At 65.7% G+C, this 55,902-nt stretch carries 50 protein-coding genes and 1 other RNA gene (2 of these 51 running past the window's edge); 18 read left to right on the top strand and 33 right to left on the bottom strand.

The window, feature by feature from the left end; translation table 11 throughout:
• From ftsZ to rsmH, 15 genes are all read right to left on the bottom strand, one after another.
• On the bottom strand, positions 1–1,300 hold the 5' portion of the coding sequence (gene ftsZ, locus BCCGELA001_RS10040; RefSeq protein WP_060735191.1) for a cell division protein FtsZ. 494 nt of this gene lie to the left of the window's left edge; 1,300 of the gene's 1,794 nt are visible here — the first part of the coding sequence; it begins with the start codon at positions 1,298–1,300; its stop codon lies off the left edge, out of view.
• A gap of 89 nt (positions 1,301–1,389) precedes the next feature.
• A complete protein-coding gene (gene ftsA / locus BCCGELA001_RS10035; RefSeq protein WP_008556393.1) occupies positions 1,390–2,712 on the bottom strand; it encodes a cell division protein FtsA in 1,323 nt (440 codons plus the stop codon).
• Entirely contained in the window at positions 2,709–3,737 is a 1,029-nt protein-coding gene (locus BCCGELA001_RS10030) for a cell division protein FtsQ/DivIB (protein ID WP_060735190.1), read from the bottom strand. Before BCCGELA001_RS10030 ends, ftsA begins: the two co-directional genes overlap by 4 nt.
• Before the next feature lie 349 nt (positions 3,738–4,086).
• A complete protein-coding gene (locus tag BCCGELA001_RS10025; protein ID WP_008556380.1) occupies positions 4,087–5,073 on the bottom strand; it encodes a D-alanine--D-alanine ligase family protein in 987 nt (328 codons plus the stop codon).
• Positions 5,074–5,226: 153 nt separating this feature from the next.
• Positions 5,227–6,144 (bottom strand): UDP-N-acetylmuramate dehydrogenase, encoded by a 918-nt coding sequence (gene murB, locus BCCGELA001_RS10020; RefSeq protein ID WP_008556378.1) that lies wholly within the window; start codon positions 6,142–6,144, stop codon positions 5,227–5,229.
• Between the two features lie 4 nt (positions 6,145–6,148).
• The gene (gene murC / locus BCCGELA001_RS10015) at positions 6,149–7,552 is read right to left on the bottom strand and encodes a UDP-N-acetylmuramate--L-alanine ligase (protein WP_008556376.1); all 1,404 of its coding nucleotides are present in this window, start codon (positions 7,550–7,552) and stop codon (positions 6,149–6,151) included.
• A gap of 149 nt (positions 7,553–7,701) precedes the next feature.
• Positions 7,702–8,802, bottom strand: a complete 1,101-nt coding sequence (murG, locus tag BCCGELA001_RS10010) for an undecaprenyldiphospho-muramoylpentapeptide beta-N-acetylglucosaminyltransferase (RefSeq protein WP_060735189.1) — start codon at positions 8,800–8,802, stop codon at positions 7,702–7,704.
• 181 nt (positions 8,803–8,983) lie between these two features.
• Entirely contained in the window at positions 8,984–10,135 is a 1,152-nt protein-coding gene (gene ftsW, locus BCCGELA001_RS10005; RefSeq protein ID WP_060735188.1) for a putative lipid II flippase FtsW, read from the bottom strand.
• A gap of 197 nt (positions 10,136–10,332) precedes the next feature.
• Entirely contained in the window at positions 10,333–11,733 is a 1,401-nt protein-coding gene (gene murD / locus BCCGELA001_RS10000) for a UDP-N-acetylmuramoyl-L-alanine--D-glutamate ligase (RefSeq protein WP_060735187.1), read from the bottom strand.
• Between the two features lie 7 nt (positions 11,734–11,740).
• Positions 11,741–12,844: a phospho-N-acetylmuramoyl-pentapeptide-transferase gene (mraY, locus tag BCCGELA001_RS09995; RefSeq protein ID WP_060735186.1), complete on the bottom strand. Its 1,104-nt coding sequence runs from the start codon at positions 12,842–12,844 to the stop codon at positions 11,741–11,743.
• Between the two features lie 167 nt (positions 12,845–13,011).
• A complete protein-coding gene (locus tag BCCGELA001_RS09990) occupies positions 13,012–14,391 on the bottom strand; it encodes a UDP-N-acetylmuramoyl-tripeptide--D-alanyl-D-alanine ligase (RefSeq protein ID WP_060735185.1) in 1,380 nt (459 codons plus the stop codon).
• Entirely contained in the window at positions 14,388–15,845 is a 1,458-nt protein-coding gene (locus BCCGELA001_RS09985; protein WP_060735184.1) for a UDP-N-acetylmuramoyl-L-alanyl-D-glutamate--2,6-diaminopimelate ligase, read from the bottom strand. The genes BCCGELA001_RS09990 and BCCGELA001_RS09985 overlap by 4 nt, the downstream gene beginning before the upstream one ends.
• A gap of 84 nt (positions 15,846–15,929) precedes the next feature.
• A complete protein-coding gene (locus BCCGELA001_RS09980) occupies positions 15,930–17,681 on the bottom strand; it encodes a peptidoglycan D,D-transpeptidase FtsI family protein (RefSeq protein WP_060735183.1) in 1,752 nt (583 codons plus the stop codon).
• Positions 17,678–18,070 (bottom strand): cell division protein FtsL, encoded by a 393-nt coding sequence (ftsL, locus tag BCCGELA001_RS09975; RefSeq protein WP_060735182.1) that lies wholly within the window; start codon positions 18,068–18,070, stop codon positions 17,678–17,680. The genes BCCGELA001_RS09980 and ftsL overlap by 4 nt, the downstream gene beginning before the upstream one ends.
• A gap of 3 nt (positions 18,071–18,073) precedes the next feature.
• Positions 18,074–19,063 carry a 16S rRNA (cytosine(1402)-N(4))-methyltransferase RsmH gene (gene rsmH, locus BCCGELA001_RS09970; protein ID WP_060737583.1) on the bottom strand — a complete coding sequence of 330 codons (990 nt, stop codon included), beginning with the start codon at positions 19,061–19,063 and terminating at the stop codon, positions 18,074–18,076.
• 513 nt (positions 19,064–19,576) lie between these two features.
• On the opposite strand from rsmH, the gene BCCGELA001_RS09965 reads away from it, so the two are divergent.
• The gene (locus BCCGELA001_RS09965) at positions 19,577–20,359 is read left to right on the top strand and encodes an N-acetylmuramoyl-L-alanine amidase (RefSeq protein WP_060735181.1); all 783 of its coding nucleotides are present in this window, start codon (positions 19,577–19,579) and stop codon (positions 20,357–20,359) included.
• 149 nt (positions 20,360–20,508) lie between these two features.
• Here the strand turns inward: BCCGELA001_RS09965 and BCCGELA001_RS09960 are convergent, their stop codons facing one another.
• Both BCCGELA001_RS09960 and BCCGELA001_RS09955 read right to left on the bottom strand, forming a co-directional pair.
• The gene (locus tag BCCGELA001_RS09960; protein WP_008556317.1) at positions 20,509–21,741 is read right to left on the bottom strand and encodes an RNA polymerase sigma factor; all 1,233 of its coding nucleotides are present in this window, start codon (positions 21,739–21,741) and stop codon (positions 20,509–20,511) included.
• 22 nt (positions 21,742–21,763) lie between these two features.
• Positions 21,764–22,117 carry a YciI family protein gene (locus BCCGELA001_RS09955; protein WP_060737582.1) on the bottom strand — a complete coding sequence of 118 codons (354 nt, stop codon included), beginning with the start codon at positions 22,115–22,117 and terminating at the stop codon, positions 21,764–21,766.
• Between the two features lie 149 nt (positions 22,118–22,266).
• Here BCCGELA001_RS09955 and rnpB point away from each other — a divergent pair.
• Positions 22,267–22,744, top strand: an RNA gene (gene rnpB / locus BCCGELA001_RS09950) — RNase P RNA component class A.
• A 118-nt stretch (positions 22,745–22,862) separates the two neighbouring features.
• On the opposite strand, the gene BCCGELA001_RS09945 is transcribed toward rnpB, so the two are convergent.
• Both BCCGELA001_RS09945 and BCCGELA001_RS09940 read right to left on the bottom strand, forming a co-directional pair.
• The gene (locus tag BCCGELA001_RS09945; RefSeq protein WP_060735180.1) at positions 22,863–23,576 is read right to left on the bottom strand and encodes an alpha/beta fold hydrolase; all 714 of its coding nucleotides are present in this window, start codon (positions 23,574–23,576) and stop codon (positions 22,863–22,865) included.
• 66 nt (positions 23,577–23,642) lie between these two features.
• Positions 23,643–24,071 (bottom strand): DUF983 domain-containing protein, encoded by a 429-nt coding sequence (locus tag BCCGELA001_RS09940; RefSeq protein WP_008556309.1) that lies wholly within the window; start codon positions 24,069–24,071, stop codon positions 23,643–23,645.
• A 79-nt stretch (positions 24,072–24,150) separates the two neighbouring features.
• Here BCCGELA001_RS09940 and BCCGELA001_RS09935 point away from each other — a divergent pair, with 79 nt between their 5' ends.
• A complete protein-coding gene (locus tag BCCGELA001_RS09935) occupies positions 24,151–25,521 on the top strand; it encodes an aminotransferase-like domain-containing protein (protein WP_008556307.1) in 1,371 nt (456 codons plus the stop codon).
• Positions 25,522–25,527: 6 nt separating this feature from the next.
• On the opposite strand, the gene BCCGELA001_RS09930 is transcribed toward BCCGELA001_RS09935, so the two are convergent.
• Positions 25,528–25,791, bottom strand: coding sequence for a hypothetical protein (locus tag BCCGELA001_RS09930; protein ID WP_060737581.1), 264 nt, complete (start codon positions 25,789–25,791; stop codon positions 25,528–25,530).
• 230 nt (positions 25,792–26,021) lie between these two features.
• Between BCCGELA001_RS09930 and BCCGELA001_RS09925 the strand changes: the two genes are divergently transcribed.
• The gene (locus tag BCCGELA001_RS09925) at positions 26,022–26,765 is read left to right on the top strand and encodes a sulfite exporter TauE/SafE family protein (protein ID WP_008556302.1); all 744 of its coding nucleotides are present in this window, start codon (positions 26,022–26,024) and stop codon (positions 26,763–26,765) included.
• 65 nt (positions 26,766–26,830) lie between these two features.
• On the opposite strand, the gene BCCGELA001_RS09920 is transcribed toward BCCGELA001_RS09925, so the two are convergent.
• The 4 genes from BCCGELA001_RS09920 to BCCGELA001_RS09905 form a co-directional block, all read right to left on the bottom strand.
• On the bottom strand, positions 26,831–28,237 hold the full coding sequence (locus BCCGELA001_RS09920; protein WP_008556300.1) for an MATE family efflux transporter: 1,407 nt from the start codon (positions 28,235–28,237) through the stop codon (positions 26,831–26,833).
• Between the two features lie 54 nt (positions 28,238–28,291).
• Positions 28,292–30,091 (bottom strand): ABC transporter ATP-binding protein, encoded by a 1,800-nt coding sequence (locus BCCGELA001_RS09915; protein WP_060737580.1) that lies wholly within the window; start codon positions 30,089–30,091, stop codon positions 28,292–28,294.
• A gap of 364 nt (positions 30,092–30,455) precedes the next feature.
• Positions 30,456–32,042 carry a DHA2 family efflux MFS transporter permease subunit gene (locus BCCGELA001_RS09910; protein WP_060735179.1) on the bottom strand — a complete coding sequence of 529 codons (1,587 nt, stop codon included), beginning with the start codon at positions 32,040–32,042 and terminating at the stop codon, positions 30,456–30,458.
• A gap of 27 nt (positions 32,043–32,069) precedes the next feature.
• Positions 32,070–33,377, bottom strand: a complete 1,308-nt coding sequence (locus tag BCCGELA001_RS09905) for an HlyD family secretion protein (protein WP_060735178.1) — start codon at positions 33,375–33,377, stop codon at positions 32,070–32,072.
• Positions 33,378–33,564: 187 nt separating this feature from the next.
• Between BCCGELA001_RS09905 and BCCGELA001_RS09900 the strand changes: the two genes are divergently transcribed.
• Positions 33,565–34,200, top strand: coding sequence for a TetR/AcrR family transcriptional regulator (locus BCCGELA001_RS09900; protein WP_008556283.1), 636 nt, complete (start codon positions 33,565–33,567; stop codon positions 34,198–34,200).
• A 43-nt stretch (positions 34,201–34,243) separates the two neighbouring features.
• Entirely contained in the window at positions 34,244–34,579 is a 336-nt protein-coding gene (locus BCCGELA001_RS09895; protein ID WP_060737579.1) for a DUF6665 family protein, read from the top strand.
• A gap of 83 nt (positions 34,580–34,662) precedes the next feature.
• Here the strand turns inward: BCCGELA001_RS09895 and BCCGELA001_RS09890 are convergent, their stop codons facing one another.
• Both BCCGELA001_RS09890 and BCCGELA001_RS09885 read right to left on the bottom strand, forming a co-directional pair.
• Entirely contained in the window at positions 34,663–35,877 is a 1,215-nt protein-coding gene (locus BCCGELA001_RS09890; RefSeq protein WP_060735177.1) for an extensin-like domain-containing protein, read from the bottom strand.
• A gap of 327 nt (positions 35,878–36,204) precedes the next feature.
• Positions 36,205–37,053: a DUF2147 domain-containing protein gene (locus BCCGELA001_RS09885; protein ID WP_060735176.1), complete on the bottom strand. Its 849-nt coding sequence runs from the start codon at positions 37,051–37,053 to the stop codon at positions 36,205–36,207.
• Positions 37,054–37,250: 197 nt separating this feature from the next.
• Here BCCGELA001_RS09885 and BCCGELA001_RS09880 point away from each other — a divergent pair, with 197 nt between their 5' ends.
• Positions 37,251–37,997 (top strand): DUF2147 domain-containing protein, encoded by a 747-nt coding sequence (locus BCCGELA001_RS09880; protein WP_060735175.1) that lies wholly within the window; start codon positions 37,251–37,253, stop codon positions 37,995–37,997.
• A 137-nt stretch (positions 37,998–38,134) separates the two neighbouring features.
• Here BCCGELA001_RS09880 and BCCGELA001_RS09875 read toward each other — a convergent pair whose 3' ends face one another.
• Together BCCGELA001_RS09875 and asd are read right to left on the bottom strand one after the other, a co-directional pair.
• Positions 38,135–38,698 carry an NUDIX hydrolase gene (locus tag BCCGELA001_RS09875; protein WP_008556258.1) on the bottom strand — a complete coding sequence of 188 codons (564 nt, stop codon included), beginning with the start codon at positions 38,696–38,698 and terminating at the stop codon, positions 38,135–38,137.
• 67 nt (positions 38,699–38,765) lie between these two features.
• The gene (gene asd, locus BCCGELA001_RS09870; protein WP_060735174.1) at positions 38,766–39,629 is read right to left on the bottom strand and encodes an archaetidylserine decarboxylase; all 864 of its coding nucleotides are present in this window, start codon (positions 39,627–39,629) and stop codon (positions 38,766–38,768) included.
• A 35-nt stretch (positions 39,630–39,664) separates the two neighbouring features.
• Here asd and BCCGELA001_RS09865 point away from each other — a divergent pair, with 35 nt between their 5' ends.
• On the top strand, positions 39,665–41,329 hold the full coding sequence (locus BCCGELA001_RS09865; RefSeq protein ID WP_060735173.1) for an aminotransferase class III-fold pyridoxal phosphate-dependent enzyme: 1,665 nt from the start codon (positions 39,665–39,667) through the stop codon (positions 41,327–41,329).
• A gap of 142 nt (positions 41,330–41,471) precedes the next feature.
• On the opposite strand, the gene BCCGELA001_RS09860 is transcribed toward BCCGELA001_RS09865, so the two are convergent.
• From BCCGELA001_RS09860 to BCCGELA001_RS09850, 3 genes are all read right to left on the bottom strand, one after another.
• Positions 41,472–42,131, bottom strand: coding sequence for a hypothetical protein (locus BCCGELA001_RS09860; RefSeq protein ID WP_060735172.1), 660 nt, complete (start codon positions 42,129–42,131; stop codon positions 41,472–41,474).
• Positions 42,132–42,254: 123 nt separating this feature from the next.
• A complete protein-coding gene (locus tag BCCGELA001_RS09855) occupies positions 42,255–42,944 on the bottom strand; it encodes a class I SAM-dependent methyltransferase (protein WP_060735171.1) in 690 nt (229 codons plus the stop codon).
• Between the two features lie 34 nt (positions 42,945–42,978).
• A complete protein-coding gene (locus tag BCCGELA001_RS09850) occupies positions 42,979–44,031 on the bottom strand; it encodes a glycosyltransferase family 4 protein (RefSeq protein ID WP_060735170.1) in 1,053 nt (350 codons plus the stop codon).
• A 275-nt stretch (positions 44,032–44,306) separates the two neighbouring features.
• On the opposite strand from BCCGELA001_RS09850, the gene BCCGELA001_RS09845 reads away from it, so the two are divergent.
• Complete coding sequence (locus BCCGELA001_RS09845; RefSeq protein ID WP_060735169.1) at positions 44,307–45,023, top strand: L,D-transpeptidase; 717 nt, start codon at positions 44,307–44,309, stop codon at positions 45,021–45,023.
• A gap of 111 nt (positions 45,024–45,134) precedes the next feature.
• Positions 45,135–45,548 (top strand): c-type cytochrome, encoded by a 414-nt coding sequence (locus BCCGELA001_RS09840; protein ID WP_060735168.1) that lies wholly within the window; start codon positions 45,135–45,137, stop codon positions 45,546–45,548.
• A gap of 52 nt (positions 45,549–45,600) precedes the next feature.
• Here BCCGELA001_RS09840 and BCCGELA001_RS09835 read toward each other — a convergent pair whose 3' ends face one another.
• Together BCCGELA001_RS09835 and BCCGELA001_RS09830 are read right to left on the bottom strand one after the other, a co-directional pair.
• Positions 45,601–45,873, bottom strand: coding sequence for a hypothetical protein (locus BCCGELA001_RS09835; RefSeq protein ID WP_060735167.1), 273 nt, complete (start codon positions 45,871–45,873; stop codon positions 45,601–45,603).
• Positions 45,870–46,661, bottom strand: coding sequence for a DUF899 domain-containing protein (locus BCCGELA001_RS09830; RefSeq protein WP_060735166.1), 792 nt, complete (start codon positions 46,659–46,661; stop codon positions 45,870–45,872). The genes BCCGELA001_RS09835 and BCCGELA001_RS09830 overlap by 4 nt, the downstream gene beginning before the upstream one ends.
• A gap of 90 nt (positions 46,662–46,751) precedes the next feature.
• On the opposite strand from BCCGELA001_RS09830, the gene BCCGELA001_RS09825 reads away from it, so the two are divergent.
• The 8 genes from BCCGELA001_RS09825 to BCCGELA001_RS09790 all read left to right on the top strand — a co-directional run.
• Positions 46,752–47,972 carry a hypothetical protein gene (locus BCCGELA001_RS09825; protein WP_060735165.1) on the top strand — a complete coding sequence of 407 codons (1,221 nt, stop codon included), beginning with the start codon at positions 46,752–46,754 and terminating at the stop codon, positions 47,970–47,972.
• Between the two features lie 36 nt (positions 47,973–48,008).
• On the top strand, positions 48,009–48,647 hold the full coding sequence (locus BCCGELA001_RS09820; RefSeq protein WP_008556222.1) for a Vgb family protein: 639 nt from the start codon (positions 48,009–48,011) through the stop codon (positions 48,645–48,647).
• 139 nt (positions 48,648–48,786) lie between these two features.
• Positions 48,787–50,349: a DUF4403 family protein gene (locus BCCGELA001_RS09815; RefSeq protein WP_008556220.1), complete on the top strand. Its 1,563-nt coding sequence runs from the start codon at positions 48,787–48,789 to the stop codon at positions 50,347–50,349.
• A 93-nt stretch (positions 50,350–50,442) separates the two neighbouring features.
• Entirely contained in the window at positions 50,443–51,552 is a 1,110-nt protein-coding gene (locus BCCGELA001_RS09810) for an ABC transporter ATP-binding protein (RefSeq protein ID WP_060735164.1), read from the top strand.
• Positions 51,553–51,601: 49 nt separating this feature from the next.
• A complete protein-coding gene (locus BCCGELA001_RS09805) occupies positions 51,602–52,660 on the top strand; it encodes an ABC transporter substrate-binding protein (protein WP_060735163.1) in 1,059 nt (352 codons plus the stop codon).
• Between the two features lie 258 nt (positions 52,661–52,918).
• Entirely contained in the window at positions 52,919–54,181 is a 1,263-nt protein-coding gene (locus BCCGELA001_RS09800) for an ABC transporter permease (RefSeq protein ID WP_008556189.1), read from the top strand.
• The gene (locus tag BCCGELA001_RS09795; protein WP_008556187.1) at positions 54,178–55,008 is read left to right on the top strand and encodes an ABC transporter permease; all 831 of its coding nucleotides are present in this window, start codon (positions 54,178–54,180) and stop codon (positions 55,006–55,008) included. Before BCCGELA001_RS09800 ends, BCCGELA001_RS09795 begins: the two co-directional genes overlap by 4 nt.
• A gap of 162 nt (positions 55,009–55,170) precedes the next feature.
• Positions 55,171–55,902: the 5' portion of an ABC transporter substrate-binding protein gene (locus BCCGELA001_RS09790; RefSeq protein WP_008556185.1), read on the top strand. Its footprint extends 474 nt past the window's final position; the window shows 732 of its 1,206 coding nt (coding positions 1–732); it begins with the start codon at positions 55,171–55,173; its stop codon lies beyond the right edge, outside the window.

The raw sequence follows: 55,902 nt of genomic DNA, 5'->3' as shown, positions 1-55,902 counted from the left end.
GCTTCTGCGCGATCGGACGCACCGTGACGTCGCCATAGGTCTGCGTCGGCGCGGGCGGCTGCGGGACGTCCGCGACGGCGGCGGCGATGGCGGCGAGCGCGGCGCGCTCGACGTTGGGACGCGGCGCGGCAGCGGCCGGAGCAGGCGCAGCCCCCGGAGCCTGCGCTTCCAGCTTCTGGGCACGCTCAGCGAGGCGCTGATTGTCGGCACGGAGCCGGGCGGTCAGGTCGGCGAGACGGCTCTCGGCAACGGCGGCGGGCGGGGCAGCCTGCTGCACCTGCGGAGCCGCGTTCGCGACGGGCGCGGAGGTCGCCTGGCTGTTGCGGGCGATCGCGGCCTGCTCGATGCCGGTGGCAACGACCGAGACGCGGATCAGGCCGTCGAGCGCTTCGTCGAAGGTCGCGCCGACGATGATGTTGGCGTCCTGGTCGACTTCCTCGCGGATGCGCGTCGCAGCCTCGTCGACCTCGAACAAAGTGAGATCCTTGCCGCCGGTGATCGAGATGAGGAGGCCCTTGGCGCCCTTCATCGAGCTGTCGTCGATCAGCGGATTGGCGATCGCAGCTTCGGCAGCGGTCAGCGCGCGCTTGTCGCCGGAGGCTTCGCCGGTGCCCATCATCGCCTTGCCCATCTCACGCATGACGGCGCGGACGTCGGCGAAGTCGAGGTTGATGAGGCCTTCCTTGACCATCAGGTCGGTGATGCAGGCAACGCCCGAGTAGAGCACCTGGTCGGCCATCGCGAAGGCGTCGGCGAAGGTGGTCTTCTCATTCGCGACCCGGAACAGGTTCTGGTTCGGAATGATCAGGAGCGTGTCCACCACCTTATGAAGCTCGTTGATGCCGGCTTCGGCGGTGCGCATGCGGCGGCCGCCTTCGAAGTGGAAGGGCTTGGTGACGACGCCGACGGTGAGGATGCCCATGTCGCGCGCGGTCTTGGCGATGACGGGCGCAGCGCCCGTGCCGGTGCCGCCGCCCATGCCGGCGGTGACGAACACCATGTTGGCGCCGGAGAGATGGTCGCGCAGCTCGTCGATCACCTCTTCCGCCGCCGCAGCGCCGACGTTCGGCTGCGAACCGGCGCCGAGGCCCTGCGTGACCGCCGTGCCCATCTGCACGATGCGCTGCGCCTTCGACATCGTCAGCGCCTGCGCGTCGGTGTTGGCGACCACGAAGTCGACACCCTGCAGGCCCGCCGTGATCATGTTGTTGACGGCGTTGCCGCCGGCACCGCCGACGCCGAACACGGTGATCCGGGGCTTCAGTTCGTGAATATCAGGAACGTTGATGCTGATGGTCATGGTTGCTGCCTCTCGTCACGCGCGCGTGGGTTCGCCCCGGCCGGTGGCCGCGGGAGTTGGTGAAAATCGATAATTGCGGAAAGCAGTCATCAGAAGCCCTCGCGTAGCCATCGTCCGACCTTTCCGAAATAACCGCCGGTCCCTGTCCTGACCTGCTGCCGCGTATGCCGCGGTTCGACATGTTCGAGGTGAACATATTGCGGGTAGACGAGAAGTCCGGCCGGCACCGCGAACGCGGCGTTCTTCGCCTCGTTGGGCAGCCGGCCGAAGCCGAGCGGACGTCCGACCCGCACGGGCCGGCCGAGAATCTGGGTGCCGAGCTCGACCAGGCCAGTCAGCTGCGAGGCGCCGCCCGAGAGCACGACGCGGCCGTTGGGTTCTGCGGCGAAGGGCGAATCCTTCAGCTTGTCCCGAACCATTTCGAAGACTTCCTCGGCACGGTGCTTGACGATGTTGGCGATGGTGGCGCGGGAGACGATCTGCGGCAGATCCTGCTCGTCACCGGCTGTCGGCACAGACATCAGCTCACGCGAGTCCGATCCGCCGGTGATGACGGTGCCGTATAACGTCTTGATTCGCTCGGCATCGGCAATGGTCGCGGAGAGTCCGCGCGCAAGATCCATCGTGATGTGTTGCCCGCCGACCGCAAAACCCGCCGCATGCACGAAACGGCCGCCTGAATAAACGGCTATCGTGGTGGTGCCGGCGCCCATCTCGACGACCGCGGCGCCGAGATCGGCCTCGTCGTCGGTCAGCACCGAGAGGCCGGCCACGTAAGGGCTCGCTGCCATGGCTTCGACATTGATGTGGCAGCGTTCGACCGCCAGCATCAGGTTCCGCGCCACAGTGGCTTCGCAGGTGACGACGTTCATGTCGACGCCGAACTGGTGTGCGACCATGCCGCGGGGATCGCGGATGCCCTTGACGCCATCGAGCGTGTAGCCGACCGGCAGCGCGTGCAGCACGGTGCGGCCTTCGCCGGTGGCGTGGCGCATGCCCGTGGAGGTGACGCGGCTGACGTCGGCGGGCGTGACGGCGCCGCCGCGGATGTCGGCAGCGGCTTCGACCAGTTGGCCAGCCAGCCGGCCGCCGGAGACCGACAGCAGCACGGACTCGACGCGAACCTTGGCCATCTTCTCCGCGAGCCCGACGGCCTGGCGCACCGCCTGCTCGCATTCACCGAGATCGATCACCGCGCCGGCCTTCATGCCGCGCGACTGGATCTGGCTGTAACCGATCAATTCCACCGCGTGAGTGCGGCCGCGCAGCGCATCGCTCGGCGGCGACGGCTTCAGCCGCGCGATCATGCAGGCGATCTTGCTGGTGCCGATATCGAGGCAGGCGACGAGGCCGCCGCGCTTGTGCGGCATCGGGCGCGTCTTCGGGGTCTGGGTGCGATCGAGACCGGTCATGCGGAATCCCCGGCCTTCTTTTTCTTCTTGTCCTTGAACTGCTCTTCGCGCGCCTTGGCGGCGTCCTCGGACAGCTGCACCACGAAGCGATCGGGCAGGCGCATGTCGACGGCGACGATGTCGCGGGAGAACAGCCTTTCCTCCTTGTCGAGCTTGGACAGCATCGCAAGCGCGTTGCCGACGTCCTGCTCCGGCAGGCGGATGTCGAGCCCGTCCTTGAGCCTCAGGTTCCAGCGCCGCTCGCCGACATAAACCGCGGCCTTGGTCACCGAATTGACCTGCGGATAGCGCGCCAGCAGTGCGAGGAAATCGCGCGCCTGCGTGTCGGCGCCCTTGCCGACCACGAGCGGCAGCGACAGGAAGCGGCGCGAGACGTAGGGTTCGAGCACGGCGCCGTCGTCGGCGATGACGGAGAGCCGGCCAGCCTCCTGCCACAGCGCGAACGCCTTGCGCTCGGTGAGCTCGATCATGAGCTGGCCCGGATAGAGCTTAAGCACGGTCGCATCGGCGATCCAGGGATTGGCCTTGAGCTTGTCGCGAACCGCCTCGGCGTCGAGGAACAGCAGCGAGGAGCGGCCGCTGACGCCGCCGATGGCGAGGATCTCGTCCTGGGTCAGCTGCTTGCGGCCGTTGATCACGACGGAGGTGATGCGGAAGCCGGCCGAATTGGCCAGCGCGTTGCGGGCATCGCTGACCGCGGTGATGAAATCCTGGAGATGGCCGCCCTTGACGATGCCGAAGCCGCAGCTTCCGATCAGCAGCAGCACGGTCATGCTGAGTCCGACCCGGTGCGGCAGATAGCGCTCGACCAGCGCGACCATGCGCGGCGGCGGCTCGCGCTCGATGACGGCTTTCGCCTTGGCCCTGGTCTTGATCTTATCGTTGGCAGCGGCCCGCGCCTCGATGCGCTTGTCCTGCATCCACTCGCGCAGAAGCACGACCGCTCCGATAGCGGCCGCCTTCAGGTCAGCTTGGGGCCTCAGCGATCTCAGAAACGACCGGGTGAGGCTTCCTGCACCATCCATTGCACGAGCTCGTCAACAGTTTGTCCGCGACACCGCGCGGGACCTGGCGAACATGACGTCTGGGACTTGCCGGGCCGGGTGCTGGTCTTCAGCAGATGAAGCCTCTCCCCTGCAAAACGCTCGCTGGCGGTGACATCACCGCAAACAGCTCACGCGCCGGCAGCCAAAACGCCATATGCGCCGCCAGCGTTAACCTTCGGACGTCCTGGTAAACAAAAGGTAAAATTCGTTAACGCGGGATGCTTTTTGCCCGGCGAAATCTGGCATTTAGGCCGCGATGTCCGGCATTTTACCGGTTTTGGTGCCCAAACCGGGCCATTTCGGCCGTCCGGCCGTTAACCAGTCCTAATTATTTCCGCACCCGCCGCTCGGCGAGCTCGATCAGACCGCGCAGGAAGTCGACGAACGCGATGCCTTCGGCCTTCAGCGCCTTTGGGTAGAGCGACGACTTCGTCAATCCGGGGAGCGTGTTGGTTTCGAGATAGACGAGGCCCTTGTCCGAGACAATGAAGTCGGACCGCGAATAGCCGGTGCAGGACATCGCGCGGTGCGCCGCGATCGCCTGCTGCTTCAGCGCGGCCGTGATCTCGGGCGCAAAGCGGCCGGGGCAGATCTCCTGGGTCGACTTCAGGAGATATTTTGCGGCGTAGTCGAAATTGCCCTCGCCGGGAATGATCTCGATCGGCGGCAGCGCGATGATCGAGCCGTCGGTGCGCTCCAGCACGCCGCAGGTCGCCTCGACGCCGGCGATGTAGGGCTCGATCACGTACTCCTCGTGCTTGGCGGCATTGCGCACGGCGACGAGATCCTGCTTGGCATTGACGAAGATGAGGCCGTAGCTCGATCCGTCGCGCGCCGGCTTTGCGATCAGCCTGCCATACTCGGCGAAGGCTTCGTCGATCTTGTCGAGCGCAACATTTTCCGGCGGTGTCACGCCGCCGAGGGCGGCAAAATGCTTGGCCGCGATTTTGTCAAAGGCAAGATGCGAGGATGCCGAGCCGGAGCCGGTGAACGGCACCCCGCGGACCTCGCACATCACCTGCAATTCGCCGTTCTCGGCGCGCCCGCCATGCAGGCCGAGCACCAGCACGCGGCCTTCCGCCTTGGCTTGGTCGAGTGCCTGCTCCAGCGGAATGCCACGCGTACCTGGCTTGAACTCGTCCTCGAACGGACGGGCATGGTCGAGCAGTTGCTTCGACTGCACCACATGCACCTTGTCCTCGACGTCCCACCACCACAGATCGGCCTCGGGCAGTGCCTGATGCAGCGCCTGAGCCGAGGCGACGGAAACCAGACGTTCCCGGTTGGAGCCGCCGAAGAGGATGGTGATGCGCATGTTCATAGTCCGCAATCTCTCTCGTTCGTCATTCCGGGGCGCGACGAAGTCGCGAGCTGCGATGCGCAATTGCGCATCTGAGAATCCATAACCACAGCCTGGGGTTATGGATTCCAAGCCTGCGCCTATCGGCGCATTCCGGAATGACGGGAATCATGAAACCCCGATCCGCTTGATTTCCCAGTGTAGCTCAATTCCGGAATTCGCCTTCACGCGCTCGCGCACGGTCTCGCCCAGCATCTCGATGTCGTGCGCGGTAGCATCGCCCGTGTTGATCAGGAAATTGCAGTGCATTTCCGAGACCTGCGCGCCGCCGATGCGCAGGCCGCGGCAGCCGGCGGCGTCGACCAGCTTCCAGGCGGAATGGCCGGGCGGATTCTTGAAGGTCGAGCCGCCGGTCTTCTCGCGGATCGGCTGGGCGGTCTCGCGGTGGCTCTGAACCTCCGCCATCCGCGCGCGGATCGCGTCCGCGTCCCGGATCTCGCCGCGAAAGCGCGCGGAGGTGAAGATGATGGAGGGATCGACGCCGCTATTGCGGTAGACGAACTTCATGTCGGCGTTGGAGAAGACGTGCTTGCTGCCGTCGCGCCCGACGCCCCGCGCCTCGATCAGCACGTCCTTGGTCTCACCGCCATTGGCGCCCGCATTCATGCGCAGCGCGCCGCCGATCGTGCCGGGAATGCCGAAGTAGAATTCGAGCCCGCCGATATTGGCGGCGGCCGCAACTTCCGCCACGCGCTTGTCGAGCGCCGCCGCGCCGGCAGTGACCACATCACCGTTCGCGGTCGCCTCGCCGAAGGCGCGCGGCGCAAGGCGGATCACCACGCCTGCAATCCCGCCGTCGCGCACGATGAGGTTGGAGCCGACGCCGACGACGTAGACCGGGATGTCGGGCGCAAGATGCGCGAGGAAATAGGCGAGATCGTCCTCGTCCGCGGGCGTGAACAGCACCTGCGCCGGGCCGCCGACGCGAAACCAGGTGAGCTCGGCCAGCGACTGGTTGGCGAGCAGCCGGCCGCGAAGCTCGGGCATCGCGGCTTTGAGGTCAGGCGTGATGTCGGGAAAACCCACCGCCCTACCCCAGCGCCTTCAATTGATCCGGCAAGGCGTACGCCCATTGCGTGATGTTGCCGGCCCCCAAGCACACGACGAGATCGCCCGGCTTTGCCACCCCCTGGACGATGCCCGCAAGCTCCGAGGCTGCCGGCAGCGGGATCACCTCACGGTGGCCATGGGCGCGCAGACCCATGACGAAATGATCGCGATCGATGCCCTCGATCGGCGCTTCGCCGGCGGCATAGACGTCGGCGACCACCACCGCGTCGGCATCGTTGAAGCAGGTGCAGAACTCCTCGAACAGCGATTGCAGGCGGGTGTAGCGGTGCGGCTGCACCACGGCGATCACCTTGCCGGTATAGGAATCGCGCGCCGCCTTCAGCACCGCGGCGATCTCGACGGGATGATGACCGTAATCGTCGATCACGGTGACGCCGTTCCATTCGCCAGTCTTGGTGAAGCGCCGCTTGACGCCGCCGAAGCCGGCCATCGCTTTTCGGATCGCCTCGTCCGACACGCCGAGCTCGTGCGCGACCGCGATCGCCGCCGTCGCGTTCGAGGCGTTGTGCCGGCCCGGCATCGGCAGCGCGAGGTCGGCGATCTCGTGCACGGCTCCGCTCTTGCGGTCTCGGATCACCACCTTGAACTTCGAGCCGCCGCCGCCCGCGGTGAGATCGACCAGCCGCGCATCGGCCTGCGGGTTCTCGCCGTAGGTGATGATGCGCCGATCCTCGATCCTGCCGACGAGGCTCTGCACAACGGGATGATCGATGCACATCACGGCGAAGCCGTAGAACGGCAGGTTCTCGACGAAATGGCAGAACGCGTCCTGCACGGCGTCGAAGGTCTTGAAGTGATCGAGATGCTCGGGATCGACATTGGTGACGATCGCGACATCGGTCGGCAGCTTCAGGAACGTGCCGTCGCTCTCGTCGGCCTCCACCACCATCCAGTCGCCGGCTCCCAGCCGCGCGTTGGAGCCGTAGGCGTTGATGATACCGCCATTGATGACGGTCGGGTCGAGGCCGCCGGCATCGAGCAGCGTTGCGACCATCGTGGTGGTCGTGGTCTTGCCGTGGGTGCCGGCGATGGCGACGCAGCTCTTCAGCCGCATCAGCTCGGCCAGCATCTCGGCCCGCCGCACCACGGGAATGCGGCGCTCGCGCGCCGCCATCAATTCCGGATTGTCGCGCTTGATCGCGGTGGAGACGACGACGACTTCGGCGCCATCGACGTTCTCCGCCTTGTGGCCGACCGAGACCTTCGCACCCTTCTTGCGCAGACGGTCGAGATTGTAATTGTCGGAGGCGTCCGAGCCCTGCACGGCATAGCCGAGATTGACCAGCACCTCGGCGATGCCGCTCATGCCGATCCCGCCGATCCCGACGAAGTGGATGGGTCCGATCTCGCGCGGCAGTCTCATGTGGTTTCCTCGGGGTCATCGTCCGCGACGGCGGACGATCCAGTACTCCGCGACGCCAGAGATTCAAATCAGCTGCGTCGGATACTGGATGCCCCCCTTTCGTGGGGCATGACAAGGGGCTTTTTTGGCCATCTGGGGCGGAACAGCCGTCAGATTCCCGCGACTTTCACCACGAGATCGGCCAGCCGCTCGGCCGCATCGAGCCGGCCGGCGCCGCGGGCGGCTTCGGCCATGCGGGCGAGGCGCGCGGGCTCGGCGGCGAATGCGGAGATTTCCGAGGCGAGACGATCGGAGGTGAACTCGGTCTGCGGGACGCGGATGGCGCCGTCGACCTTGGCCAGCACGCCTGCATTGGCGAACTGGTCCTGATCGATCGAGCCGGGCAGCGGCACCAGGATCGAGGGCCGGCCGATCGCGGCGAGCTCGGCGACGGTGCCCGCGCCGGAGCGCGACACCACGAGATGATTGGAGGCGAGCCGCGCCGGCAAATCCGTGAAGAAGGGTGCGAGCTCGGCCTTGATCTTGAGCTTGTCATAGACCGCGCGCACGCGGCTCATGTCCTCCTCGCGCACCTGCTGGGTGAGGATGAGGCGGCCCCATAGCGCCGGCTCGAGCCGCTCGATCGCGCCGGGCACGATGTCGGCCATGATGCGCGCGCCCTGGCTGCCGCCGACCACGAGCAGCCGCAGCGGACCGTTCGCGTCGGGTGCAACGTAATTCACCGCAGCGGCTGCGAGGATCGCCGGCCGCATCGGCGTGCCGACGGTCGTGGTCTTCGCCGCCAGCGCCGGATCGCGGTCGAGCACGCCGGGCAAGGACGTCGCGATGGCGCGGACGCGGCTCGACAGGAACCGGTTGGCGCGCCCGAGCACGGCATTGGCGTCGTGAATAATCCCGGGCACGCCGGCGAATTTCGCCGCGACCAGCGGCGGCAGCGTCGGATAGCCGCCGAAGCCGACGACGGCCACAGGCTTCAACCGCCTGATCAGGACGTAGGCCGAGAGCGTGCCGGCGGCGAGCGTGAGGCCGGCATAGGCAAGCTGGAGCGGATTGCGGCCGCGCGCAGTCTCGCTCCTGACGACGTCGATCATGTCCTTGCTGAATAGTCCGCTATAGCGCAGCGCGCGCTCGTCGGTGACGAGGCGGACGCGAAAGCCGCGCCGGATCAATTCGACGCCAAGCGCCTCGGCCGGAAACAGATGGCCGCCGGTGCCGCCCGCGGCGAGAAGAATCAAGGGGGACGTGTCCATGACGTGGGGTTCTACAGGGACTTGCTCGGCATTGCGAGCCGGCTCCACCGTGCGTGCCCCGGGCGCAGCGCAGCGCGCTGTCGTTCACAGCGTGGCTGCTGAACCGGGGCCCAAGATTGCGGCATTCTGGGTCCCGGCTCTGCGCTCCGCTTCGCTGCGCTTGTCCGGGACACGAGACATCTCACGCGTAACTGCGCATCGCCTCGGCGTGGCCGCTCGCCTCGACCTCCGTGCGCGGGCGCAGCCGCGTCAGGGCCAGCATCATGCCAACGCCATAGGCCAACGACACGATCGAGGAGCCACCATAGGAAATGAACGGCAGCGTCATGCCCTTGGCGGGGATGAGCTGGAGGTTGACAGACATGTTGATCGCCGCCTGCACGCCGAACAGGATCGCAAGGCCGGAGGCGGCGAAGCGCGAGAACATGTCCTCATTGGCATAGGCGCGCGACAGCGTGCGCATCACGACGAAGGTGAACAGCGCCAGCATGGCCAGGCACAGGATGATGCCGAACTCTTCGGCCGCGACCGCGAACACGAAGTCGGTATGGCTGTCCGGCAGGCTGCGTTTTGCAATTCCCTCGCCCGGTCCGAGGCCAAACCAGCCGCCATTGTAGAAGGCCTCCATGGCAGTATCGACCTGGAAGGTGTCGCCCGAGGCCGGGTTCATGAAGCGCTTGATGCGGCCTGCGACGTGCGGAACGAACAGATAGGCGCTGAACAGGCCGGCCGCGCCGAGGCCTGCGAGACCGAACACCCAGATCATGCGCATGCCCGCGATGAAGAACAGCGAGCCCCACACCATCAGGATCAGCATGGTCTGGCCGAAGTCCGGCTCCATCACCAGCAGGGCCACCAGCATCAGGAGCAGCGCCACGGCCATCGAGGTCGCCGGCATCTCCGGCCGCTTGGTCGATTCCGCGAACAGCCAGGCGGCGATAACGACGAAGGACGGTTTTGCGATTTCGGAGGCCTGGATGTTGACGCCGAGCAGCGTGATCCAGCGCCGCGAGCCCTTCACCTCCGGGCCGATGGCGAGAGTGAGCACGATCAGGATGATGCTCGCTGCGAAGATGATCAGGGCCGAGCGGCGGATCGCGCGCGGCGACAGGAAGGAGACCCCGAGCAGCACGATGCAGGACGGCAACAAGAACAGCACATGGCGGCTGAAGAAATGGAAGGGATCGAGCCCGATCCGGGTCGCAACCGGCGGGCTCGCCGCCAGCGACAGGATCACGCCGGTCAGCATCAGCCCCAGGATGGCGCCCATCAGCGGCTTGTCGACGGTCCACCACCATTCGGAAAAGGGGGTGCGTTCTTCACGGGAGAGCATGGGCGGCCGCTTTCGGACAGAGGTCCGTCCATTGGTCGCCGAGGTTGGTTACCGCAGGGTTAATGAATCGTTCAAGTTTTCAAGAGTCTCGTGCCCCGGACGCAGCGCAGCGCTCTTGCGGTGCGCTGCAGAGCCGGGGCCCACCGCGGCTTCTGGATCCCGGCTCGCGCTACGCGCGTCCGGGACACGAGAGGGCGTCACACCACCGGTTTCACGCCCGGCAACGCCTGCACCAGCTCGCGGAACTTGGTGCCGCGGATTTCGAAGTTGCGGTACTGGTCGAAGGAGGCGCAGGCGGGCGACAGCAGCACGACGGCATCGGTGAGGCCCGCGGCTTCCGCATCGCGTGCAGCGTGATCGACGGCGACATCGAGGGTCTGGCTGATCTCGTGCGCCACCTGCGTGCCCAGCGTACCCGAAAATTCCTGCGCGGCCTCGCCGATCAGATAGGCCTTGCGGATGCGTGGGAAGAAGCCGGTCAGGCCAGTGATGCCGCCCGCCTTCGGCTTGCCGCCGGCGATCCAGAAGATGTCCGAAAAGGACGACAGCGCGTGCGCGGTGGCGTCCGCGTTGGTGCCTTTGGAATCGTTGACGAACAGCACGTTGCCGCGGCGTCCGACCTGCTCCATGCGGTGCGCAAGGCCTGGAAAGCTGCGCAGGCCGCTCTGGAGCACATCGAGGCTGATGCCCAGCGCCAGCGCCGCGGCAGATGCCGCCGCCGCGTTCTGAGCGTTGTGCAGGCCGCGCAATGATCCGATGCCAGCGAGTTCGGCGACTTCGGTGCGGGCCCCACCCGATGCACGCACGATATTGCCATGCTCGACATGAATGCCGCTCGCCAGCGGATTCTTCACCGAGATGCGATCCACGTTCTTGCCGGCACGGTCGAGCCGATCCGCGATGTCGCGGCAAAACCCGTCGTCGACGCCGACGATCGCGGTGCCGCCCGCCTGCACGCCGGCGACGAGCCGCTCCTTCACCGCGGCGTAGTGCGCGATCGTGCCATGGCGGTCGATGTGATCTTCGCTGACGTTGAGCAAAATGCCGACGGAGGGATCGAGCGAGGGGGTGAGATCGATCTGATAGGACGACATCTCGATGACGTGGACGCGGCCCATGCGCGGCGGCTCCAGCGACAGGATCGCGGTGCCGATGTTACCGCCCATCTGGGTGTCGTAGCCGGCGACCTTGGTCAGGTGCGCGATCAGGGCCGTCGTGGTCGACTTGCCGTTGGTGCCGGTGATGGCGACGAATGGCGCATCCGGTGCGTGGCGGCGCCGCTCGCGACAGAACAGCTCGATGTCGCCGATTACTTCGACCCCCGCTTCGCGCGCCTTCAGCACGCTCCAATGCGGCATCGGATGGGTCAGCGGCACGCCGGGCGCGAGCACGAGGGCGGCGAAATTCGTCCAGGTGAGATTGCGCAAATCCGCGGTGATGAAACCGGCCTGCGCGGCCTTGGTGACGTTGTCAGCATTATCGTCGGCCGCGATCACCTCGGCGCCACCGGCTTTGAGCGCGTGGCAGGAGGCGAGGCCCGAGCCGCCGAGACCGAACACCGCGACGGTTTTGCCGGCGAAGGACGTGACGGGGATCATCGATCGATCACCGCAGCTTCAGCGTCGACAGGCCGGCAAGCGCCAGCATCACCGAGATGATCCAGAAGCGGATTACGATCTGCGGCTCGGTCCAGCCGAGCTGCTCGAAATGGTGATGGATCGGCGCCATGCGGAAGATGCGCTTGCCCGTGAGCTTGAACGACACCACCTGCACGATGACGGAGACCGCCTCCAGCACGAACAGGCCGCCGATGACCGCGAGCACGATCTCGTGCTTCACCGCGACCGCGATGGCGCCGAGCATTCCGCCGAGCGCGAGCGAGCCGGTATCGCCCATGAAGATCGAGGCCGGCGGCGCGTTGAACCAGAGGAAGCCGAGGCCTGCGCCCAAGAGTGCACCGCAGAGCACCGCGAGCTCGCCGGTGCCCGCGACATATTTGATCTGGAGATATTCGGCGAAGACCGCGTTGCCGGCGAGATAGGCGATCATCGCAAAGCTCGCGGTGGCGATCATCACGGGGACGATGGCGAGGCCGTCGAGGCCATCGGTGAGGTTCACGGCATTGCCGGCGCCGACGATGACGAAGGCGCCAAAGACGACGAAGAACCAGCCGAAATGCAGTACCGTGTCCTTCAGGAATGGAACCGTCAGCGCGGTCGAGGCGGGATCGCGGTTCAGCCGCACCAGGGCGTAGCAGGCGACCAGCGCGATCACCGCCTCGATCAGCAGGCGAAGCTTGCTGCCGAACCCGGTCGTGGTCTGCTTGGTCACCTTGAGGTAGTCGTCATAGAAACCGACGAAGCCGAAGCCGAGCGTCACCGCCAGCACGATCCAGACATAGGGGTTGAGCGGGTTGGCCCACAGCACGGTGCCGACGGTGAGGCCGGACAGGATCATCAAGCCGCCCATAGTGGGCGTGCCCTTCTTGGCGAGGTGCGATTGCGGACCGTCGGTGCGAATCGGCTGGCCCTTGCCCTGCCGGATACGCAGATGATCGATGATCCAGGGCCCGAACAGGAACACGAACAGCGCGCCGGTGACGACGGCGCCGCCGGTGCGGAAGGTGATGTAGCGGAAGACGTTCAGGAACGTGCGAAACGCACCGAAGCCCGGAATTGTGTTGGAGAGCTCGATCAGCCAGTAAAACATTCAGACGGTCCTATGGCGCTTCGTACAGGCGGCCTTGGTCTATTCCCAGGCTCGACGTGTCTCACGCGCATTCGCTGGTCTTCATCATCGGTCGGACGCGACCTCAGGGAAACGAACGGCTTCGCGCCGCAATGGATGGGATTCGGGAACGATGCCTTCCAAGCAGTTTACGCCTTTGCCTGCAAGGCGGCCACCAGACCCGGCACAAACTTGTTGACCCAGAACATCTTCTTGCTGCCCTTGACAACCACGACGTCGCCTGCCTTCAGCAGGCCCGCAACCTCGCTCGGCTTCAGCGTGGCGGGATCATCATGCCAGCCGAGCGCCTTGCCCGCCGGCAGCAGGTCGAAGAGGTGGCGCATCAGAGGCCCGACGCAATAGACGCCGTCGATGCCGTCGAGATGCTTGGCAAGGGCGGTGTGGTAGGTCGGTGCGTCAGCGCCCAGCTCCAGCATATCGCCGAGCACCGCAATCCGCCGGCCGCCGGTCATGTTGCGCGCCTGCAGGCTTTGCAGCGCGGCAGCGACGCTGGCCGGATTGCCGTTGAAACTGTCGTCGATGACGGTGACGCCGCCGACCGCCTGCTCGACGCCGCGGCCGGTCATGATGCCGACGCGGTCGAGCTTGATCGCGAGCGTGGCCGCATCGAGGTTCACCGCGCGGATCGCGGCGAGCGCAGCCAACGCATTCTGCACGCGGTGCGGCGCGCCGGGCGTCAGGCTGAAGGCGATCTCCTTCTTGCCGATCATGGCCACGACCTGCCAGCTCTCGCCATGCGGCGCATGCGCGACCTCGTGCACCTCGGCATGCTCGCCGAAGCGCACCACCTTGCCCTTCCATTCCGATGCTTTGAGCCCCGCGGGCAGCACCAGCACGCCGTCCTCGGGCAGGCCGAGCGCAATCGACACCTTCTCGCGCCTGATGGCTTCGAGCGAGCCCAGCTTTTCCAGATGCACCGGCTGGACGTTGACGACGAGCGCGACCGTCGGCTGCGTCAGCTCGCTGAGCCGCGCGATCTCGCCTTTCTGGTTCATGCCCATCTCGACGACCCAGAGGCTGGCGTCAGGCCGGGCATTGCACAGCGTCAGCGGCACGCCCCAGAAATTGTTGAAGCTCGACGGGCTGGCATAAGCGTTTGGATAAGCCGCCAGGAATTCCTTGGTGCTGGTCTTGCCGGCGCTGCCGGTCAGCCCGATCACCGGACCGCGAAAGCGCGCGCGTGCGGCGCGCGCGAGACCCCAGAGGCCATCGATCAGCGTGTCCTTCACGACGATCTGGGGAATGCGGATGCCTGCGATCTCGTGCGGCACGATCATCGCGACCGCACCAGAGGCTTCCGCCTTGTCCGCGAACTCCCAGCCGTCACGCGCGCTGGCGAAGGCCGAGACGAAGCCGCCGCTCGGCGTGCCGCTCAGCGCGACGAACAAGCTGCCCGGCTTCACCAGGCGGCTGTCCTGGGTGATGAAGTCGATGGGCGTATCCGGGAATGTTCCGACAACACCCAGCGCGCGCGCCACCTCGGCAACCGTCCAAATCGGCGCGCTCATGCAATCCTCGATGCTAGTGCGGCGGCGACCGCCTCGTGATCACTGAAGGGCAGCGTCTGGCCGCCGACGATCTGCCCGGTCTCGTGGCCCTTGCCGGCGATGAGCAGCGCGTCGCCCTCCTGCAAATCCTCGATCGCCGCGCGGATCGCCGCGGCGCGGTCGCCGATTTCGCGGGCGCCCTTGGCCGTGGCGAGGATCGCGGCGCGGATCGCTTCCGGCTTCTCGCTGCGCGGATTGTCGTCGGTGATGATGACACCATCGGCGTTCTCGGCCGCGATCTCGCCCATGATCGAACGCTTGCCGGCATCGCGATCGCCGCCGGCGCCGAACACGACAACCAGCCTGCGCTTGGCATAAGGGCGCAGCGCCTGCAGCGCCTTCGCCAGCGCGTCGGGCTTGTGCGCATAGTCGACGAAGATCGGCGCGCCGTTGCGCTCGCCGACACGCTCGAGCCGGCCCTTGGCGCCTTCGAGATGTTCGAGGCACGCAAGCACATCGGCCGCGTCGCTGCCGGTGCCGATGGCAAGACCGGCCGATACCAGCGCGTTCTCGATCTGGAACTCGCCGACCAGCGGGAGCCGGACGGAATAGCGCTTGCCGCGATGCTCGAGCGCGAGCAATTGCGAAAAGCCCGCGACACTGGCGTCCGCGAGACGAATGCCCTCGCCGGCCCCGTCTCCGCTGCGGCCGACCGCCATCACGCGCAGGCCGCGCGCCTTCGCTGCATCGACGGCCTCCGCCGAGCAATCATGATCGGCCGAGATCACCGCGGCGCCGCCAGGGGCGACCAGTTCGCGGAAGAGGCGGAGCTTCGCCCCGAGGTAATGCGCGACGGTCGGATGGTAGTCCATGTGGTCGCGCGAGAGATTGGTGAAGCCGCCGGCCGAGACACGCACGCCGTCGAGACGGTATTGGTCGAGGCCGTGCGAGGACGCCTCGAAGGCGAGATGCGTCACGCCCTCGCGCGCAATCTCGTCGATCTGCCGATGCAGCGCGATCGGATCGGGCGTTGTCAGCGAACCGTAGACGGTGCGCTTGGGCGAGACCAGGCCGATGGTGCCGATGCTGGCGGAGGCGTATCCCAGCCGTTCCCAGATCTGGCGCGTGAAGGCTGCGACGGAGGTCTTGCCGCTGGTGCCGGTCACGGCAGTGATGGTCGCGGGCTGTGCCGGAAAGAAGCTTGCCGCGGCCAGCGCCAGCGCGCGGCGCGGATTGGCCACCGCGATGAACGGAACCTTGATGTCATCAGGCGCATGGTCGCCGACGACGGCCACCGCGCCTGCGGCGACGGCTGCATCGACGAAGCGCGCGCCGTCGGTCTTGCTGCCTGCAAGTGCGAAGAAGAGATCGCCCGGCCTGACCTGACGGCTGTCGAGCGCAAGGCCGCTCACATCGAGCGCCGCGGCGGCGGGCTCGATTGCGGCATCATTGCCCAGGAGGTCGCACAGCTTCATGGTCTTCCAGTCGACATGCCGCGCCGGACGACTGAAGCTTCGAAAAAGCCCCGACTCACTGGCGGCAACGGCCCACCCGGTTGATTACTGGGTTGTCCTGGATGCTGCAAGAATAAGGCGGTCCGCAGGCGGCAGATCGAACCGCGGCTCGATGCCCAGCAGCGGCGCGATCCGCTCGATCACCTTGCCGCCGGTCGGCACCGTGTTCCAGCCCGAGGTGATGAAACCATGCGTTTCGGGCAGCGCCTGTGGCTCGTCCAGCATGATCAGGACGTGATATTTGGGATCGTCGCAGGGCAGGATGGCAGTGAAGGAGTTGAGCACGCGCTTCTTGGCATAGCGCCCGTTGACGACCTTCTCGGACGTGCCGGTCTTGCCGCCAACATAATACCCCCTGACATCTGCCTTTCTCGCCGAACCAACTTCGGCATTGAGCCGCATCAGGAACCGCATCTTGTCGCTGGTCTCCGGCTTGATCACGCGCTTGGCCATCGCCGCCGCTTCGGCTTCGCTGCGTTTCATGAAGGTCGGCGGAATCAGATAGCCGCCGTTCACCAGCGCGTTGATGCCCATCACCGCCTGCAGTGGTGCCACCGAGAGACCTTGGCCGAACGCGGCGGTGACCGTGTTCAGCTCGCTCCAGCGCCGCGGCAGCAGCGGCGCTGCGCTCTCCGGCAATTCCGTGCGCAGGCGCGTCATCTGGCCCATCTTGGCGAGGAACGCCTTGTGCGCCTCGACGCCCTGGTTGAGCGCGATCCGTGCCGCGCCGATGTTGGACGAGTAGGTGAACACTTCCTTGGTGTTGATGAAGCGCCCGAGCGGATGGCTGTCGTGGATGGTGAACTTGCCGTAGTGCAGGTTCCCGCGTGCGTCCCACATCGAGTTCAGATTGATCTTCCCGGAATCGAGTCCCATTGCCAGCGTAAACGCCTTGAAGGTCGACCCCATCTCGTAGACACCGGTGGTCAGGCGGTTGATGCGATCGGGGTCGTGCGCTTCCTTCGGATTGTTGGGATCGAAATCGGGCAGCGAGACCATCGCCACGATCTCCCCGGTCTTGACGTTGGAGACGAGACCGGAGGCGGCCTTGGCGTGGAATTTTTCCTTCGCCTTCAATAGTTCGTCGCGCAGCGCGTGCTCGACGCGCAGGTCAACCGCGAGCTCGATCGGCTTTTGCAGCCTGTCGGTGGCGAAGCCGGCGCGATGGAGATCGGCGAGGCCCTGGTTGTCGAGCCACTTTTCAAGGCCGGCAATGCCCTGGTTGTCGATGTTGACGAGGCCGATCAAATGGGCGACCTCATTGCCGGTCGGATAGACGCGCTTGTTCTCGCGCAGAAATCCGATGCCGGGAATGCCGAGCTTGTGGACGGCCTGCTGCTGCGCGGGCGTGACCTCGCGCTTGAGCCAGACGAAGCCCTTGCGCGTCTTCAGGCGCTCACGCACCTCGGCCTCGTCGAGGTCGGGGATGGTCGCCGTCAGAAGCTCGATCGCCTCATCCTTGTCGATGATGCGCCGCGGCTCGCCGAACAGGCTCGACGCCTTGACGTCGGTGGCGAGGATCGCGCCATTGCGGTCGACGATGTCGGGCCGGGCGGTCGCAACCACCTCCTGCGCCGCGGCGCGGCGGGCTCCATGCGCGTCGGCGCCGATCGCGAACATCACGAGGCGGCCGCCGATCAGGGCGTAAACCGAGGCGAAGGCGAGCATGGCGAGGCCGACGCGCGCCCGCGCCTTCGCGGCGCGATCGACGTTGCGTCCGTAAAGCAGGCTGCGGATCAACCGCTGCCGCCAGGGCTCGGTGGGCTTTGCCGTGGGCTTGGCCGGAAGGGCGCTCATTGACTGTCCTCCGGCTGAGGCACGGAGCCCGTGACGCTATCGGGATCGCTCGCGGCTTCGATGGTCTTGAGCATGGCTCCGATCGGGTCGGGCTCGCCGGGCCGGAACATCCGCGGCGGACGCTCCGGCAGGTTCTTCAGCGAGTCATATTGCGTGCCATTGACCGGCTTGAGCGACAGATGCCGGTCAGACAGTCCTTGCAGGCGGTGGGGTGCATCGAGCTTGGCCCACTCGGCGCGCAGCGAGGCGATCGCATCGCGCTGCTCGCGGATCTCTGCACGCAGTCGCAGCACCTTCTCGGTGCGCGCGGTGGAGTCCATCTTGATGCGGTAGACATGGGCGGCTGCGAAGATCAGCGCACCGATGACGAGAAGGTGGATGAAGCGCATGCGCTAGCCGCCCCTCATGACGTCGGAGAGCCTCGGCCAGGACGATGGCTCATCATCCTCATGCGCCGGCGCCGCAGTGCGCTCAGCGGCGCGCAGCTTTGCCGAACGGGCGCGTGGATTGTGCGCGACCTCGTCCTGACCCGCGACGACCGGCCGCCGCGTCAGCAGTTGGAAGCTCGGCGCGATCTGCGCGACTTCCGGCAGATGACGCGAACCGCCTCCGGTCCTGGACCGCGCGCCGAGGAAATTCTTGACGATGCGGTCTTCCAGCGAATGGAACGAGACGACGACGAGGCGGCCGCCGGGCCTGAGCACACGCTCGGCCGCAGCGAGCGCGGTCTGAAGCTCTTCCAGCTCTTCGTTGATGAAGATGCGCAGCGCCTGGAACGTCCGCGTCGCCGGGTGAATGTCGCCGGGCTTGGATCGCACCACCCTGCCGACGAGATCGGCAAGCGCGCGCGTGGTCGTGAACGGCGTCTCCTGCCGGTCCGCGACGATGGCGCGGGCGATGCGACGTGAATGCCGCTCCTCGCCGAAGAGATAGATGATGTCGGCGAGGTCGCCTTCGGAGGCACGCGCGACGACGTCCGCGGCGGTGGGACCCGACTGCCCCATCCGCATGTCCAGCGGCCCATCGAGACGGAAGGAGAAGCCGCGGCCGGCCTGGTCGAGCTGCATCGAGGACACGCCGACATCCATCACCACGCCATCGACCCCATCGAGGCCCTGCGCCGCGCAGATCTCGGCGAGGTTGGAGAACCGGTCCTCGACCAGCGTCAGCCTGCCGGCGGAGCGTTCGACCAGCTCGGCACCGCCGGTGATCGCGGTGCGGTCGCGATCAATGGCAATGATCCGGGTTCCCGGCACCTCGAGGATGGCGCGGCTGTAGCCGCCCGCACCGAAGGTGGCGTCGACGTAAATACCGCCCGCGCGCGGGGCGAGGTGGTCGACAGCCTCGCGGCCGAGAACGGGAATGTGCGGAGCCGAGCTCATGTGCCAAGCCTGTCTGACGCCGGCCATGCCGGATCGCGGACGAACAAGCCCATCACGCCTCGAATGATTCCGCGTCGCGGCGGTTCCACGACCAAGCCCTCTTCCAGCATGGTTACCAAGCCCGGTCGCCCCGGGCCGCAAACCCAGTGTTCCCAGTGGAATTTGTCGGGCAGCCATGGGATTTCGAGCCAAAATACGCTTTGGCCGCCTCCGGATGCGGGTCGGCACTTCATCTCTCAGTAACGGCGCTTAGCGTTAAGAAAGCGTTGATCGGCTCGCGACAAGTCGAAAAGGTATCGGCGTGGTGATGCCTCATCCACACACATGGACAAAATGCACGCGTTAACCGCGCCGTGCGATTGCGTGCGGTGCGGGGGTAAAGGAATAGTAAAGAGAAGGCCTGCCCCACTCTCCATCCTGCTCGAGCTGTTCATGTCGTCCGGTTCGTCCACGCCGTCTGGATCTGATTCGAAGCGTCAGCGCGTCCTCCCGGTTCCCAAGGCCGCAGCGAACATGCGGACGTTCGAGCCGGATTCCTCGACCGTCTCCGACATCATCCCCTCACCAAACCATGGGGAGCGCAACAAGGGACGGCAGCCCGACATGATCGTGCTGCACTACACCGGCATGCCGGATGTCGAGGGTGCATTGGCGCGGCTCTGCACCGCGGGAACCGAAGTCTCGGCGCATTATGTCGTGCTGGAGGACGGCCGCATCGTGCAATGCGTGCCCGAAGCCAAGCGCGCCTGGCACGCCGGGGTCTCCTCCTGGGCCGGCGAGGACGACATCAATTCCTGCTCGATCGGCATCGAGATCATCAATCGCGGCCACGACTGGGGTTATCCGGAATATCCGCTGCGCCAGATCGCCGCCGTGATCGCGCTGTGCCGCGGCATCATGCTCCGCCGCAAGGTGCCGGCGCACCGGGTGCTCGGCCATTCCGACGTCGCGCCCGCGCGAAAGAAGGATCCCGGCGAGAAATTTCCGTGGCACTCGCTGGCTAATTCCGGCGTCGGACACTGGGTCACGCCTGCGCCGGTGGTGCGCGGGGAGAGCCTGATGCTCGGCACGATCAGCGACGCGGTGCTGAGCATGCAGCAGGCCCTCGCCCGCTACGGCTATGGCGTCCCGCTCAACGGCAAATACGACGCCGCGACCATGGAAGTGGTCACCGCCTTCCAGCGCCATTTCCGCCCGGCGCGGCTGGACGGCGTCGCCGACCATTCGACGCTGTCGACATTGCAGGCGCTGCTCGCGAGCCTGCCGCCAGAGGCGACGGTGGTCGCGTCGAAGTGACGGCCGCGACATAGTTCTCTCTCGCGTCCCGGACGCGCTGCAGCGCTCTTGCGCTGCTGCGCAGAGCCGGGACCCAGTTCGTGAGGTGGGCCCCGGCTCTGCAGCGCATCGTCGAAGTGACGCTGCGCTGCGTCCGGGGCACCAGGGCCCTACCCCATCTCCCTCACCCGCCGCGCATACAGCCGCCGCAAGGGCTCCAGCTGTGTCGCCGCCGTCGCCGCGCGATAGGCCTCGCGCGCCTCCGCCTTGCGGCCGAGCCGCCGCAACAGATCCGCCCGCACCGCAGGCATGAGCTCATAACCGTCGAGCCCGCCGCGTCCGGCGATGGCATCGACGAGAGCCAGTGCGCGTGAAGGTCCGTCGACCATCGACACCGCTGCGGCATGGTTCAGTTCGACTACCGGCGAAGGACTGATGCGCAGCAGCACTTCGTAGAGCCCCGCGATCTGCGGCCAGTCGGTCTCCACGAAGCTGCTCGCGCGGGCATGCAGCGCCGCGATCGCCGCCTGCACGGCATAGGGCTGCGGCCGGCCCGGCAGGCGTAGCGCATCCTCCACCAATCTCAGGCCATCCTCGATCTGCGCGCGGTCCCACAGCGCGCGGTCCTGCTCTTCGAGCAGCACGATGTCGCCGGCCGGCGTCTGCCGCCCCGCGCGCCGCGCGTCGTGCAGCAGCATCAAGGCCAGCAGGCCCTTGATGCCGGCGCGATCTGGCATCAACCGGTCCAGCAGGCGGCCGAGCCTGATGGCCTCGACGGCGAGATCAGGCCGCATCAGGTCCGTGCCCGACGTTGCGACATAGCCCTCGGTGAAGACGAGATAGATCACCGCGAGCACGCCGTCGAGCCGCGGCGCCAGCGCGGCGCGCTCCGGCACCTCATAGGGGATGCCCGCAAGGCGGATCTTCTGCTTGGCGCGGACGAGGCGCTGTGCCATCGCCTCCTCGCTGACGAGGAAGGCGCGGGCGACCTGCGCCGTCGACAGCCCGCAGACGGTGCGCAGCGTCAACGCGACCTGGACCTCGGCCGCGAACGCCGGATGGCAGCAGATGAAGATCAGCCTGAGCATGTCGTCGTCGAGCATTGCCGGCGGTTCGTCCGGCGCCTGCGCGTTCAGCTCGAGCTCGTGCACCAGCGCCTGCTGCTTGCCGCGAAAGACAGCCTGGCGGCGGATGCGGTCGATTACCTTGTGCTTGGCGACATTGACCAGCCAGGCGCGCGGATTGTCGGGGATCTCGCATGCCGGCCAGCGTTTCAGCGCGACGGCAAAGGCATCCTGGAGCGCATCCTCGGCGAGATCAAAATCGCCGACGAGACGGATCAGCGTGGCAAGTGCACGCCCCGCCTCGTCGCGGAAGATTTTATCGATCTCGGAAGGGTTCATGCGCCGACGCGCTGCTCCACCGTCACTTGTCGTAGACCCAGATCGGCCGCACCTCGATCGAGCCGATCCGCGCGCTGGGAATCCGCGCCGCGATCTCGATCGCGGCGTTGAGATCCTTGGCTTCGATCAGATAGTAGCCGCCGAGTTGCTCGCGCGTCTCAGCAAACGGACCGTCGGTGGTCAACGTCTTGCCGTCGCGCACGCGCACCGTGGTCGCGGTCGTGGTCGGCTGCAAGCGGTCGCCGGCCTTGAAATTGCCGTTCTGGATGATGCCTTGCGTGAAGGCTTGATACTCCGCCAGCATCTTCTGGGTGGTCGCTGCGTCGTTCTTCGCGTACTCGACCTCGTTCTGGTAGATCATCAGCAGATACTGCATCGCTTCACTCCTGTTGCTCGGCATGGTCGCCGACATGCAGTCGAACGGGGCACGCGCCCAACGACATCTTCAGGATAAATTATTTGCGGGCAGCGCGCGCGGCGATACCGGCTTGACGGAACCGTCCCAAATGCTCCATGCGTTATCGGTCAGTCGGCCGGACGGCCGCTCCGGCAGGTGCCGAAAGGCCGCCGGGGAGGAAAGTCCGGGCTCCCTTGACATGCGGTGCCGGATAACGTCCGGCGGGGGCGACCCCAGGGAAAGTGCCACAGAGAACGAACCGCCCGCCTTCGCCCTTTGGGCTTCGGCGCGACAAGCCCTCGGGCCTGCCGTGCCGTAGCAGCGCAAGCTGCGTAGGCAGGTAAGGGTGAAAAGGTGCGGTAAGAGCGCACCGCGGATCCGGCAACGGAGCCGGCATGGCAAACCCCACCGGGAGCAAAACCGAATAGGGACGGCGCAGCGGGCTGTTCGCGAAAGCGATAACGCCGCGGGGCGATGTCAGGCCCGCCGTCCGGGTAGGTTGCTCGAGGTCATGTGCGAACATGGTCCCAGAGGAATGGCCGTCACGTATCGTTCGCGCAAGCGGACGGTGCCCTACAGAACCCGGCTTACAGGCCGGCTGATATCTTGCAACGAGGGGCTCGATGCTAGCGCAGCGAGCCCCTCACCATTTGGACTGAGCTCGCAGCGATTCAAAAGGTGTCATTCCGGGGCTCGCGACTTCATCGCGCCCCGGAATGACGAGCTAGGCCACGATCTTCTCCAACACCGCCATCAGCGCCTCCGGCGCGGTGACGTTCGGCGCGTGGCTGGCATCGAGCTCGACATAGCGCCAGCCGCCTTCGCTCTTCGTCCGCTTGGCGAATTGCCCGAACACGTCGCCCGGCGGGATGCGGGTGCAATAGATGTAACTGCGCGGCACTGTCGCCTCGCCATGCGCAAGCCTCAATCGCGTCTCGAAGCATTTGATCGGCATCGGAACGCGGCGCGCATTGAGCCAGTCGAGATCGGCCTGCGGCGTATCTGGTGGCGGCGGGTTTGGCGGGATGCGATAGCCGTCGCCGGAGCTTGCTGCCTTGCGCATCGGCTCGCGCCCGCCCTCATTGAGATCGAACAGCGACTGGCCGTCACGCGGCACGAAGGCGTCGAGATAGATCAGCTGCGTCACGCGCTCACGCGCGCGGTCGGCGACGCCGGTCGCGACCATGCCGCCATAGCTGTGGCCGAGCAGAACGATGTCGTTCAAATCCTCGAAGGCGATGACGTTGAGGACGTCCTGGATATGCGTCTCGAGATCGATCGACGGGCTTGCCAGATGCGCGCGCTCGCCGAGGCCCGTATAGGTCGGCGCCACCAAGCGGTGGCCGGCCTGCGCCATCAGCGGATGCATCTTCTTCCAGGCCCATCCGCCGGACCATGCGCCATGACAGAGCAGAAAGGTCTTCGCGCGTGCGGCCATCGGCGTTTCCATCGTTCTTGTTCCTACGATGGAGTGTAGCGGCCGAGTGCGGGATGTAAACGTCGCTTAAGCCGTGCGCGTGTCCGCCTTCACCAGCGCCGGCGCGAGTTCATCGGCCTCGCGCCGCAGCTTGCTCGGCTCGAAACCATGCATGCCGAGCTGCCATTGCAGCCCGACGATGGCGCCCTTGGTCGGTTGCAGCAATGCGAGCGAGGCGAACAGCGTCACCGGCAGCCACACCGCGAGTTGCAGCCACTCCGGTGGCGCGTAGGCGGTCTCGATCGCGAGGATCGCCGGCACCACGAGATGGCCGACCACGACCATCACGAGATAGGCCGGAAAGTCGTCCGCGCGCTGGTGGAAAAGTTCCTCGCCGCAATGCTCGCAGGTGTTGGCCACTTTCAGGAAGCGGCCGAACATGTGCCCTTCCCCGCAGTTCGGACACTTGCCGCAGAAGCCGCGCCACATCGCCTTTGCCAGAGAGACCGTCGCCATGACCACACCTCTTCCTTCTCGACGATCCATACAATAATATCTTGTATCCATACATTCAAAGGATATCGGCCTAAATTGCATGGATTGGACCCCTACAATCTCGGAGCTCTCGGGCCCGCGGTACCAGCGCATCGTCGAGGCCATGGAGGCCGACATCGCCGCCGGCCGGCTGGTGCGCGGCCAGCAATTGCCGACGCAACGCGCGCTCGCAAAGGCGCTCGGCATCGACCTCACCACGGTTACGCGCGCCTACACCGAAGCCCGGCGCCGCGGCATCATGGAGGCGCGCGTCGGACAGGGCTCGTTCGTGTCGGAGACCAGCGCGCGGCGCGCGGTGGACCTCCCGCATCCGGTCGCGATTGATCTTTCGATGAACGTACCGCCGCATCCGCTGGAAGCGCACCTCGACGAGCGCATCATTGCCGGCATGGAAGCCATCCGCTCGCAATCGGGCCTGACGGCGCATCTCAACTACCAGCCCCCCGGCGGCAGCGCGCATGAGCGCGAGGTCGCGGCGCGCTGGATACGATCGCGCGTCCCGCATGCGCATGCCGACAGGCTCGTGATCTATCCGGGCACGCAGACCGTCCTGTTCAACCTGCTTGCTCACCTTGCCCGGCCTGGTGATGTTGTACTGACGGAGGCCCTCACCTTCCCCGGCATCAAGGCCGCCGCCGCGCGGCTCGGCGTCAAGCTCGTCAGCGTCGCCATGGACGATGGCGGCATCCTGCCCGATGCACTCGCAGCGGCTTGCCGCGCGCACCAGCCGAAGGCCGTCTATCTCATTCCGACGCTGCATAATCCGACCACGGCGACATTGTCCGCGGCACGGCGCGAGGCGATCGCAAAGATCATCCGCGACGCCGACACGCGGCTGATCGAGGACGACGCCTACGGGCTGCTCGACCGCTCGGCAACGCCGATCGCGAGCCTCATTCCGGAGCGGACTTATCTCGCAACCACGCTGTCAAAATGTATCGCACCCGCCTTGCGCGTCGCCTATCTGCTGGCGCCCGACAACGCTGCACAGCAGACGATGCGCAGCCATTTGCAGGCGACGGTGCAGATGCCGGCGCCGCTGATGGTCGCGCTGGTGACGCATTGGATCGAGACCGGCATCGCCGATCGCATCATCGCCGCCATCCGCAGCGAGGCAGTCGGCCGCCAGCAGTTGGCGCAACGCGCATTAAAGGGATTTCAGTTCCTGGCCAAGCCTGCAGCCCATCATCTTTGGCTGCGCTTGCCGGAAGGCCGTCCCGATGTCGCAGCACATCTGCTGCGAAACGGACTGGCGGTGGTGGCCGGCGATGCCTTCACCGTGGACGGGACAGCGCCACATGCAGCGCGAGTGTCGCTGGGTGCGGCGCGTAACCGATCGGAATTGACGGAGGCGCTGCGCATCCTGGTCGGCGCGCTGCACAAGCCTGTCGACGCCAGGCAGATCGTCTAAGGAATTCTATCGATGACGGCGGTGGCGCGAGCGAACGACAGGTGCAGCCGGTGACGGATAGCCCTGCGATGCATAGGCATCACGCGGACTACTCTGCTCACCCAGCGCGGCGCGCGCCGCAGGCGTGAGCTGGCCGCCATTCAGCACGTCACGATCGGGATGGGCGGCTTGATAGGCCGCAGGCTCCGAAAACTGCGCCTGCGCCATTGTCGGCATCAAGGCCGCACTCGACAACAGCGCGACCGCAACGGCGATGTTCGTGCGGGTCATGGTCATTCTCCATTGTCTCATTCGGGACTGGGCCGATTGAAGCGCATGGTGGCGTCTGGCAGGCCCCCTGGGATTGAAGTACGATCGTCATGTAGGCGTGTCTTCCGCAAAAGCCCGACATCGCAGATCACGCTTGCGTGCAGCGCGGATTGACCTGCACGGCAGCAAGCGTGCTATGCGGGCCACGGCGGTCAACTGTTTGGGATCTCCGTTGCGACAAGGACAACTGTTTGGAAACGCTCACCTATGCACTGCTGCTGCTCGGCGCCTTGGCCGGGGGCTTCGTGTCGGGGCTGGCCGGATTCGGCACGGCGCTGATGGCGCTCGGCATCTGGCTCTACGTCCTGCCGCCTTCGCTCGCGGTGCCCCTGGTGCTGATCTGCTCGGTGATCGCGCAGACCTCGACGCTGCCCTCGATGTGGAAGAGCTTCGACCTGTCGCTGGTGTGGCCGTTCCTGATCGGTGGACTGATCGGCGTTCCTCTGGGAACGATGATGATCGCCTCGGCCGATCCGAAAGTGTTCAAGCTGAGCGTCGGCGTGTTGATCCTGATCTTTTCGAGCGCGCTGTATCTGAACAAGAGGCCGCTCGCGATCAAGTTCGGCGGCCGGATCGCCGATGGTGCGATCGGCTTTGCCGGCGGCATTCTCGGTGGCCTCGCCGGATTGTCCGGGCCGCTGCCGATCCTGTGGGCCAACATCCGCGGCTGGAACAAGCACGAGCGCCGCGGCATCTTTCAGCTCTTCAATTTCACCGTGCTCGCCACTGCGCTGGTGCTGCAGACCGCATCGGGCCTGGTCGAGTTCAAAGTGATCTGGCTCGCGCTGATCGCCTTTCCCGGTACGCTGATCGGTGCCTGGGCAGGCGCCCGGGTTTATCATGCCCTCAACGACAAGCATTTCGGCGATGTCGTGCTCGGCCTGTTGTTCGTGTCGGGCCTGACGCTCGTCTGGAACAGCGTCGGCGCGCTCTAGCTCGGCGTCCTTTTCGTCAGCGCCATGCCCCCGGCCGAAAGCCGGGGGAGATCGACAAGCTGTCGCTATGCAGGCTCGCGGACCAGAGGCGCAGCGGGTTGGGGGCGCTCCGGCTCCGGACCCCTCCCCAGCGGCGACATTGTAAGGCGCTTGTTGAACTCGCGGCGCAGCAACCACAGGCTCAGGGCGGCTTGGAGCCCGACTGTCGCGATCGACAAGTACCAAACATGCTCCATCCGGAAGCCCGGCCAGGTCGAGAGCCAGATCGACGGCAGGGAGTAGGTGAGGACCCGCACGGCCGAGGTCCACAACACCGGCTTGGTGTTGCCGAGCCCCTGAAACATGCTCGAGCAAGTGAAGATCAGCCCCTGCACCAGCATGTTGAGCGAGACGATGCGCAGAAAGAGCGAGGCAACTGCCATCGTCTCCTGATCCTGCGAGAAGCCGGCAAGCAACAGACCCGGCACCAGTTGCGCGGGGACCAGGAACACGACCATCACGGCGGTCGCGATCAGCGCCGCCTTGACGAAGGTCTCCCGCACGCGCGCGCCGTTGCCGGCGCCGAAATTCTGGCCGGCGATCGGGCCTGCGGCAAGAGCGATGGCGAGCGCCGGCATCTGGATCAAGCCGAGGAGGCGCGTTCCGATGCCAAATCCTGCCTGCGCCGCCGGGCCGAAAACGCCCAGCACGTAAAAGCCGACGCCCATGATGATGAAGACCATCACGAACTCGCCGCCGGCGGGCAGGCCGACATTGAGGATGCGCTTCCACTGCGAAAGCCGCGGCCGCCATTGCGCGGGATGGAAGGCGACATAACGCTCCAGCTTGAGGAAGTAGGCGAACAGCATCAGCACGCCGATGAAGACCGCCAGCGAGCTGGCAAGGCCTGCTCCGGCAACACCGAGCGCGTAGCCCGTGCCCCAGCCCGCGATCAGCACCGGCGCCAGCGCGATATTGATGATCACGGAAAGCGCCTGCACCAGCATGCTCGGCCGCACGATGCCGGTCGCCCGCAACGCCGACGCCATCACCTGCGTCGCGAATTGCAACGCCAGCGCCGGCATGAACCAGAGCAGATAGATGGTACCGGCCTCGACCGTGGCGTCGTCGGCCGCGACCGCGCGCATATAGGGGCGCGACAATGCCAAGCCTGCGATCAAGGTCAACAACCCGAACAGCACTGACAGCGCGACCGCCTGGTTGAAGATCAGATTGGCGTCCGCCCGATCCTTGCGCCCCACGGCATGCGCGATCAGCGCCACCGTACCGACGCCGAGCACCTGCATCAGGGCGTTGACGAGAAAGCCAGCGTTGCCGGCCGCGGCGACACCGGCGACCGCCGCATCGCCCAATCCCGATACGAAGTAGAGATCGACCAGTTGGCAGATCATGATCGTGATCATCCCGACCATGATCGGCGGTGCCATGGCCAGGATGTGTCTCACGATGGAGCCGTTTGTCAGGTCTTTCATGTCAGTCCATCCTTGGCGACACGGCTTTGGGCCATTTGCCCGCCGCCGCGCGCCTCATTCCGCCGCTGCGATATGTCCGAGCTCCACCACCTGGCGCTCGAACAGGCCGCGATAGATGCCGCCCGGCTTGCCCGCGAGCACGGCATGCGTGCCCTGCTCGACGATCTCACCGCGGTCGAACACCAGGATGCGATCGAGGCTGCGTACCGTCGACAGGCGATGCGCGATCACGATCGAGGTGCGGCCCTTCATCAGCCGCTCCATCGCCTGCTGGATCAGCGCCTCCGATTCCGAATCGAGACTCGACGTCGCCTCGTCCAGGATCAGCACCGGCGCATCCGCCAGGAAGGCGCGCGCCAGCGCGACGCGCTGCCGCTCGCCGCCGGACAGTTTCACGCCGCGTTCGCCGACCAGCGTGCCATAGCCCTTCGGCAGGCGCAGGATGAAGTCATGCGCATTGGCGAGCCGCGCCGCCTGCTCGATCGCCTCGAGGCTGGCACCCGGCCGGCCATAGGAGATGTTCTCGGCGAGCGAGCGGTGGAACAGGATCGGCTCCTGCTGCACGATCGCGATCTGGCTGCGCAGCGAGTGCTGCGTGGCCAGCGCAATATCCTCTCCGTCGATCAGGACCCGGCCATCGGTGACGTCGTAAAGCCGCTGCACCAGCTTGACGAAGGTCGTCTTGCCGGAGCCGGAGCGGCCGACGAGGCCGACCCGCTCGCCGGCGCGGATCGTCAGCGACAGCCCGTCATAGAGCGGCGCGCGATGGCCGCCATAATGGAACGTGACGTCGTCGAACACGATCTCGCCGCCCGCGATCGCGATCGGCCGCGCGTCGGGCGCATCGGCGATTCCAATCGGCTCGTCGTGGATCGCCACCAGCTCGTCCATGTCGTTGACCGAGCGCTGGAGGTTGTTGATGTGCATGCCGACGTCGCGCAAATAGGCGTGGATGACGTAGTAGCTCGTCAGCACATAGGTGACGTCGCCCGGCGAGGCGTGACCCGACATCCACAGCAGCACCGATCCGCCGATCACGGACGCGCGCAGGCACAGCAGCAAGGATAGCTGCGACATCGCGGTGTAATTGTAGCGATACCAGGTCCGTCGCACGCGCACGCGCCAGCGGTTGATGACGCGGGCGAGCCGCGTGTCCTCGCGCGCCTCCGCGCCGAACGATTTCACCACGGCATTGCAGGTCAGCGCGTCCGCCAGCGTGCCGCCGACCTTGGTGTCCCAGGCATTGGAGATTCGTGCGGCGGGCGCGATATAGCGCGTCGAGAACACCACCGTGATGGTGACGTAGACGATCGCCCCGACCGCGATCACGAGGCCAAGCGACGCCCAGTGCACACCAAGCAGGATCATCGAGCCGACCAGCACCAGCAGCGAGGGCGCCAGCGCCATCAGGATGGTGTCGTTGAGCAGGTCGAGCGCCCACATGCCGCGGGTGATCTTGCGCACCGTTGAGCCGGCGAACGAGTTCGCATGCCAATCGGTCGAGAAGCGCTGCACGCGCGTGAACGCGTCCTGCGCGACATCGGACATGATCTTCAGCGTGAACGGCACGATGGCCTGGAGGCCGATCAGCCGCAGCACCATCGAGGCCGCGCCCAGCGCCACGATGGCGCCGAACGCCACCAGCGCCGCGTGGCGCGCATCGGGATCGGAAGGTCCGCGCGTCAGCGCGTCGACCAGATGGCCCGAGAATACCGGCATGAACAGGTCGGCGATGGTCGCACCCAACAGGCCGCCGGCCACAACGAGGCCGCGCCCCGGTTGCTTCAGCCAGTGGCGGAATACGAAGGGCAGCACCACGCGAATCGCGGCGGGCTTTTTGGACAGAGCGGTCATGACATCATCCGGCCGCATGCGCGGGCCGGCTCCATCGATGGACGCAGATCGGCAGCGAGGGCCGGAACGGCGTCACTCAAAACTGACTTTGACTTGGGAAGCTTTGACTTGGGAAGCTGAGCGATCGGGGCGCTAGGTCGAAACCCTGGCCCAATCGAAACTGGCGGAGGAGGCCTCTAGCAGGCCGCGTACATACCGAGCCAGAACGTGATCGAGGTCATCATCGAGCGCGGGCGTACGATCTGCGAATGCGACGAAATCATGCAAATCTCTCCCCGGTTCGATTGAATGAGGTGCGCTTTATAGATGTGCCGTTTGCGATTTGCAACGGGGCTCACGCGAGATCACGAACGAGTGTTGCAAATTAGTGCGCGTCGCCCCCGGCACCGAACGGCGAAGGCGGCTTTTTCAGTAGCGCGACCAGCAGGCTGAGACCGAGATAGAACAGCGCCATCACGAAGAAGGCGTCGCCGAAGCTCATCACCACGGCCTGCCGATGCACCAATTGGGACAGCTGCTTCATCGCCATCAGCGTGGAATCGCCCATTCCCTGAAACTTCTGCATGAACATGGTCAGGGTTTCGGTCGCGGTGGCGTTGCCCCAGGTCACGCGCTCCTGGAGCCGGGTGATGTGCAGGTCGGTGCGGTCGTTGAGCACGGTGTTGATGACCGCCAGCCCGACCGCGCCGCCGAGATTGCGCGTCAAGTTGAACAAGCCGGAGGCGTTCTTCACCTTGTCGGGTGCCAGCGTGCCGAGCGCGATGTTGTTGGTCGGCACCATCGCGAACATCATGCCGATGCCGCGCAGGATCTGCGGCACCAGCAGCTCGTAGAAGTCGTAGTCGCGCGTGATCCAGGTCATCTGGTAGGAGCCGATCGCGAACACGATGAGGCCGAACGCGATCATGTAGCGCATGTCGACCTTTGCCATGAGCCGGCCGACCAGCGGCGCGACCAGGAACATTGTGATGCCCGAGACGAACATGGTCTCGCCGATCATCAGCGCGCTGTAGCCGCGCACCTCGGCGAGATAGCGCGGATAGATGTAGGTCAGGCCGTAGAGGCCGATGCCGATGCAGAACTGCAGCGTGCAGCCGATCGCGAAATTGCGGTTGGAGAAGGTCCGCAGATTGACGATCGGCTCGGCGGCGGTAAAGACGCGCCAGAAGAAGGCGATCGCCGAAATCGCGCAGATCCAGGCGCAGACCGCCACGGAGGTGTCCTGCATCCATTCATATTGCGGGCCTTCCTCCAGCACATATTCCAGCGTGCCGAGGAAGCTGGCCATGAACAGGAGGCCCCACCAGTCGAAGCGCTCGAGCAGCTCGAAATGCGGCTCGTCGAAATCGACCAGCGCCAGCACGCCCAGGGTGATGCCGATGCCGGGCAGCACGTTGATGAAGAATAACCAGTGCCACGACATCACATCGGTGATGTAACCGCCGACCGTCGGACCGATGGTCGGCGCCAGCGTCGCGACGAGACCGATGATGGGACCGACGATGTGGAATTTGGTGCGCGGGAACACGGTATAGGCCGAGGCGAACACCGTCGGGATCATGCCGGCGCCAAGAAAGCCCTGGAGCGCGCGCCAGAGGATCATCTCCTCGATGGTGGACGCAAAGCCGCAGAGCAGGCTCGCGGCGGTGAAGCCGGCGGCCGAGATCGCGAACAGCAGCCGCGTGCCGAAGGCGCGCGACAGGAAGCCCGACAGCGGGATCGCGATCACCTCCGCGATCAGATAGGCGGTCTGGACCCAGGAAACTTCACTGGAGCTCGCCGACAATCCGGCCTGGATGTCGCTGAGGGACGCCGAGACGATCTGGATGTCCAGGATCGACATGAACATCCCGAACACCATGATGATGAACGCGAACAGCCGCTTCGGCGCGATCCGCTCCGAGGCCGGATCCGCCATCATGGCAGGTGAAGCGGTGGTGGCGTCGGCCATCGTCCCAACTTGCCGTGCTCGGGTTGGCTACTGCGGATGGACAGCGGGATCGTCGAGATCGACCTCACTGTCGGCGTCAGCCGCACCCTTGTTGGTGTCGACGGTCGCGTAGACCGACATGCCGGCGCGGAGCAGGTTCTGCTTGGCCACCGACTTCGGCACGCGGATGCGAACCGGCACGCGCTGCACGATCTTGGTGAAATTGCCGGTGGCGTTGTCGGGCGGCAGCAGCGTGAACACCGAGCCCGCGCCCGCCGCGATGCTGTCGACGACGCCGGAGAACTTGCGCATGCCGTAGGCATCGACCTTGATCGTCACCGGCTGGCCGGGACGGATGCGCTTGAGCTGCGTTTCCTTGAAATTGGCGTCGATATAGACGTCGTCGAGCGGCACGATGTTGCCGAGGCGCTGGCCGACCGCGACGAAGTCGCCGGTATTGACCAGGCGATTGGAGAACGTGCCGTTGACCGGCGCGCGCACCGCGGTGAAGCCCAGGTCGCGCTCGGCCTTGGCGAGCGTGGTCTTGAGTTCGGCGAGTTGCGCCTGCGCTTCGGCCTGCTGAGCCTTGGCGACGTCGACATTGCTGATCGCGACGTCGTAGGCGGCCTGCGCGGCCTTCACCGCGGCGGCGCCCTGGTCGCGTCCAGCTTCCGAGCTCTCGAACACCGCGCGCGAGGCAAAACCCTTGTTGCTCAGCGCCTGCTGACGCTCGTAATCGAGATCGGCGCGCTTGAGCCCGGCTTCAGCCGAGACGAGCTGCGCCTTGGCCTGCGCGACCTGGCTGTCAAGCGCGGCGACTTGTCGGCCGATGCGATCGATGGTGGCCTGCTGGGTCGCGATCCGCGTCGTGGCGGAATCGACCGCGATCTTGTAGTCGCCATCGTCGATGCGGAGGACGACGTCGCCGGCACGCACCGGGGTGTTGTCGCCGACAAGGACCGCGGAGATATGGCCGGCGACGCGCGCGCCAAGCATGGTGTTGTTGGCGCGGACATAGGCATCGTCCGTGGAGATGTAGAAGCGGCCGACCAGCGTGTAGTAGCCGGCATAGCCCGCAGCGGCCAGCGCGAGCACGAGGCCGAGGCCCATCATGACGAATTTGCGCTTGCCGGATTTGGGAGCGCCGGCCGCGGGCGCCGCCTGCGCAGGTGCGGCTGGTTTGTCGGTCACAGGCTTCTCCGGCACCTCGCCGGTGCGAAGCTTGGTCTCGTCGGCCGCGTGAGCGCGCAGCTGCTCGGCAGGGGGTGGCGATGTCTCGGACGCAGGATCGCGGCCCGCCTGCTCCACCGTTTCCTGGCGAAGAACGCGCGCAGCCTGGTCTCTCGATAGGGCCATAAAGGCCTCCCCACAAACACGCGACTGGGCTCGGCCTTCCTTGCGGCCGATTGCCCCCGCTACTCCAAATATCATTGACCGAACGGTTCGGTCAATCTACATAATCAACCCCACCATACGGGCCCGATCCTAGATTTGCGTTTCAGCGTTCGACATCCACGAAGAAACCCTCCGAGACCCTAAACCAATGGTTGTAACTGCCAACGAACATCTGCACGTCGTCCAGGAAGAGGACAGCTCCAAGCGCCGCCAGATCCTGGACGGAGCCCGCAAGGTGTTCATGGCGCTCGGCTTCGACGGTGCCAGCATGGGCGAGATCGCGCGCGCGGCGCAGGTCTCCAAGGGCACGCTCTACGTCTACTTCGCCGACAAATGCGCGCTGTTCGAAGCGATCCTCGAAGAGGAAGCGCTCCAGCATGGCCAGGTCGTGTTCAATTTCGATCCCGCGCGCGATGCCGATACCACGCTGAAGGAGTTCGGCCGCGCCTACATCCATCTGCTCTGCCGCCCCGGTGGCGGATCGGCGATCCGCACCGTGATGGCGATCGCCGAGCGCATGCCCGATGTCGGCCGCCGCTATTATGCGCGGGTGCTGGACAAGACCATCAACCGTCTCTCCGAATATCTCAGGGTCCAAGTCGCTCGCGGCGATCTCAAGATCGACAATTGCGATCTTGCTGCCTCGCAATTCATGGAACTGTGCAAGGCCTCGCTGTTCCTCCCCTTTGTCTTCCAGGCCGCCCCCGCGCCATCGGAAGAGCGGATGACCGAGGTGATCGACAGCGCGACGCGGATGTTCCTCGCGGCGTATAAGGCGAAGTAGCCACGCGTTGCGAAGCTTGGTGCTGCGGCACTATATTGCGGCCATGTCTCGTGATCTTCGCCCGCCGGTCGATATCCTGCATTATGAGATCGTCCAGGAACAAGCCTCGGCGCTTGGACGGATGGGCCGCGCGCTCGAACAGACGCTGGCGCGCCTGCGCGAATTCGATGCCGCGCATGCGCACGCGGAGATGCCGGCCTCGTTGCAGCCGGCGCGGCGCAAGCTGGTCGCGGAAGCCGGCCAGGCGCTCTGGATGTTCGTGGTGCAACGCGAGGCATCCGGCTTGCGTGACAGCCGCCATATCATGCGGACCTACAACGTCCCGACGGAGGTGCAGCGATGCATGGGGCTGGCCCCCGCGCCGTGGAGGCGGACGTAGATCGTAGGGCGCATGAGCACAGCGATATGCGGGATTGTCCCGGATATCGCTGCGCTCATCCGGGCTAGAAGGAAAGCGTCCGCCTATTCGTCGATGTAGTCGTCCTCCTCGCGCTTGCGCGAGGTGCTCTTGCGCGCGCCGAGCGAGCCGGTGACGGAGGGATCGCGCGCATTGGCGTAAGGGCTGCGCGATTGCGCCCGCGCGGCGACCTCGTCGCCGGACACCGCGGCCGGCTGGCAGATCAGGCGGCGGCTGGCGCGGCGCATCAGATCGACATGGATGTGATCGTAGTGAAAGACGTTGGAGCCCGGCGCGAGCACGGTGGTGAAATGTGCGCAGGCCCCCGCCTGCACGTCGCGCAAAAATCCCTGCTCTTCCGGCATGCCGCGCCAGCCGTCCTTCACGGTGACGCGGCGGCCGTCGGCGAGCACGAAGGCGGAGATGTCGAGCGCATTGCCGAAGGCGTGCTCGGAAATGTGGGCGCGCGAGTTGCCGTTCATGCCGCGGCAGGAATAGGCCGAGATCTGCTTGATCTCGGCGACGCGGACGCCGAACCAGCGCATGGCCGAGGGCTGCACGGTGTCGGCGAGCCAGCGGTCAAGCTCGGACACGATCGGACAGGCGAGCGTCGCGGTCGGCTTGATCGCAACGGGACCGACGGCGGCAACGGCATTGCCCTGCGCGGGGCCGAGACGCGGCAGCGGCCGCTGCGCGGGCGCCTGCGAGTAGGGCGCGGGACCCGCCGGCCGCGCGGGATAGCTCGGCGCATTCATGTAGCGCGAGGCCCCCGCGGCATCGGTGCCCTCGGGCGGCAGATCGATCTCGTCTTCCTGCGGCGCGACGCCGGGCGCGTTCAGCGACATCGGCCCCGACGAGGTCCCATAGCCGGACGGCTGGCGCACCGCGCTTCCGGGATAATTCGACTGTGATGGATAGGAGGAGGCCGGATAATCCTGGCTCCGCGGATAATTCGATCGCGGCTGCGTCACCGGCCAGCGCGGCTGGCTGCCGATGCTGCCAGGCGGACGCAATTGCTCGTCGGCAAAGCCATAGGTGCTCGAGGCTTCGCCGATGGCAGCGACCTTGAGTGGATATTCGGCGCCGCATTGGCCGGGGCCGGAAATCGGGTCGATGCGAACAATGTCCGCGCTCTCCTTGATGGCCCCCGATTTCAGGCACGCCGCCTCCGCCTCGGCCCGCCATGGTTCACGTTCGGCCTGGAAGAAGCCGCGTCCGCAACCCGCTAGCGAAACAAGGACGATGGAGCCGACGAGATACAAACGAACTCCGCGCGTCATGCACGCACGTTCGGTGAATTTACTTAAAGACTCTTCAACGTGTCGATTTCAACCTTCCTTAACCATGCCGGCCGTGCACGCCGAAACGCCTGAAAGTGCCGAGCGACAGCAGGGCTGACTTTTTCGTCGAGAGACATTCTGTTAACCATAAAGTTCGCGCAAGGCGGCGCGACAGCGGGAGCGATCTCATGACGTTCGCCGGCAGACTGAGCGTTATCACCGCGTACCTCGCGATGGCTTTTGTCGGCGCCATCGTGCTCGGCATGATCTAGCGATCCATCAAGTGCTGGCTCTTCTCCCCTTCGATGCGCGGCATATCGCGAAGAGCTACGACCGCGCGTTCCATTGCCGCGAGGTCGTGATCATCTGCCCTCGCGGCGCCTCGACCCGCGTCCAGTCGTTGCCGGAGCACCAGAAGCGGCCGAACGCGCAGGCTTGGACGTGCAGCTTGCCGGAGCTCTTCAGCGTCATCGTCGCATAATAGGTGTTGCCGCTGGAGCGGCTAAAGATGCTGCCGGTCCAGACATCGTGCTTCTTCGGCTTCATGTTGACGAGCACGCTCTCGCCCTTGCTCGACGATTCCGTGAGCGCAAAACCGCACAGCGCCGGTCCGCAACGCTCGATGCGAACAGTGCCCTTGGCGCGAGAGCTCTCCCATTCGCCCAACGGCCTATAGCGCTCATCATCGTTGGGCTGCGCAAGCGCTGCGGTCTGCGCGATCTCTGGCTTCGGCGCGATGAGTGGTTGTTCGATGCGCTCCAGTTCAACCCGCGGCGGGTTGGCGCTGGGCGTCTTCAGTCTCGGCGGCTCCAATTTCGGCGCCGGCGGCGGCACGACGGGCTGCGAATTCGTTGCGGCAAGGACGGGAGGCGCCGGTGGCGGCGCGGCCATGGTCGCTTCCGGCGGCCGGACCCGCGGCTCAGCACAAATCGGCTGTGGCGCCTGAACGACCGGCGTGGGCGCCGGCTGCGCCGCTGGTGCCGGGCTGACGTTCTCAGACGCCCGGAGGCTGCGGTTGGAGATCGACACACAGGAAGCGGATCGGCAATGGCGGGAGGCCTCGACATGAAAGCGATGGCCGCGGATCGAGAAGGAATAGGAACCGGCCTCGGCTGCGGGCGCAATCGCCATCAAGACGATCAATGTGCCAAGCGAAGTCGCGGCAAGCCGCTTCATCGACGTCTCCCTCTCTGTCGCAGCGACGTTAGCCAGACGAGGGCCGGCCGAATGTGCGCCGGCTCACGCAGGCGACTGCAAGCCGTTGTGACCTCCGTCACGGAAGCCGCGACGGCCCCGGCGTAGGGTCGCACCACGCTTTCATTCACCGGCCGCATCAGTCCAAGCCCGGGACCGCGCCATTTTCGGAGGTTGTCATGAGCAAGCTCACCATCGCCGCCACCGCGCTCTTCCTCGCATCCACGGCTGCCGCACATGCCGGCAACACGATCTCGTTCCAGATCGAAGGCCAGCAGATCCGCATCGAGACGCCGCGCAACTGCGCCTCGCTCAATTGCGTGACCATCGTCGCGCCGGGCCTGTCGGACAAGCCGATCAAGCTGAACAACATCAACCTCAAAGGCCTCGGCGGCTCCAAGGACGATGACGTCGAGCCCGCGCCAGCTCCGGCGACCAATGCGCAGCCCGCACCCGCTCCGGTGCAGCAGCAGCCTGCGCCGCAGGCGCCGGTGCAGGCGACCGCGACGGCTGCCGCCCCGTCCGCCAGCGTCGACAACACGCAGCCCGCACCTGTCGCCGCGCCCGCTCCAATTGCCGCGCCTGCTCCCGTCGCCGCTGCGCCCGCGCCGGCCCCGGTTGCCGCCGCGCCCGTGGCGGCCGCCAACTCGCCGATCGGCGTGTGGGCGACCGAAGAGAACAAGGGCAATGTCCGCGTCGAACAGTGCGGCGTCAATCTCTGCGGTTATGCCGAGAAGACCAACGAGCGCATCCTGATCAACATGAAGCCCGAGGGCTCGAAATGGAGCGGCCGCATTCGCGATCCCAACTCCGGCCGCAATTACGACTCGACCATCGCGATGAAGGGCCCGAATACGATGCGCGTGCAAGGCTGCGCCTTCGGCGGCATGTTCTGCGGCGGCCAGACCTGGAAGCGCGTGAGCTGACGTTGGCTGGCTATCCTCATCTTCGTCATGCCCGGGCTTGTCCCGGGCATCCACGTTCTTGGTGTCGCAACAAGGCGGGATGTTTCCGCAAGGAACTCTGGATTGCTTCGCTGAGCTCGCAATGGCGCCGTGGAGGCTCACGCCTCCCCGCGCAGCCAGGCCCGCACCTTCTGCAATAGGCCGTGCCGCAATTCGTCGACCGACGCAGCTTCAGCCGGCGTCAGCGTCTGCAAGGCCGCATCGAAGTCCTCGGGCGCCGGCGTCGGCTCGGGAGCGGCCGCAGGCACCAGCCCCGCCGCCGCCAGCGCGATGGGGCCAATTTGTGTGAGGAACGCGCGCTCGTATTCGCGCGACAGGCGCGCGATGGCATCGTCGAGCGTCAGCCAGTCCACCGCCTTGATGTCATTCATCAGCTTGCGGACCGGACCGCCATCGGCCTCCATGCGCCAGAAATGTACGACCTTGCTGCGCCCGCCGGACTGGTAGACCAGCGTGCCCAGGAATTCGTGGATGGCGACGTCGTGGCCGGTCTCTTCCAGCACCTCGCGATGCGCGGCCTCCTTCGGAGTTTCGCCGTCGTCGAGCTTGCCCTTGGGCAGGACCCATTCATTGCGCTTGCGCTGGCGCACCACTGCGATCAGCGGCGTCGCACCACGCCGCAGCACAATACCACCCGCCGCCATCACCGGCGCCCGCGCCATCGTCCGATCCGTCGTCGTAGAATCGCCCCCACGGGCGATATAGGCGGCGGACGCGGCGGATTGAAGGCTAGTTTCGCTTCAACAGCGCTTGACCTGCGCGAATGCGCGTGCCCTCGGCAATACCGTCGCAGAAGGTGAAATCACCGGGCGCCAGGATGATGATAGTCGAGCCGTGCTCGAACCAGCCGAGCTCCTCCCCCTTGGTCACGTCGACGTCGCAGGGAAAATTGACCGGGCCACGTGTTTGCGCGTTCAGCACCATGTCGAGGAAGTGCAACCGGATGCTCGCGACCAGGATGGCGGCGACCGGCACCAGCGTCACCGCCTCACCGGACGAGAGATGCGTGCGGATCACCGCGCGCTCGTTCTTGCAGAACAGACGTTCCACTCGTTTGAGCGCGATCGGGTTGACGTTCCAGACGTCGCCATGGATCAGCGTCACGCGTTCGATATGCGCGTCAAAGGGTGCATGGAAGCGATGATACATGCTCGACGTCAGCCGCAGCGTGACGAAGCTTCCGTTGCGGTGTTGATCGACCAAGGCTGAATCGCCGAGCAGATCGAGCAACGAATAGGGCGCGCCCTTGACCTGAAACAGTTCGGTGTCGGCGATCTTGCCGTGAGCTCCGACGATGCCGTCCGAGGGGCTCGCCACCACTGACGGATCCGGATCGAACGGCCGCAGGCCCGGCTTCAGCTCTCGGGTGAAGCAGTCGTGCAGACTCCTGAAATGCGTCTTGCGCGCCTCCGACAAATCGAGATCGGAGAACAGTTTCCACAGCGCGATCGAGAAATCCCGGACGAAGGGATTCTCGATCTTGGAGAACCAGCCCATGAAGCGGGTCAGGGCGGCGCGGGGGATGCGGTTGGTCAACAGGAAGTTGAGGTCTTCCTGCTGGGTGAAAGAGGCGATGAGGGCTTTGACTGTCATGAATCTGTCAGCTCGCAGGGTTAGCGCTTGTTGTCATGGAAACGACACTCCCGATTCTCTCGATGTCCGTGGCCGCCGCAGCGTCCGCTGCCGCCGTCTTCCCGAAGCTCAAGGCGCGGGTCGAACTCTCCCGCGCCAAGCACCGCTCGCTCGCCGGACACTCCAAGATGTCGCGGCGGGTGGCAAAGCTGCTGCCGTTCTACGAATTTAGCGGCGACCAGTACTTCGGCTGTGACGGCGCGCCCGCCAACGTCGTGATGCAACGCAAGGACGCCTTCTTCCGCCTCGCCAGGCTCTACGCCGAGCGCTACCCCAAGGGCCGCGCGATGACGAAGGAGGCGGCGGAGACGATCTCCGACCTGAACTTCACGGAGAGCTACCGCGTGCCGTTCCAGTTCTCGCGCCTCGTCCGCGAGCATCTGGGCACCTCGACCTTCATGGAATCGTCCAGCGGCGTCACCGTCACCGATGTCGACGGCAACAGCTTCTACGACCTCACCGGATCCTACGGCGTCAACATCTTCGGTAACGACTTCTACAAGGAGTGCATCGAGGGCGGCGAGAAGCGGGCGCATGCGCTCGGCCCCGTGCTCGGCCCCTACCACGCCGTCATCCTCGAGAACGTGCAGCGGCTCCGCCAGATCTCGGGCCTCGACGAAGTCTCGTTCCACATGTCCGGCACCGAGGCCGTGATGCAGGCGGTGCGGCTGGCGCGCTACCACACCAGGCGCAGCCATCTCGTCCGCTTTGCGGGGGCCTATCATGGCTGGTGGGGCGACGTGCAGCCCGGCGTCGGCAATCCCATCCCCGCGCACGAGACCTACACACTCGCCGAGATGTCGGAGAAGACGTTGCACGTCCTGAAGACGCGCAAGGACATCGCCTGCGTGCTGGTCAACCCGCTCCAGGGCCTGCATCCCAACGGCAACGCCCCCGGCGATTCCTCGCTGGTCGATTCCTCCCGCGGCGGCCATTTCGACCGTGCGGCGTACACGGAGTGGCTGAAGAAGCTTCGTGAAGTCTGCACCGAGCGCGGCATCGTGCTGATCTTCGACGAGGTGTTCGTCGGCTTCCGCCTCGCCGCCGGCGGCGCCCAGGACTATTTCGGCGTGCGCGCCGACATGGTGACCTACGGCAAGAGCCTCGCCGGCGGCCTGCCGGTCGGCGTCGTCTGCGGCAAGCGCGAGCTGATGCGCCGCTTCCGAGACGATCGCCCCGCCGACATCTGCTTCGCCCGCGGTACCTTCAACTCGCATCCCTATGTCATGACGGCGATGGACGAGTTCCTGAGCCGCCTCGCCAGCCCGAATTTCCGCGCGGTCTATGAGAGCCTCGACGAGACCTGGAACGGCCGCGCCGAGAAGCTCAACCGGATGATGACCGATGCCGGCCTGCCGGTGCGCTTCGCGAATTTCTCCTCGATCTGGACGGTGAAATACACCACGCCGTCCCGCTACAATTGGATGCTGCAATATTACCTGCGCGCTGAGGGTCTGGCACTGAGCTGGGTCGGCACCGGACGGCTGATCTTCAGCCTCAACTACACCGACGCCGATTTCACCGAGGTCGCCGAACGCTTCGTTCGTGCCGCTGGTAAGATGAAGGCCGACGGCTTCTGGTGGCATAACGGCGTGCTCACCAACAAGAACATCAAGCGTCAGATCCTGAAAGAGATGCTGGCCAAGCGCTTCGGGCGCTGAGGCTGATTTCCGCAATACCGTCATGGCCGGGCTTGTCCCGACCATCCACGCGTCTCCACACGATCGCTCCAAGACGTGGATGCCCGGGACAAGCCCGGGCATGACGTAGATCATGAACATTCGCGATCCGACGACGGCCGTATCAGGCGTGCTGCTCTTCGAGCGTGGGCTCGCCGATCAGGCCCAGCGTGTGCTCGGGGTTGAGGTGCAGGCCAGGGTCCATCAGCTCGCCGCGCATCAGCGCCAGCGGAGCCTTGCGATAGAGCATCAGATCGTGGAACGGGTCGGTCAGGATCTTGGTCATCCAGACGAGGCCGGTCTCGACGTCGCGGATGAAGAACAGATGCACGGTGCGGAACAGAAGACCGCCGCCGCCGATGAAGAGCCAGATCTTGGCCGTCTGGCGCATGAAGTCGGTCGCGCTCGCCCAGGGCGTGAACAGGCCGAACAGCGTGGGATCGACGAACAGCACGAGCGGCGAGAGCGCCCAGATCGCCATCAGCACCACCTTGCGCTGCAGGTTGTAACCGACCTTGATCTCTTCCTTGTACTCGTGCGTCGCCTGGTTGATGTGATCGTAATCATGCGGCTCGAAGAAGAAGTGACCGGCCTGGCGCGAGGTCATCGAGACCAGCCAGCCGACCAGCGCAGAGATCACGGGGTCGATGAAGAGCCAGACATAGGCGAAGAGAAAGCTCAGCGCGCTGACGAAGTGCAGGCTCTGATTGATGCGGCTGTGGTGATAGTAGCGATGGTCGTCCCAGCGCTGGATCCGCAGCTGCTCGAGATAGTTCTTGATCATGCTCTCCCCCAAAAATGCTTTCGGGTTCAGGATTTACAGGGATTCGATGTAGGCCGTGTGACATCATCATTTTGTCATATGACGATGTGCAGCGGCGCGATGACGCACGAGGGACGCGTAAGCTCACGCCGCTTTGGCGACGTCGACCTTGCGGAAGCGCACCAGCGAGAAGTGCCCGAGCGGCGGGATCAGGCGGCGCTCGGCGAGCTCGATGCCGCGCGCGCCGGCCAACCATTTAGCGTAACGCGACCAGGCGAACTCGGCGGTGCGGAAGCCGAGCGGACGCACCACCGGCTGGAGCTTCTGCTCGATGAAGCGGCGCATGCCGGTGTCGGCGCTGACGCGGGTGAGGATGATCAGTTCGCCGCCGGGGCGCAGTACGCGGGCGAACTCGTCGAGCGCCTTCTCCGGGTTCGGCACGGCCGTCACGACATATTGCGCCATCACGACGTCGAAAGAGTTGTCGGGAAATTCGAGCTTCTCGGCGTCCATCACCGCGAGGCCCTCGACGTTCTTCAGATTGCCTTCGCTGACGCGGCGCCGCGCCTTCTCCAGCATCGCTTCCGAGATGTCGGTGCCGAAGATGCGCAGGTTGGGCGCGTAGAGCGGCAGCGAGATGCCGGTGCCGACGCCGACCTCGAGCACGCGGCCGCCTATCTTGTTGGTGGCTGCGATCGCCGCCTGCCGGCCCTTGGCGAACACGCCTCCGAACACGAGATCGTAGACGGGCGCCCAGCGGTCATAGGCCTGCTCCACCGTCCCACGGGTGAGGTCGAGCTGCTGAGTGCCGTCAAGGTTCATGATCTTAGCCATCGATGAGGTTCTCGCTGTGGTTCTAATCTTGGGATCAACCGCGGACCGGCCGCCGCGCCATCCGTGGCGAGGCGCGCAAGGCGCGGCTGGGCTGAAGTGAGGTGAGATTGCCGACGAACTGGCGCGCGCTGTTCTCCCAGGAGCGCTCCAGCGCGAAGTTGCGGCAGGTCTCGCGCGACATCGCGAGCGCACGCAGGCAGGCGGTGCGCAGATCATGGTCGATGGCACCGATCGGATGATCGGCGATGACGTCCTTCGGACCCGTCACCGGAAACGCCGCCACCGGCGTGCCGCAGGCGAGCGCCTCGAGCTGCACCACGCCAAAGGTATCGGTCAGGCTCGGAAACACGAACACGTCGGCCGCGGCGAGATGCGCGGTGAGATCGGCGCCCTTCTTCTCGCCGAGGAAGATTGCGGCGGGATATTTCTTTTCGAGCGCCGCTTTCTGCGGACCGTCGCCGACGATGACCTTGGTACCGGGCAGATCGAGCGAGAGGAACGCGTCGAGATTCTTCTCCACCGCCACGCGCCCCATCGTCATGAAGATCGGGCGCGGCAGGTCGAGCTGCGCCGGAGCGTCCGGGTGGAATAGCTCGGTGTTGACGCCGCGCGTCCAGAAGCCGAGCCGCTTGAAGCCGCGCTCGGACAATTCCTGCCGCAGCGAAGGCGTCGCCACCATCGTCATCGCGGCGGCATCGTGGAAGTGGCGCAGCACCACATAGCCGACGCCCGCGGGGATGCCGGTCCGCACCGAGACATATTCAGGAAAGCGCGTCGTATAGGAGGTGGTGAAGGCGAGCCGGTTGCGGCGGCAATAGGCCCGCGCGGCCCAGCCGATCGGGCCCTCGGTCGCGATGTGCAGCGCGTCTGGCGCGCACCTCTCGATCCGCCGCGCGATCTCCTTCGCCGACGGCAGCGCGAAGCGCAGGCCGGGATAGGTCGGCAGCGGCCAAGACCGAAAGCCGTCTGGGGTAAGGAAGTCGATCTCGACATCGAGGGCCTTGGCCGCGTTCGCCAGCGAGGTCAGCGTCCGCACCACGCCGTTGACCTGCGGATGCCAGGCGTCCGTCGCGATTAATACCCGCATGGGAAAGTCCCGAGAGTTTGATGATTCTCAGGCACCGACCATCAACGAAGGATATTTCAGGCGTGTGACGTCATAGAAATGTCCGCAGGCTGTTTTGTTCGTTAACGCCCCCGGCACGGCCACGAAACTGTCATGAAACAATTCTTGCCGCGATGAAACCGTTTTCGGTTTTCCGCGCAAATGTCCCGAAACGACTTGCCGTTAATGATTTTACGCAACGGAGCACCGAAACGGTGCCGCGGTGAGCAAAACACCGAACAAACAGGGGCGATCAAATGTTCAATCTGGACACCTTCAAGACCTATTCGCGCGCCGTTGTCGTCGGTGCAGTCGCGATCTCGGCCATCGCGTTCGCAGGTGCGGCCAACGCCGCGCCGGTGCAGATCTTCCCGTTCTTCCAGCCGCTGCCGCCGATGGTCGCGCCGCAGCCGTTCCAGCCCTATCAGCCCTATCAGGCGCCGACCTACCAGACCGAGCCGTCCGAGGATCAGGACGCAGTCGAGATGCCGGCCCGCTTCCGCCGCCAGACCGTCGCTTACGCGACGCGCGAAGCGCCGGGCACCATCATCATCGATACGCCCAACACCTATCTCTATTACGTGCTCGGCAACGGGCAGGCGCTGCGCTACGGCATCGGCGTCGGCCGCGACGGCTTCACCTGGTCCGGCATCCAGTCGGTGAGCCGCAAGGCCGAGTGGCCGGCCTGGACCCCGCCGCCGGAAATGATCGCCCGCCAGCCCTATCTGCCGCGCCACATGGCCGGCGGCCCCGGCAATCCGCTCGGCGCCCGCGCCATGTATCTCGGCGGCACCATCTACCGCATCCACGGCACCAATGCGCCCGAGACCATCGGCAAGCGCGTCTCCTCCGGCTGCATCCGCATGACCAACGAGGACGTCACCGATCTCTACGCCCGCGTCAATGTCGGCACCAAGGTCGTGGTGCTGCCGATGACGGAGCGCAGGGCGGAACTCGGCAGCGCAACACGCTGAGCAGAACGACATTCTGACGCGAGCGGCCCCGGAACCCACCGGGGCCGTTTTCGTTTGCCCTCGACACGCCGAGACGCGCTTGCTGCGGCGCGGTCCGCAATGGAGGCGCACATGCAATCACGCCCGCAATCCTCGCCAAGCCCATGGCTGCACGGCATCGCCGGCGGAGCACTAGCGTTGCTGTTGTTCGCGCCCTCTTCGCTTGCGCAGCAGCCGGCAAGCGACGAGGCAGGTCACCAAGCCTTCAACAATTCCTGCCGCACCTGCCACTCCATGAAGGAAGGCGACAACCGCCTCGGCCCCAACCTCAACAAGATCGTCGGCCGCAAGGCCGGCTCGCTGCCGAACTACAACTATTCCTCGTCGATGAAGGAAGCGGGCTTCAACTGGGACCAGGACAAGCTCACCCGCTTCATGGTGAAGCCGGACGAGGTCGTGTCCGGCCACAAGATGCAGCCTTATGGCGGCGTCTCGGCGGAGGAAGCGGCGAAGGTGGTGGCTTATTTGCAAACCGCTTCGCAGTGACAGCTCCGGCAAATGCCGGAGCCGTGGCTGTGTGAGCCGGTGGTCACCATCCTTACAGGCTCGCTCCGCCGCCGCCCGCAATCAGCCGCAGCCACGCTCCCGAATGAAACGCGCTCATCAACAGATACATCGGCACCATTCCGCCGAGCTCGGACCCATGTCCGGTGGCGCAGAGCGTGTCCGCCGCGCCGCTGCCGGACAGAGCCGTCGCCGCGGCCATGATCGCGAAGGTTGGCGTCGCCGCCAGCCCCAGCCATCTGGCGAGATGGCGCGCGGCGGCGACGCCATCACGGCTGCCGGCGGCCGTGCCGACGGAGCAGCTCATTTCCGTTCTCCCGCGGCCTCCTCGCGAAAGGCCTTCTCGCCGGCGTCCGAAATCTCGACCCATTTCTTGTCGGGCGCCGCGCCTTCGGCGTAGCTGTCGTGCCAATTCCACCATTTGTAGGTCGGCGTCTGCGGATAGCCCTGCGGCGAGTCCTCCCACACCTCCTGCCGGCCAAGCGGGGTGATGTCGAGATAGTTCCAGGTGCCGCCCATCTGCTCGTCGCCGCGGCTCTTGACGAAATAGGTGCGGAAGATGCGCGTTCCGTCACGGAAGAACACGTTGGTGCCGTGCCATTCGTCCACGCCGAAATCGGCATCGAAGCTGTCGGTGATGGTGACCCACGGCATGGTCCAGCCCATCCGCTGCTTCAGCCTGATGATGTCGGCCTGCGGCGCGCGCGAGGCGAACACGAGCGTGGTGTCGCGGGCATTCAGATGCGCGACATGGGCGACCTGGTCGGCGACCATGGAGCAGCCGCGGCAGGCGTGATCGGGCCAGCCGAACACGCCCGGCTCGAAAAACGCGCGGTAGACGATCAATTGCCGCCGGCCCTGGAATAGGTCGACCAGACTGACCTTGCCGCCGGGGCCGTCGAACGAATAGGTTTTGTCCACCGCCATCCACGGCATGCGCCGGCGTTCGGCGGCCAGGGCATCGCGGGCACGGGTATGGGCCTTTTCCTTCACGAGCAGCTGCAGACGGGCGGACTCCCAGTCCTGCGGCGACACCACCGGCGGCGTCTGCATGGCGGGCTGCCCATTCGTCCCTGCGTTTTCAATTGATGTCATGTTGGCTCTCCTCATCTCCTGCTTCGGCCGTCAACGATTTCTGCCACCGCGCGGTTGCGCGGCGGGAGTAACAAGTGTGGCGGGATTGGCATGGAATCGCTGATCACCGCCGCCGCGCGTGCGCTGGAGGCCGGCGATCCGCTGGGCGCGCTGAACCGCATTGCGCTGCGCAACGATGCGCCGTCGCTGGCGCTGCGCGGCATCGCGATGGCGCAGCTCGGCGATCTCGCCAAGGCGAAGACGTTGCTGCGCAGCGCCGCGCGCGCGTTCGGTCCGAGAGAGGCGGTGGCGCGCGCACGGTGCGTGGTGGCGGAGGCCGAGATTGCGCTGGTCTCGCGCGATCTGAATTGGCCGGTGAAGGCGCTCGCAGCGGCACGCGCGACGCTCGAAAAGCACGGCGATCTCGCCAATGCCGCCCATGCGGGACACATCGAGGCACGCCGTCTTCTCCTCCTCGGACGTCCCGACGAAGCCGAACGGACGCTGGCCGAGCTGGGCGCCTTAATCTTGCCACCGGCATCGCAGGTCGTTCGCGAGCTCGTGGTCGCCGGCATCGCCATCAGGCGGCTCAAAACGAAAGACGCGCGCGCAGCGCTTGGCCGCGCAGCCCGTGCGGCGCACCTTGCCCGCATTCCCGCGCTTGCTGCGGAGGTCGAGAGTGCAAGCCTCGTGCTCGATACGCCCGCGGCGCGCCTGATCGCGCGCGGCAAGGAGCGCCCGCTGTTGCTTGGCGAGGTCGAGGCACTGGCAGTATCCAAGGCGCTCGTCGTGGACACCTTCCACTACAGCGTTCGCAACGGAGGCATCTTCGTGTCGCTCGGAACGCGGCCGGTGCTGTTCGCGCTGGCGCGGCATCTGGCGCAATCGTGGCCCGCGGACGTGTCCCGGGAGGCGCTGATCGCCGCAGCGTTTCGGGCAAGGCACGCTGATGAATCGCATCGTGCCCGGCTGCGCGTCGAGATCGGCCGGCTGCGCGCCAAGCTCAAGCCGCTCGCGGATGTCACCGCGACCAAACAGGGGTTTGCACTGACGCCGCACAAGACGCGCGACGTGCTCGTGCTGGCCCGGCCGTTGGAGGAGAAGCACGCCAGCATCCTCGCCCTGCTCTCCGACGGCGAGCCGTGGTCGAGTTCGGCGCTCGCGCTGGCGCTGGACACGAGCGCGCGGACGGTGCAGCGCGCGCTCGACGAACTGGCGCGATCGAGCAAGGTGCAATCCTTCGGGCACGGCCGTGCGCGGCGCTGGATGACGCCGCCCGTTCCGGGTTTCCCGACAGGCTTGTTACTCCCCGGCCCGCTCCTGAAGACCTAGGATCAGATCAGGTCACATCCACGAGGGATCGTACACATGAAGCGTTCAGCCGCCGAGATCGTCAGAGAATACGGGCCCTTTGCGGGCGTGGAGGCCGTGCATGGCGTCACCTATGACGGCAAACATGTCTGGTTCGCGTCCGGCGACAAATTGAACGCGCTTGATCCGGCCGAGGGCAAGATCGCGCGCTCGATCGATGTCGCCGCGCATGCGGGAACGGCGTTCGACGGCCGGCACCTGTTCCAGATTGCCGAGGATCGCATCCAGAAGATCGACGCCGCCACCGGCAAGGTGCTCGGCACGATCCCGTCTCCCGGCGCCGGCGGCGATTCCGGATTGGCCTGGGCGGAAGGTTCGCTCTGGGTCGGGCAATATCGGGAGCGCAAGATTCACCAAGTCGATCCCGAAACGGGCAAGGTCCTGCGCACCATCGAGAGCAAGCGCTTCGTGACCGGCGTGACCTGGGTCGACGGCGAGCTCTGGCACGGCACCTGGGAGAACGAGGAAAGTGACGTGCGACGGATCGACCCGGAGACCGGCAAGGTGCTCGAGCAGCTCGATCTGCCCGCGGGGACGGGGGTTTCAGGGCTGGAGTCCGACGGCGGCGACAAGTTTTTTTGCGGCGGCGGCGGTCGCGGCAATGTTCGGGCAATTCGCCGTCCCCGGCGCAGCTAGTCCCAACGACGGCGCGAATGTGTGGCAACAGCGCGTTCGCAGCCGTTAACCTGTTCGCCCCAATTCCACCCCACCGGTGCGCTCTAGCGCCCTCCTCGCCCGCCCTGTAAAACCCCTGTCGGGGCGGCTTGGGGGATTGATGCGACTGACGTTGAATCTGAAGACGATCCTGATCGCCGTCGCGGTGCTCGCGGCGTCGTTCTTCATCAGCCTGAAGGCGATGGATCTGCTGTCGCCGCGCGCGGCCAACCCCGCGCCGCCGGTCGCGCAACTGCCGCCGCTGCCGCCGGCCTCGAAGAGCTCGATCGTGATCGCGCCGGTCGCCATCGCGCTGTCGGCGATCCGCGAGCAGGCCGAGAAGGCCGCACCGCGCAATTTCGCCGGAAAGGCCGACAACCCGATCTCGCAGATCCTGGAGAACGCCGACATCGGCTGGTCCGCCGTGCGCGGGCCGATGGCGGCCGCCGGCGACAAGGACGTGCTGACGATCTCGACGCCGCTCTCAGGCAAGCTGAACGTGACGGGCTCGGTATCCGCGAAGGCCACCGGCGCGCTCGGTGACGCGCTCGGCAACGTGCTCGGCGGCGATGCGGCGAAGCGGATCGGCGCGGTCAACATCAAGAATTTGAACGCCAGCGCCGAGATCAAGGGCAACGTCATCGTCACCTCGCGCCCCAAGCTCGCAGCCAACTGGCATCTCGAGCCCAATCTCGGCGCCCAGGTCAATCTTGGCGATACCAACCTCAATGTCGCCGGCGCCAAGGTCAACGTGCCGGCGCAGGTGAAGCCGCTGATCGACAAGAACGTGGGCGAGCAGATCAACGCCGTCTCCGAGCGCATCCGCAGCGATCCTTCGCTGCGCGACAATGCGAAAGCACAATGGGTCAAGGCCTGTCGCTCGATCCCGCTGCAGGGCTCGGGCTCCGCGCTGCCGCCGCTGTGGCTCGAGATGAAGCCGGTGCGCGCGATCGCGGCGCAGCCACGCGTCGACGCGCAGAACGTGACGCTGCTGCTCGGCCTGGAAGCCGAAACGCGCGTGACCTCGACGCCGACCAAGCCGGACTGTCCGTTTCCCGACAAGATCTCCATCGTGCCGCCGACCGGCACCGGCGTCAGCATCGGCGTTCCGATCGACGTGCCCTTCACCGAGATCAACAAGCTGATCGCGGCGCAGATGGTCGGCCGCACCTATCCCGAGGACGGCTCCGGTCCGGTCGACGTCACCGTCAAGAGCGCCAACGTGACCCCCTCGGGCAACCAGTTGCTGATCTCGCTCCTGGTGCGCGCCAAGGAGAAGAAAAGCTGGTTCGGCCTCGGCGCGGAAGCAACCGTGCACATTTGGGGCCGGCCGGTGCTCGACCAGGCGCAGCAGACCTTGCGGCTCACCGACATCCAGCTCGCGGTCGAATCCGAGGCGGCCTTCGGCCTGCTGGGCGCCGCGGCGCGCGCCGTCGTGCCGCAGATGCAGCAGGCACTGCTGCAGAAGGCAACGCTGGATCTGAAGCCGATCGCCGCCAATGCGCGCGAGAAGATCGCCGCCGCGATCGCCGACTATCAGAAGAGCGAGGACGGCCTCAAGGTCGATGCCAAGATCGACAGCCTGACGCTTGCCGACATCGCCTTCGATTCCAAGACGCTGCGCGTCGTCGCGGAAGCCGGTGGCACGCTGAACGTAACAGTGACGAAGCTGTCGGGAATGTAGCGCGCCGTCGCTCCCCCGGTCCGCGCCATCGCTTGCGCCGCTGGCATTCTCGCCCGAGGATGCTAAGCTGTGGCAGGCAACGAGAGGACGAGCATGGAAGCCGGCATGGTCAAGCCTGCGCCGGCATTGGTGCGCTTTTCCGGCATTCAGAAGACCTATGATGGCGAGCAACTCGTGGTGAAGAACCTCGATCTCGACATCAGGAAGGGCGAGTTCATCACCCTGCTCGGCCCGTCGGGCTCGGGCAAGACGACCACGCTGATGATGCTGGCCGGCTTCGAGGTTCCGACCCATGGCGAGATCTACCTTGCGGACCGGCCGATCAAGAACGTGCCGCCGCACAGGCGCGACATCGGCATGGTGTTCCAGAACTATGCCCTGTTTCCGCACCTGACGATCGCGGAGAACATCGCCTTCCCGCTGTCCGTTCGCAAGATCAGCAAGGCGGAAGCGCAGGAGCGCGTGATGGCAGCGCTGCGCATGATCAAGATGGAAAGTCTGGCCCACCGGCGGCCCGGCCAGCTGTCCGGCGGCCAGCAGCAGCGCGTGGCGCTGGCCCGCGCGCTGGTCTTCAACCCGCAGCTCGTGCTGATGGACGAGCCGCTGGGCGCCCTGGACAAGCGCCTGCGGGAGCAGATGCAGCTCGAGATCAAGCAGCTGCACGAGACGATGGGCATCACCATCGTCTACGTCACCCACGATCAGAGCGAAGCGCTCACCATGTCGGACCGCATCGCCGTGTTCAACGACGGCATCGTGCAGCAGATCGACAGGCCGGACGCGCTGTATGAGCATCCGGTCAACAGCTTCGTCGCGCACTTCATCGGCGAGAACAATGTGCTGGCCGGCACGGTCGAGACGGTCGAGCGGGACTATTGCCGCGTCGCGCTGGCCGCTGGCGGTGCCGTGACCGCGAGGGCAATCAACGTATCGGGCGTGGGCGCATCGACCTCCCTGTCGGTGCGGCCGGAGCGGGTCTCCATCATCCTGGACGGCACGTCCAGCGAAGGACCGAACCGGCTGCCAGCCAAGGTGCAGAACACCATCTATCTCGGCGACCACGCGCTCGCCGTGCTCGATGTCGCCGGCAACGGGGAGTTCATGGTCAAGCTTCAGCCGCGGGCTCATGACAGGCTGAGCCATGGTGAAAGCGTGTTCATCACGTTCCGCCCCGAGGACTGCCTGGCGCTCGATCCCGTCTGATCCGACCAGCACCAATTTCGATGCAACTTAGATAGAGAAGGGAAAAACCATGCTGAAGCGCAAGATTGGCAAGATCGCTCTGGGCTTGGCCGCGGCATTGAGCGCCGGCGCCGCGCTGGCGAGCGCCGCGCAGGCGCGTGACCTCACCGTGGTATCGTGGGGCGGCGCGTATCAGGAGGCCCAGAAGAAGGTCTATTTCGAGCCGTTCAAGAAAGCCTCCGGCCTTCCCATGAACGACGAATCCTGGGACGGCGGCGTCGGCGTGTTGCGCGCCAAGGTGCAGGGCGGCGCCGCCACCTGGGACGTCGTCCAGGTCGAAAGCGACGAGCTCGCGGTCGGCTGCGAGGAAGGCCTCTTCGAGAAGCTGGATTATTCGAAGATCGGCGGCGAGGCCGCCTACATCCCGCCAGCGGTCAATCCATGCGGTGTCGGCGCCATCCTCTACGATTTCGTTCTCGGCTACGACAAGAACAAGCTGAAAGAGGCTCCCAAAGGCTGGGCCGACTTCTTCGACACCAAGAAGATTCCGGGCAAGCGCGCCTTGCGTCAAGGACCCAAGACCACGCTGGAGATCGCCCTGATGGCGGACGGTGTCGCGCCGACGGACGTCTACAAGGTGCTGGCGACCGACGAAGGCATCGATCGCGCCTTCAAGAAGCTCGACACCATCAAGGGCGACATCGTCTGGTGGAAGGCCGGCGCCCAGCCGCCGCAATTGCTCGCCTCCGGCGAAGTGGCGATGACCTCGGTCTATAACGGCCGCATCGACACCGCGAACAAGAACGAGAAGAAGAATTTCGGCATGGTGTGGGACGGCGCGCTATTCACCATCGACAGCTGGGTCATCCTGAAGGGCAGCCCGAACAAGGACGCGGCCTACAAGTTCCTGGACTTCGTCGGCAAGGCGGAGAACCAGTCGAAACTGTCGGAAAACATCGCCTATGGCACCTCGAACAAGGACGCAGCGGGTCGGCTCGGGCCTGCCGTTCTGAAGGACCTGCCGACGGCGCCCGACAACATCAAGAACGCGGTCGAGATCAACGTCGGCTTCTGGCTCGAGAACATCGACCGCCTGACCGAGCGTTTCAACAAATGGGCAGCGAAGTAGCGCGGCCGAAATGGGCATGCGGCACGCATTGAGAGCAGTTTCGTTGCGGCCATCCTTCGAGACGCCCGCCTTAGGCGGGCTCCTCAGGATGAGGACCGCGCGTGCGGCGGCCCTGTCACAGCAGGCGCCGGTGCTGATAAGCCTCATCCTGAGGAGACCGCCACCGGGTACGCGCGAAGCGCGGCCCGATGACAGGCTCCGCGGTCGTCTCGAAGGACGAGGCGCTTGCTCAGGTCTCTCCGCACAGAGGCCCGCCCGATGACAGCCGCATCCGTGACCGGCGCCAACGCGTCGATCGAAATGCCGCTGAAACGACGATTGCGGCACGCCGAGCGGGCGCGTCAGCTCAGGGCACTTGGACTAATCCTGCCGCTGCTCGCCTTCCTGCTCTTCACCTTCGCAGGCCCCATCGCCGGCATGCTGTGGCGCTCGGTTGAAGACAAGGAGGTGCGTCAGGTCCTGCCTCACACCGTCGCTGCTCTTGCCGGCTGGGACGGCAAGGACCTGCCGGATGAGGAAGCCTTTGCTGCGCTGGCAAGCGACATCCTGGCGGCGCGCGCCGCCGGCACCATCGCCGTCGCGGCCAAGCGGCTGAACTACGCGCTCAACGGCTTCCGCACCATCCTGACCAGCACGGCCCGCAATCTGAAGGCGCTGCCGGAGCGCGGGACGGCCAAGGAGACGCTGGTCGAGATCAATCCAGCCTGGCGCGAACGCGCGACATGGACGACGATCAGGGACGCCAGCGGACCCGTGACGAGCTTCTATCTGCTGGGCGCCCTCGACCTCGTCAGGAACGCGGACGGCGCGATCGTCGAAGCTCCGCCGGATCAGGCCATCTACCGCAACGTTTTCGCCCGCACCTTCCTCATCAGCCTCAGCGTCACGGTACTCTGCCTGATCCTCGGCTTCCCGGTCGCCTATCTCTTGGCAACGCTGCCGCCGGCCCGGTCGAACCTGCTGATGATCTTCGTCCTCTTGCCGTTCTGGACGTCGCTTCTGGTCCGCACCTGCGCCTGGATCGTGCTGCTGCAGAGCAAGGGCGTCGTGAACGATAGTCTGCACTGGCTTGGCATCATCGACGAGCCCTTGCGCCTGATCTACAACCGCTTCGGTGTCTGCGTGGCGATGACTCACGTGCTCCTGCCGTTCATGATCCTGCCGCTGTACAGCAGCATGAAGGCGATCTCGCCTGCCTACATGCGTGCCGCTGCCTCGCTCGGCGCGCCGCCGGTCACAGCTTTCCTGCGCATCTACCTGCCGCAAACCCTGCCCGGCATCGGCGCGGGAAGCCTGCTCGTCTTCATCCTGGCGCTCGGCTACTACATCACGCCGGCCCTCGTCGGCGGCGCCGCCGACCAGATGATCAGCTACTTCATCGCGCTCTACACGACCGAGACGGCCAACTGGGGCCTTGCTTCGGCCTTGGGAGCGGTGCTGCTGCTGGCCACGGTTCTGCTCGCGCTCGTCTACGGCAAGCTGGTGCAGGGACAGCAGGTCACCGGAGGCATGAAGAATTGAGCGATCAGTCTTCCCTTCGCACGCCCAGCCAGCGCATCGCGTGGAGCACGACCATCATCGTCTCGACGCTGGTGTTCATCTTTCTGATCGCGCCGATCCTTGCGATCATGCCGCTGTCCTTCAGCTCGGGTTCGTACCTGACCTATCCGTTGCCGGGCCTCTCCTGGCGCTGGTATGACGACTTCATCAACTCGCCGCGCTGGATGAATGCGCTGAAGAACAGCCTGATCATCGGCGTCGCCTCGACGGCGCTGTCCATGGTGCTCGGCACGCTCGCCGCGCTGGGCTTGGCGCAGTGGAAGAGCCGGTTCAAACCGCTGGTGCTGGCCTTCGTGCTGTCGCCGGTGGTCGTGCCCGGCGTCATCACCGCCGTCGGCCTCTATTTCTTCTTCGCACCGATCGGGCTGACCGGCAGTTACCTCGGCCTGATCCTGGCCCACACCGCGCTGGCGACGCCCTTCGTGGTGATCACGGTCGGCGCCACGCTGCAAAGCTTCGACACCAATCTGGCGCGCGCGGCAGCCTCACTCGGGGCCTCGCCGCTTTACGCGTTCCGCCGCGTGATCCTGCCGCTGATCCTGCCGGGCCTTGCCTCGGGCGCGCTGTTCGCCTTCGCGACCAGCTTCGACGAGGTCGTGATCGTGCTGTTCATGGCAGGTCCCGAGCAGCGCACATTGCCACGCGAGATGTTCAGCGGCATCCGCGAGAACATCAGCCCGACCATCACGGCGGCGGCGGTGATCCTGACGGCGGTCTCGGTCATCCTCCTCGCCACCCTGGAAGGCCTCCGCCGGCGCAACGAACGGCTCAAGAGCGGCGGCGTCTGATCGGCATTACGACGCGACCTCGAGAGCTCACGGTACGTCCCGCTCCAGCCCCCGCCGTTTTGCATCTCCGCTATGGCGCAGATTGCTTAGCTGGCGCGACGGATTGTCGCTAGAACGTCCCTCGCAACAAATCCCCAACAACAACACACAGGGAGCAACACCATGCAAAAACTCATCGCCGCCGTCGCGGCCGGCCTCGCCCTCGCCGCCACGTCAGGCGCGGCGCAGGCCCAGATCTCCGACGATGTCGTCAAGATCGGCGTGCTCACCGACATGTCGAGCCTCTATGCGGACGCGACCGGCAAGGGTTCGCTCGTCGCCGTCGAGATGGCCGTCGCCGATTACGGCGGCAAGGTTGCGGGCAAGCCGGTCCAGGTCGTCGCGGCCGATCACCAGAACAAGCCCGATGTCGGCGTTAACATCGCCCGCAACTGGTACGACAACGACAAGGTCGACGCGATCTTCGACGTGCCGACGTCCTCGGTCGCATTGCCGGTCTCGGCCCTGACGCGCGAGAAGAACAAGATCAACATCAATTCCGGCGGCGGCTCGTCCGACATCACCGGCGTAGCCTGCTCGCCCAACACGGTGCACTGGACCTACGACACCTATGCGCTGTCGAATGTCGCCGGCAAGGCCATGGTAAAGCGCGGCGAGGATACCTGGTTCTTCGTCACCGCCGATTATGCCTTCGGCATGGCGCTGCAGCGCGACGCCGCCAACGTCGTCAAGGAGAGCGGCGGCAAGGTGCTCGGCGAGGTCCGCCATCCCCTCAACTCGTCGGATTTCTCGTCCTTCCTGCTTCAGGCCCAGGCCTCCAAGGCCAAGGTGGTCGCACTGGCGAATGCCGGCGGCGACACCACCAATGCGCTGAAGCAGGCCTCCGAATTTGGC

Source organism: Bradyrhizobium sp. CCGE-LA001, assembly GCF_000296215.2.
Lineage (GTDB): Bacteria > Pseudomonadota > Alphaproteobacteria > Rhizobiales > Xanthobacteraceae > Bradyrhizobium.
The sequence above is the reverse complement of the archived record's forward strand: the minus strand, read 5'-3'. Positions and strand labels throughout refer to the sequence as shown.

What these genes read in the sequence shown, in the direction of transcription:
- ftsA (WP_008556393.1), bottom strand. Translation starts at nt 2,712, where the DNA reads ATGACCGGTCTCGATCGCACCCAGACCCCGAAGACGCGCCCGATGCCG.
- BCCGELA001_RS10030 (WP_060735190.1), bottom strand. Translation starts at nt 3,737, where the DNA reads ATGGATGGTGCAGGAAGCCTCACCCGGTCGTTTCTGAGATCGCTGAGG.
- BCCGELA001_RS10025 (WP_008556380.1), bottom strand. Translation starts at nt 5,073, where the DNA reads ATGCGCATCACCATCCTCTTCGGCGGCTCCAACCGGGAACGTCTGGTT.
- murC (WP_008556376.1), bottom strand. Translation starts at nt 7,552, where the DNA reads ATGAGACTGCCGCGCGAGATCGGACCCATCCACTTCGTCGGGATCGGC.
- murG (WP_060735189.1), bottom strand. Translation starts at nt 8,802, where the DNA reads ATGGACACGTCCCCCTTGATTCTTCTCGCCGCGGGCGGCACCGGCGGC.
- ftsW (WP_060735188.1), bottom strand. Translation starts at nt 10,135, where the DNA reads ATGCTCTCCCGTGAAGAACGCACCCCCTTTTCCGAATGGTGGTGGACC.
- murD (WP_060735187.1), bottom strand. Translation starts at nt 11,733, where the DNA reads ATGATCCCCGTCACGTCCTTCGCCGGCAAAACCGTCGCGGTGTTCGGT.
- mraY (WP_060735186.1), bottom strand. Translation starts at nt 12,844, where the DNA reads ATGTTTTACTGGCTGATCGAGCTCTCCAACACAATTCCGGGCTTCGGT.
- BCCGELA001_RS09990 (WP_060735185.1), bottom strand. Translation starts at nt 14,391, where the DNA reads ATGAGCGCGCCGATTTGGACGGTTGCCGAGGTGGCGCGCGCGCTGGGT.
- BCCGELA001_RS09985 (WP_060735184.1), bottom strand. Translation starts at nt 15,845, where the DNA reads ATGAAGCTGTGCGACCTCCTGGGCAATGATGCCGCAATCGAGCCCGCC.
- BCCGELA001_RS09980 (WP_060735183.1), bottom strand. Translation starts at nt 17,681, where the DNA reads ATGAGCGCCCTTCCGGCCAAGCCCACGGCAAAGCCCACCGAGCCCTGG.
- ftsL (WP_060735182.1), bottom strand. Translation starts at nt 18,070, where the DNA reads ATGCGCTTCATCCACCTTCTCGTCATCGGTGCGCTGATCTTCGCAGCC.
- rsmH (WP_060737583.1), bottom strand. Translation starts at nt 19,063, where the DNA reads ATGAGCTCGGCTCCGCACATTCCCGTTCTCGGCCGCGAGGCTGTCGAC.
- BCCGELA001_RS09965 (WP_060735181.1), top strand. Translation starts at nt 19,577, where the DNA reads ATGCGGACGTTCGAGCCGGATTCCTCGACCGTCTCCGACATCATCCCC.
- BCCGELA001_RS09960 (WP_008556317.1), bottom strand. Translation starts at nt 21,741, where the DNA reads ATGAACCCTTCCGAGATCGATAAAATCTTCCGCGACGAGGCGGGGCGT.
- BCCGELA001_RS09955 (WP_060737582.1), bottom strand. Translation starts at nt 22,117, where the DNA reads ATGCAGTATCTGCTGATGATCTACCAGAACGAGGTCGAGTACGCGAAG.
- BCCGELA001_RS09945 (WP_060735180.1), bottom strand. Translation starts at nt 23,576, where the DNA reads ATGGCCGCACGCGCGAAGACCTTTCTGCTCTGTCATGGCGCATGGTCC.
- BCCGELA001_RS09940 (WP_008556309.1), bottom strand. Translation starts at nt 24,071, where the DNA reads ATGGCGACGGTCTCTCTGGCAAAGGCGATGTGGCGCGGCTTCTGCGGC.
- BCCGELA001_RS09935 (WP_008556307.1), top strand. Translation starts at nt 24,151, where the DNA reads ATGGATTGGACCCCTACAATCTCGGAGCTCTCGGGCCCGCGGTACCAG.
- BCCGELA001_RS09930 (WP_060737581.1), bottom strand. Translation starts at nt 25,791, where the DNA reads ATGACCCGCACGAACATCGCCGTTGCGGTCGCGCTGTTGTCGAGTGCG.
- BCCGELA001_RS09920 (WP_008556300.1), bottom strand. Translation starts at nt 28,237, where the DNA reads ATGAAAGACCTGACAAACGGCTCCATCGTGAGACACATCCTGGCCATG.
- BCCGELA001_RS09915 (WP_060737580.1), bottom strand. Translation starts at nt 30,091, where the DNA reads ATGACCGCTCTGTCCAAAAAGCCCGCCGCGATTCGCGTGGTGCTGCCC.
- BCCGELA001_RS09910 (WP_060735179.1), bottom strand. Translation starts at nt 32,042, where the DNA reads ATGGCCGACGCCACCACCGCTTCACCTGCCATGATGGCGGATCCGGCC.
- BCCGELA001_RS09905 (WP_060735178.1), bottom strand. Translation starts at nt 33,377, where the DNA reads ATGGCCCTATCGAGAGACCAGGCTGCGCGCGTTCTTCGCCAGGAAACG.
- BCCGELA001_RS09900 (WP_008556283.1), top strand. Translation starts at nt 33,565, where the DNA reads ATGGTTGTAACTGCCAACGAACATCTGCACGTCGTCCAGGAAGAGGAC.
- BCCGELA001_RS09895 (WP_060737579.1), top strand. Translation starts at nt 34,244, where the DNA reads ATGTCTCGTGATCTTCGCCCGCCGGTCGATATCCTGCATTATGAGATC.
- BCCGELA001_RS09890 (WP_060735177.1), bottom strand. Translation starts at nt 35,877, where the DNA reads ATGACGCGCGGAGTTCGTTTGTATCTCGTCGGCTCCATCGTCCTTGTT.
- BCCGELA001_RS09885 (WP_060735176.1), bottom strand. Translation starts at nt 37,053, where the DNA reads ATGAAGCGGCTTGCCGCGACTTCGCTTGGCACATTGATCGTCTTGATG.
- BCCGELA001_RS09880 (WP_060735175.1), top strand. Translation starts at nt 37,251, where the DNA reads ATGAGCAAGCTCACCATCGCCGCCACCGCGCTCTTCCTCGCATCCACG.
- BCCGELA001_RS09875 (WP_008556258.1), bottom strand. Translation starts at nt 38,698, where the DNA reads ATGGCGCGGGCGCCGGTGATGGCGGCGGGTGGTATTGTGCTGCGGCGT.
- asd (WP_060735174.1), bottom strand. Translation starts at nt 39,629, where the DNA reads ATGACAGTCAAAGCCCTCATCGCCTCTTTCACCCAGCAGGAAGACCTC.
- BCCGELA001_RS09865 (WP_060735173.1), top strand. Translation starts at nt 39,665, where the DNA reads ATGGAAACGACACTCCCGATTCTCTCGATGTCCGTGGCCGCCGCAGCG.
- BCCGELA001_RS09860 (WP_060735172.1), bottom strand. Translation starts at nt 42,131, where the DNA reads ATGATCAAGAACTATCTCGAGCAGCTGCGGATCCAGCGCTGGGACGAC.
- BCCGELA001_RS09855 (WP_060735171.1), bottom strand. Translation starts at nt 42,944, where the DNA reads ATGGCTAAGATCATGAACCTTGACGGCACTCAGCAGCTCGACCTCACC.
- BCCGELA001_RS09850 (WP_060735170.1), bottom strand. Translation starts at nt 44,031, where the DNA reads ATGCGGGTATTAATCGCGACGGACGCCTGGCATCCGCAGGTCAACGGC.
- BCCGELA001_RS09845 (WP_060735169.1), top strand. Translation starts at nt 44,307, where the DNA reads ATGTTCAATCTGGACACCTTCAAGACCTATTCGCGCGCCGTTGTCGTC.
- BCCGELA001_RS09840 (WP_060735168.1), top strand. Translation starts at nt 45,135, where the DNA reads ATGCAATCACGCCCGCAATCCTCGCCAAGCCCATGGCTGCACGGCATC.
- BCCGELA001_RS09835 (WP_060735167.1), bottom strand. Translation starts at nt 45,873, where the DNA reads ATGAGCTGCTCCGTCGGCACGGCCGCCGGCAGCCGTGATGGCGTCGCC.
- BCCGELA001_RS09830 (WP_060735166.1), bottom strand. Translation starts at nt 46,661, where the DNA reads ATGACATCAATTGAAAACGCAGGGACGAATGGGCAGCCCGCCATGCAG.
- BCCGELA001_RS09825 (WP_060735165.1), top strand. Translation starts at nt 46,752, where the DNA reads ATGGAATCGCTGATCACCGCCGCCGCGCGTGCGCTGGAGGCCGGCGAT.
- BCCGELA001_RS09820 (WP_008556222.1), top strand. Translation starts at nt 48,009, where the DNA reads ATGAAGCGTTCAGCCGCCGAGATCGTCAGAGAATACGGGCCCTTTGCG.
- BCCGELA001_RS09815 (WP_008556220.1), top strand. Translation starts at nt 48,787, where the DNA reads ATGCGACTGACGTTGAATCTGAAGACGATCCTGATCGCCGTCGCGGTG.
- BCCGELA001_RS09810 (WP_060735164.1), top strand. Translation starts at nt 50,443, where the DNA reads ATGGAAGCCGGCATGGTCAAGCCTGCGCCGGCATTGGTGCGCTTTTCC.
- BCCGELA001_RS09805 (WP_060735163.1), top strand. Translation starts at nt 51,602, where the DNA reads ATGCTGAAGCGCAAGATTGGCAAGATCGCTCTGGGCTTGGCCGCGGCA.
- BCCGELA001_RS09800 (WP_008556189.1), top strand. Translation starts at nt 52,919, where the DNA reads ATGACAGCCGCATCCGTGACCGGCGCCAACGCGTCGATCGAAATGCCG.